At 66.3% G+C, this 55640-nt stretch carries 54 protein-coding genes (2 of these 54 only partly in view); 35 read left to right on the top strand and 19 right to left on the bottom strand.

The annotated features are described in order from the left end of the window. Positions 1-117: the end of an OsmC family protein gene (locus ACZYSP_RS12215; protein WP_007834112.1), read on the top strand. 333 nt of this gene lie to the left of the window's left edge; only the last 117 of its 450 coding nucleotides appear in the window; its start codon lies off the left edge, out of view; it ends in the stop codon at positions 115-117. A gap of 10 nt (positions 118-127) precedes the next feature. On the opposite strand, the gene coq7 is transcribed toward ACZYSP_RS12215, so the two are convergent. Then, positions 128-757 (bottom strand): 2-polyprenyl-3-methyl-6-methoxy-1,4-benzoquinone monooxygenase, encoded by a 630-nt coding sequence (coq7, locus tag ACZYSP_RS12210; RefSeq protein WP_093075963.1) that lies wholly within the window; start codon positions 755-757, stop codon positions 128-130. 282 nt (positions 758-1039) lie between these two features. Here coq7 and ACZYSP_RS12205 point away from each other — a divergent pair, with 282 nt between their 5' ends. From ACZYSP_RS12205 to ygiD, 10 genes are all read left to right on the top strand, one after another. After that, a complete protein-coding gene (locus tag ACZYSP_RS12205) occupies positions 1040-2302 on the top strand; it encodes a porin (RefSeq protein WP_489014346.1) in 1263 nt (420 codons plus the stop codon). A gap of 176 nt (positions 2303-2478) precedes the next feature. Then, a complete protein-coding gene (locus ACZYSP_RS12200) occupies positions 2479-3459 on the top strand; it encodes an ABC transporter permease (protein ID WP_093048330.1) in 981 nt (326 codons plus the stop codon). Between the two features lies 1 nt (position 3460). Then, the gene (locus tag ACZYSP_RS12195) at positions 3461-4732 is read left to right on the top strand and encodes a M20 aminoacylase family protein (protein WP_489014343.1); all 1272 of its coding nucleotides are present in this window, start codon (positions 3461-3463) and stop codon (positions 4730-4732) included. 31 nt (positions 4733-4763) lie between these two features. Continuing rightward, on the top strand, positions 4764-6347 hold the full coding sequence (locus ACZYSP_RS12190; protein WP_093048336.1) for an ABC transporter substrate-binding protein: 1584 nt from the start codon (positions 4764-4766) through the stop codon (positions 6345-6347). A 71-nt stretch (positions 6348-6418) separates the two neighbouring features. Then, complete coding sequence (locus tag ACZYSP_RS12185) at positions 6419-7330, top strand: ABC transporter permease (RefSeq protein ID WP_489014341.1); 912 nt, start codon at positions 6419-6421, stop codon at positions 7328-7330. A gap of 25 nt (positions 7331-7355) precedes the next feature. After that, positions 7356-8426, top strand: a complete 1071-nt coding sequence (locus tag ACZYSP_RS12180; protein WP_093075957.1) for an ABC transporter ATP-binding protein — start codon at positions 7356-7358, stop codon at positions 8424-8426. Then, on the top strand, positions 8423-9418 hold the full coding sequence (locus tag ACZYSP_RS12175; RefSeq protein ID WP_093048345.1) for an ABC transporter ATP-binding protein: 996 nt from the start codon (positions 8423-8425) through the stop codon (positions 9416-9418). Before ACZYSP_RS12180 ends, ACZYSP_RS12175 begins: the two co-directional genes overlap by 4 nt. A 94-nt stretch (positions 9419-9512) precedes the next feature. Further along, on the top strand, positions 9513-9692 hold the full coding sequence (locus tag ACZYSP_RS12170) for a DUF3311 domain-containing protein (RefSeq protein ID WP_435471992.1): 180 nt from the start codon (positions 9513-9515) through the stop codon (positions 9690-9692). Next, a complete protein-coding gene (gene mctP, locus ACZYSP_RS12165; RefSeq protein ID WP_489014337.1) occupies positions 9692-11197 on the top strand; it encodes a monocarboxylate uptake permease MctP in 1506 nt (501 codons plus the stop codon). The genes ACZYSP_RS12170 and mctP overlap by 1 nt, the downstream gene beginning before the upstream one ends. A 75-nt stretch (positions 11198-11272) precedes the next feature. Beyond that, positions 11273-12184 carry a 4,5-DOPA-extradiol-dioxygenase gene (gene ygiD, locus ACZYSP_RS12160; RefSeq protein WP_489014335.1) on the top strand — a complete coding sequence of 304 codons (912 nt, stop codon included), beginning with the start codon at positions 11273-11275 and terminating at the stop codon, positions 12182-12184. Positions 12185-12202: 18 nt separating this feature from the next. Here the strand turns inward: ygiD and zwf are convergent, their stop codons facing one another. Beyond that, positions 12203-13675, bottom strand: a complete 1473-nt coding sequence (zwf, locus tag ACZYSP_RS12155; RefSeq protein ID WP_093048351.1) for a glucose-6-phosphate dehydrogenase — start codon at positions 13673-13675, stop codon at positions 12203-12205. A 168-nt stretch (positions 13676-13843) separates the two neighbouring features. On the opposite strand from zwf, the gene ACZYSP_RS12150 reads away from it, so the two are divergent. Genes ACZYSP_RS12150 through ACZYSP_RS12135 form a run of 4 tightly spaced genes read left to right on the top strand, consistent with a single transcriptional unit; the run spans position 13844 to position 18863 of the window. Then, positions 13844-14857 (top strand): ABC transporter substrate-binding protein, encoded by a 1014-nt coding sequence (locus tag ACZYSP_RS12150; RefSeq protein ID WP_097200005.1) that lies wholly within the window; start codon positions 13844-13846, stop codon positions 14855-14857. Next, on the top strand, positions 14858-17119 hold the full coding sequence (locus ACZYSP_RS12145) for an ABC transporter permease (RefSeq protein ID WP_489014332.1): 2262 nt from the start codon (positions 14858-14860) through the stop codon (positions 17117-17119). A gap of 16 nt (positions 17120-17135) precedes the next feature. Then, positions 17136-18188 carry an ABC transporter ATP-binding protein gene (locus ACZYSP_RS12140; RefSeq protein WP_093048359.1) on the top strand — a complete coding sequence of 351 codons (1053 nt, stop codon included), beginning with the start codon at positions 17136-17138 and terminating at the stop codon, positions 18186-18188. 12 nt (positions 18189-18200) lie between these two features. Beyond that, the gene (locus ACZYSP_RS12135; RefSeq protein ID WP_093075948.1) at positions 18201-18863 is read left to right on the top strand and encodes an HAD family hydrolase; all 663 of its coding nucleotides are present in this window, start codon (positions 18201-18203) and stop codon (positions 18861-18863) included. Here ACZYSP_RS12135 and ACZYSP_RS12130 read toward each other — a convergent pair. Continuing rightward, positions 18809-19477 carry a lipocalin family protein gene (locus tag ACZYSP_RS12130; RefSeq protein WP_093048363.1) on the bottom strand — a complete coding sequence of 223 codons (669 nt, stop codon included), beginning with the start codon at positions 19475-19477 and terminating at the stop codon, positions 18809-18811. The two genes, ACZYSP_RS12135 and ACZYSP_RS12130, sit on opposite strands and share 55 nt — an antisense overlap. A gap of 242 nt (positions 19478-19719) precedes the next feature. Between ACZYSP_RS12130 and tal the strand changes: the two genes are divergently transcribed. From tal to ACZYSP_RS12115, 3 genes are all read left to right on the top strand, one after another. Next, a complete protein-coding gene (gene tal, locus ACZYSP_RS12125; RefSeq protein ID WP_093048365.1) occupies positions 19720-20676 on the top strand; it encodes a transaldolase in 957 nt (318 codons plus the stop codon). A gap of 2 nt (positions 20677-20678) precedes the next feature. Next, complete coding sequence (gene pgi, locus ACZYSP_RS12120; RefSeq protein WP_489014328.1) at positions 20679-22232, top strand: glucose-6-phosphate isomerase; 1554 nt, start codon at positions 20679-20681, stop codon at positions 22230-22232. A gap of 139 nt (positions 22233-22371) precedes the next feature. Further along, a complete protein-coding gene (locus ACZYSP_RS12115; protein ID WP_093048371.1) occupies positions 22372-22704 on the top strand; it encodes a DUF805 domain-containing protein in 333 nt (110 codons plus the stop codon). A 55-nt stretch (positions 22705-22759) separates the two neighbouring features. Here ACZYSP_RS12115 and ACZYSP_RS12110 read toward each other — a convergent pair whose 3' ends face one another. Continuing rightward, complete coding sequence (locus ACZYSP_RS12110; RefSeq protein WP_489014326.1) at positions 22760-23821, bottom strand: 4-hydroxythreonine-4-phosphate dehydrogenase PdxA; 1062 nt, start codon at positions 23819-23821, stop codon at positions 22760-22762. 44 nt (positions 23822-23865) lie between these two features. Next, entirely contained in the window at positions 23866-24843 is a 978-nt protein-coding gene (locus tag ACZYSP_RS12105) for a Bug family tripartite tricarboxylate transporter substrate binding protein (RefSeq protein WP_489014323.1), read from the bottom strand. A gap of 92 nt (positions 24844-24935) precedes the next feature. Between ACZYSP_RS12105 and ACZYSP_RS12100 the strand changes: the two genes are divergently transcribed. From ACZYSP_RS12100 to xylB, 11 genes are all read left to right on the top strand, one after another. Next, on the top strand, positions 24936-25865 hold the full coding sequence (locus ACZYSP_RS12100; protein ID WP_176928685.1) for a LysR family transcriptional regulator: 930 nt from the start codon (positions 24936-24938) through the stop codon (positions 25863-25865). A 175-nt stretch (positions 25866-26040) separates the two neighbouring features. Continuing rightward, entirely contained in the window at positions 26041-27351 is a 1311-nt protein-coding gene (locus ACZYSP_RS12095) for an ABC transporter substrate-binding protein (protein ID WP_093048379.1), read from the top strand. A 142-nt stretch (positions 27352-27493) separates the two neighbouring features. After that, positions 27494-28351: a carbohydrate ABC transporter permease gene (locus tag ACZYSP_RS12090; protein WP_093048382.1), complete on the top strand. Its 858-nt coding sequence runs from the start codon at positions 27494-27496 to the stop codon at positions 28349-28351. 13 nt (positions 28352-28364) lie between these two features. Then, positions 28365-29201 carry a carbohydrate ABC transporter permease gene (locus ACZYSP_RS12085; protein ID WP_093075940.1) on the top strand — a complete coding sequence of 279 codons (837 nt, stop codon included), beginning with the start codon at positions 28365-28367 and terminating at the stop codon, positions 29199-29201. A 17-nt stretch (positions 29202-29218) separates the two neighbouring features. Beyond that, positions 29219-30259, top strand: a complete 1041-nt coding sequence (locus ACZYSP_RS12080) for an ABC transporter ATP-binding protein (RefSeq protein WP_093172563.1) — start codon at positions 29219-29221, stop codon at positions 30257-30259. A gap of 82 nt (positions 30260-30341) precedes the next feature. Beyond that, the gene (gene dalD / locus ACZYSP_RS12075; protein WP_489014526.1) at positions 30342-31730 is read left to right on the top strand and encodes a D-arabinitol 4-dehydrogenase; all 1389 of its coding nucleotides are present in this window, start codon (positions 30342-30344) and stop codon (positions 31728-31730) included. Next, positions 31727-32518 (top strand): L-iditol 2-dehydrogenase, encoded by a 792-nt coding sequence (locus ACZYSP_RS12070; protein WP_489014319.1) that lies wholly within the window; start codon positions 31727-31729, stop codon positions 32516-32518. Before dalD ends, ACZYSP_RS12070 begins: the two co-directional genes overlap by 4 nt. Before the next feature lies 1 nt (position 32519). Beyond that, positions 32520-33191: a transaldolase family protein gene (locus ACZYSP_RS12065; protein WP_489014317.1), complete on the top strand. Its 672-nt coding sequence runs from the start codon at positions 32520-32522 to the stop codon at positions 33189-33191. A gap of 17 nt (positions 33192-33208) precedes the next feature. Beyond that, entirely contained in the window at positions 33209-34183 is a 975-nt protein-coding gene (locus tag ACZYSP_RS12060) for a carbohydrate kinase family protein (RefSeq protein ID WP_489014315.1), read from the top strand. Positions 34184-34197: 14 nt separating this feature from the next. Continuing rightward, complete coding sequence (locus tag ACZYSP_RS12055) at positions 34198-35154, top strand: AraC family transcriptional regulator (RefSeq protein WP_093172560.1); 957 nt, start codon at positions 34198-34200, stop codon at positions 35152-35154. A 29-nt stretch (positions 35155-35183) separates the two neighbouring features. Then, positions 35184-36656: a xylulokinase gene (xylB, locus tag ACZYSP_RS12050; protein WP_489014312.1), complete on the top strand. Its 1473-nt coding sequence runs from the start codon at positions 35184-35186 to the stop codon at positions 36654-36656. Positions 36657-36727: 71 nt separating this feature from the next. Here xylB and groL read toward each other — a convergent pair whose 3' ends face one another. From groL to ACZYSP_RS12035, 3 genes are all read right to left on the bottom strand, one after another. Beyond that, positions 36728-38380 (bottom strand): chaperonin GroEL, encoded by a 1653-nt coding sequence (gene groL, locus ACZYSP_RS12045; RefSeq protein WP_093048403.1) that lies wholly within the window; start codon positions 38378-38380, stop codon positions 36728-36730. Between the two features lie 29 nt (positions 38381-38409). Then, positions 38410-38700 carry a co-chaperone GroES gene (locus tag ACZYSP_RS12040; protein ID WP_007835162.1) on the bottom strand — a complete coding sequence of 97 codons (291 nt, stop codon included), beginning with the start codon at positions 38698-38700 and terminating at the stop codon, positions 38410-38412. A gap of 176 nt (positions 38701-38876) precedes the next feature. Beyond that, complete coding sequence (locus tag ACZYSP_RS12035; RefSeq protein WP_489014309.1) at positions 38877-39827, bottom strand: LysR family transcriptional regulator; 951 nt, start codon at positions 39825-39827, stop codon at positions 38877-38879. Between the two features lie 144 nt (positions 39828-39971). Here ACZYSP_RS12035 and ACZYSP_RS12030 point away from each other — a divergent pair, with 144 nt between their 5' ends. Next, positions 39972-40709 (top strand): SDR family NAD(P)-dependent oxidoreductase, encoded by a 738-nt coding sequence (locus ACZYSP_RS12030; RefSeq protein ID WP_093048408.1) that lies wholly within the window; start codon positions 39972-39974, stop codon positions 40707-40709. 33 nt (positions 40710-40742) lie between these two features. Then, a complete protein-coding gene (locus ACZYSP_RS12025) occupies positions 40743-40982 on the top strand; it encodes a tautomerase family protein (RefSeq protein ID WP_093048411.1) in 240 nt (79 codons plus the stop codon). On the opposite strand, the gene ACZYSP_RS12020 is transcribed toward ACZYSP_RS12025, so the two are convergent. From ACZYSP_RS12020 to ACZYSP_RS11990, 7 genes are all read right to left on the bottom strand, one after another. Beyond that, complete coding sequence (locus ACZYSP_RS12020) at positions 40951-42789, bottom strand: phospholipase D-like domain-containing protein (RefSeq protein WP_489014306.1); 1839 nt, start codon at positions 42787-42789, stop codon at positions 40951-40953. The two genes, ACZYSP_RS12025 and ACZYSP_RS12020, sit on opposite strands and share 32 nt — an antisense overlap. A gap of 122 nt (positions 42790-42911) precedes the next feature. Next, positions 42912-43910: a Bug family tripartite tricarboxylate transporter substrate binding protein gene (locus ACZYSP_RS12015; RefSeq protein WP_489014304.1), complete on the bottom strand. Its 999-nt coding sequence runs from the start codon at positions 43908-43910 to the stop codon at positions 42912-42914. 55 nt (positions 43911-43965) lie between these two features. Continuing rightward, positions 43966-44322 (bottom strand): cupin domain-containing protein, encoded by a 357-nt coding sequence (locus tag ACZYSP_RS12010; RefSeq protein ID WP_354337453.1) that lies wholly within the window; start codon positions 44320-44322, stop codon positions 43966-43968. A 20-nt stretch (positions 44323-44342) separates the two neighbouring features. Then, positions 44343-45350, bottom strand: coding sequence for a quinone oxidoreductase family protein (locus tag ACZYSP_RS12005; RefSeq protein ID WP_489014301.1), 1008 nt, complete (start codon positions 45348-45350; stop codon positions 44343-44345). Between the two features lie 3 nt (positions 45351-45353). Beyond that, positions 45354-46241 (bottom strand): beta-keto acid cleavage family enzyme, encoded by an 888-nt coding sequence (locus ACZYSP_RS12000; protein ID WP_489014299.1) that lies wholly within the window; start codon positions 46239-46241, stop codon positions 45354-45356. Continuing rightward, positions 46238-47002, bottom strand: a complete 765-nt coding sequence (locus ACZYSP_RS11995; protein ID WP_489014298.1) for an SDR family NAD(P)-dependent oxidoreductase — start codon at positions 47000-47002, stop codon at positions 46238-46240. The genes ACZYSP_RS12000 and ACZYSP_RS11995 overlap by 4 nt, the downstream gene beginning before the upstream one ends. 22 nt (positions 47003-47024) lie before the next feature. Continuing rightward, positions 47025-47891, bottom strand: coding sequence for a dioxygenase family protein (locus tag ACZYSP_RS11990; protein ID WP_489014297.1), 867 nt, complete (start codon positions 47889-47891; stop codon positions 47025-47027). Positions 47892-48042: 151 nt separating this feature from the next. Here ACZYSP_RS11990 and ACZYSP_RS11985 point away from each other — a divergent pair, with 151 nt between their 5' ends. The 3 genes from ACZYSP_RS11985 to ACZYSP_RS11975 all read left to right on the top strand — a co-directional run bounded on the left by ACZYSP_RS11985 (position 48043) and on the right by ACZYSP_RS11975 (position 52311). Further along, positions 48043-49074: a LacI family DNA-binding transcriptional regulator gene (locus ACZYSP_RS11985; protein WP_489014295.1), complete on the top strand. Its 1032-nt coding sequence runs from the start codon at positions 48043-48045 to the stop codon at positions 49072-49074. Between the two features lie 139 nt (positions 49075-49213). Continuing rightward, a complete protein-coding gene (locus ACZYSP_RS11980; protein ID WP_489014293.1) occupies positions 49214-50956 on the top strand; it encodes an ABC transporter permease in 1743 nt (580 codons plus the stop codon). A gap of 2 nt (positions 50957-50958) precedes the next feature. Continuing rightward, the gene (locus tag ACZYSP_RS11975) at positions 50959-52311 is read left to right on the top strand and encodes an ABC transporter ATP-binding protein (protein ID WP_489014291.1); all 1353 of its coding nucleotides are present in this window, start codon (positions 50959-50961) and stop codon (positions 52309-52311) included. Between the two features lie 21 nt (positions 52312-52332). Here the strand turns inward: ACZYSP_RS11975 and ACZYSP_RS11970 are convergent, their stop codons facing one another. Genes ACZYSP_RS11970 through ACZYSP_RS11955 form a run of 4 tightly spaced genes read right to left on the bottom strand, consistent with a single transcriptional unit; the run spans position 52333 to position 55419 of the window. Further along, the gene (locus ACZYSP_RS11970; protein ID WP_489014289.1) at positions 52333-52743 is read right to left on the bottom strand and encodes a DUF3830 family protein; all 411 of its coding nucleotides are present in this window, start codon (positions 52741-52743) and stop codon (positions 52333-52335) included. Between the two features lie 31 nt (positions 52744-52774). Next, positions 52775-53557 carry an amino acid ABC transporter ATP-binding protein gene (locus tag ACZYSP_RS11965; RefSeq protein WP_093075922.1) on the bottom strand — a complete coding sequence of 261 codons (783 nt, stop codon included), beginning with the start codon at positions 53555-53557 and terminating at the stop codon, positions 52775-52777. 9 nt (positions 53558-53566) lie between these two features. After that, entirely contained in the window at positions 53567-54460 is an 894-nt protein-coding gene (locus ACZYSP_RS11960; RefSeq protein WP_489014286.1) for a dihydrodipicolinate synthase family protein, read from the bottom strand. Between the two features lie 20 nt (positions 54461-54480). Continuing rightward, positions 54481-55419, bottom strand: coding sequence for a dihydrodipicolinate synthase family protein (locus tag ACZYSP_RS11955; RefSeq protein WP_489014284.1), 939 nt, complete (start codon positions 55417-55419; stop codon positions 54481-54483). 175 nt (positions 55420-55594) lie between these two features. On the opposite strand from ACZYSP_RS11955, the gene ACZYSP_RS11950 reads away from it, so the two are divergent. Then, on the top strand, positions 55595-55640 hold the 5' end (the start) of the coding sequence (locus tag ACZYSP_RS11950) for a LacI family DNA-binding transcriptional regulator (RefSeq protein WP_489014282.1). 965 nt of this gene lie beyond the right edge of the window; the window shows 46 of its 1011 coding nt (coding positions 1-46); its start codon is at positions 55595-55597; its stop codon lies off the right edge, out of view.

Genomic DNA, 55640 nt, shown 5'->3' with positions numbered 1-55640 from the left:
CCGGCCTCTGCCGTGGAGCGCGCAATCGCACTGAGTCACGAAACGTATTGCTCCGCCAGCATCATGCTGGCGAAGACAGCCGAAATCACCACCAGTTTCGACCTGATCGAAACCTGAGCCAAATGGCCTAGATGCGGTGCGCCAGCGTGGTCATCACGCGGGAAGCCACGCGCATCAGGGCCTTGGCCGGCGCCGGGAGCTCTGCCGCGCCAGCGTCGACAGCCTGCGACGCATGACGGGCTTCGTCTAGCTTCATCTGCTCGACCACTGCCTTGGATGCGCTGTCTCCGGACGGAAGGCGATCGAGGTGGCTGTCCAGGTGGGCCTCCACCTGACGCTCAGTCTCTGCGACGAATCCCAGACTCAATGGGTCTCCGAGGCGGCCTGCGACGAGGCCGAGGCCGAAAGCGCCTGCGTACCAGAGAGGATTCAGGATCGACGGGCGCGCCCCCAACTCGTCAAGCCGTTGCCGGGTCCAGGCCAGGTGATCGGTTTCCTCGTGCGCCGCTTCGAGGAAATGGGCGCGCAGCGCAGGATCGCGTGTCACCGCTGCCTGGGCTGTGTAAAGCGCCTGTGCGCAGACTTCACCCACATGATTCACCCGCATCAGCGCGCCGGCTTCCCGACGTTCCGCTTCACTCATTTCACCCGGTGCCTGTGAGGGGACGGGCGTCGCCCGCGTGGCATGGGGGCGGGCAAAAAGCGTGCGCAATGCCGCGTCTGCCGCGGTCAGAACAGGGTCGATCATGAGCGTCATGTGGCTATTTGAACGCACATGCGAAATGCCATGCCGGAGCCTCGTCATATTTCACATGGTGGTGCGCAGAGGGGTCTAAGTCCTTTGTTGCAAGCGTGCAACGAAACGCGCGAGCCATCCAAGATTTCGGGCGAATTGTTTTGCCCTGCCGCAGCGGCTCTGGTGCAATAGCATCAACTTCCCAAAAGGAGGTTGGCCCGGGGTCCGGTGGGAGCACAAAAGTGCCAGTCACGGTGAGCCCTTCGCACCGGAGCCCTATGTTTAACCTTGGAGAAACTTGCAATGAAAAAATCTCTAGTTGCTCTGGCTGCCCTGGCTGTTGCCGGTGTTGCCTCGGCTCAGTCGTCCGTCACGCTGTTTGGTGTGGTCGACGCGTCGATCAGCGGCTATTCGAACACTGCGCGCGACAACCGTGCGACCGTGTTCCCCAACGCTTTCGGTATCCCGACGTACCTGAACCAAGGTTCGGTCAAGACCAGCCGTCGTGAACTGGCTAACTCGGCTTACAACTCCAGCCGTCTGGGCTTCCGTGGTACGGAAGACCTCGGTGGTGGTCTGGCAGCCAGCTTCTGGCTCGAAGCCCCCATCTCCAACGACAACGGCCAGCAAGGTATCGCTACGTTCGCACGTCGCTCGACCGTGAGCCTGTCGGGTGGTTTCGGTGAAGTTCGCCTGGGTCGTGACTACACCCCGACGTTCTGGAACGACACCGTGTTCGATCCGTTCGGCACCAACGGCGTTGGTACCAATCTGGTCTCGACGGCCAACGACGCTTTCGGCGGCTTCGGCACCCCTGCAGCTTCGACCGCTCCGTTCACCAACGTCGGTTCGAGCAACTACGTTCGCGCCAGCAACACCGTCGGCTACTTCCTGCCGCCGAACCTGGGCGGCTTCTACGGCCAGGTCCAGTACGGCTTCGCAGAGAAGACCAAGTACGACTCGGGCATCTTCACGCCTAACGTGGCCAACAGCCAGCGTCAAGGTCGTTACGTCGGCGGCCGCTTCGGCTACGCCAACGGTCCTCTGGACGTTGCGCTGGCTTATGGCAGCAGCACCGTGGGCGACGACTACTACGCCGGCACGACCACCAAGGTCAACACGCTGAACCTGGGCGCTTCGTATGACTTCGGTCCCGTGAAGCTGTTCGGTGAACTGTCGAAGGCCAAGAACAAGATCGACTACGAAGTCACCCCGCTGGCTGGTGGCCGTCCTGACATCGATCTGACCGGTTACCTGCTCGGCGTGACCGTGCCGGTCGGTGCTGGCCTGATCCGCGCTTCGTGGTCGCACGTCAAGCTCGACCAGAACCTGCCGAACAACCCGTTCGCTCTGAACACGCCTGATCCCAAGGCTAACAAGATCGCTCTGGGCTACGTGCACAACCTGTCGAAGCGCACGGCTCTGTACGCAACGATCGCGCGCATCAGCAACAAGAACGGTGCTGGCTACACGGTTGGCGGCCCGGCCTTCTACAACAACGCAGCTGGCGCCTTCACCCCGAAGAGCTCCACCGGCTACGACTTCGGTATCCGTCACGCTTTCTAATTTGATGCTGGCGCAAGCCAGCTTCGAATCAAAAGCTCGAAAGCCACTCGACGAAAGTCGAGTGGCTTTTTTTCGTCTGGACACTCTTGGGGAAACCACGAGGCGCACCCCCGGGGAACCACCGTGCGGGCACGCACCTTGCACTGCTAGCATGCCCCGTTCACTTCGCTCGATGAATGATTGCCTTTGTACTGCGCCGCCTGATCCAGGCCGTGATCGTGATGATCGCGGTCGCGTTCATCGCCTTTCTCCTCTTCCAATACGTCGGCGACCCCGTCGTGTTCCTCCTGGGGCAGGACGCCAAGCCTGAGCAGATTCGCGAACTGCGCGCCGCATTGGGGCTCGACCAGCCCTTCTTCGTGCAGTTCTGGCACTTTCTCGTCAATGCCGCACAAGGCGAGTTCGGCCTGAGCCTGCGCCAGGGCGCGAAGGTGTCGCGACTCATCGGCGAGCGCTTCCCCGCCACGCTTGAACTCGCGCTCGTCGCGGCCGTGCTGGCGCTGTTCATCGGCATTCCGATGGGCGTGTACACCGCGTTGCGCCGCGGTACCTTCATGAGCCAGGTGTTCATGACCGTGTCGCTGCTCGGCGTGTCCCTGCCCACCTTCCTGATCGGCATCCTGCTGATCCTCGTCTTCGCCGTGACGCTGGGGTGGTTCCCGAGCTTCGGGCGCGGCGAGACCGTGAAGCTCGGCTGGTGGACCAGCGGCCTCTTCAGTGCCGACGGCTGGCAGCACATCGTGCTGCCAGCGGTGACGCTGGCTATCTTCCAGCTCACGCTGATCATGCGGCTGGTGCGCGCCGAGATGCTCGAGGTGCTGCGCACCGACTACATCAAGTTCGCGCGCGCGCGGGGCCTGACGAACCGCGCCATCCACTTCGGCCATGCGCTCAAGAACACGCTGGTGCCCGTGATGACCATCACCGGCCTGCAGCTCGGCGGCCTGATTGCCTTCGCGATCATCACCGAGTCGGTGTTCCAGTGGCCCGGCATGGGCCTGTTGTTCATCCAGGCCGTGACCTTTGCCGACATTCCTGTGATGGCGGCCTACCTATGTCTTATTGCCCTGATCTTCGTGGTGATCAACCTCGTGGTCGACCTGCTGTACTTCGTGGTCGATCCGCGATTGCGCGTCGGCAAGGCGGGAGGGCACTGACATGACGACAGCGACAGCAGAGGCCCCGCGCCTCAAGGCCTCCGGCCGCGCATTCGCGCACATCGCGAACTTCTATCCCGAGATCACGGCCTTCCGCCGCGACCTGCATGCGCACCCCGAGCTCGGCTTCGAGGAGATCTACACCTCCGGCCGCGTGCGCGAGGCCCTGCGCGCCTGCGGTGTCGACGAGATCCACGAGGGCATCGGCAAGACCGGCGTGGTCGGCGTCATCCGCGGTCGTTCGACGGCCAGCGGCCGCATGATCGGCCTGCGCGCCGACATGGACGCGCTGCCCATGCGCGAGGACAACGACTTCGGCTGGCGCTCCGCCAGCGAGGGCCTCATGCACGGCTGCGGCCACGACGGGCACACCGCCATGCTGGTCGGCGCCGCGCGCTACCTGGCCGAGACGCGCGACTTCGACGGCACCGCTGTGCTCATCTTCCAGCCCGGCGAAGAGGGCTGCGCCGGCGCGCGCGTGATGATCGAGGACGGCCTGTTCGACCGCTTCCCGGTCAACGCCGTCTACGCGATGCACAACTGGCCCGCCATGCCGGCCGGCACCGTCGGCATCAACCGCGGCGCGATGATGGCCGCGGCCGACCGCATCACCATCAGCATCAAGGGCAAGGGCGGCCATGGCGCGCACGCCTACCAGACCGTCGACCCCGTGATCGTCGCGGCGCACATCATTACGGCCGCCCAGACCATCGTTTCGCGCAACGTGCGCCCGATCGACGCCGCCGTCATCAGCATCTGCGCGATGCAGGCCGGCGATCTCGGCGCGATGAGCGTGGTGCCGGGCGAGGCCACGCTGGTCGGCACCGTGCGCACCTTCAGCGCGCGCGTGCAGGCGCAGATCGAGCAGCGGCTGAACGAGCTGTGCGCGGCCATTGCCTCGGGCTTCAGCGCCAGCGCCAGCATCAAGTACGAGCGCATCTACCCCGCCACCATCAACACCGCGCCCGAGGCCATGTTCGCGGCCGATGTGGCCGAGTCGCTGGTGGGTGCGAAGAATGTCGAGCGCAGCATGGAGCCCAGCATGGGCGCCGAAGACTTCTCTTTCATGCTGCAGAAGAAAGCCGGCGCCTACCTGCGCATCGGCCAGGACGTGCGCGACGGCGCCTACCTGCACAACAGCCGCTACGACTTCAATGACGAGATCCTGCCGCTTGGCGCCGCGCTGCATGCCGGCCTGATCGAGCAGGGCATGCCGCTTGCCGTTACCCGCGGTGCGCAGCCAGGGAGAGCCGCCGCTACCGCGGCGACGTGATGTGTTTGATTCCAACCCGAGGAGTGTTCCCATGAGTTTCAAGAAAAGTGTGGCTGCGGCCGCCGTTTTGTGCGCCCTGAGCGCCGTCAGCATGGTCGCTGGCGCGCAGACCATCCGCATCGCGAACCAGGGGGACGCGCTATCGCTGGACCCGCACTCGCTCAACGAATCGCTACAGCTGAGCGTGACCGCCAACGTCTATGAAACCCTCGTGGGCCGCAACAAGGACCTGAGCCTTGCACCGCTGCTGGCCACCAGCTGGAAGCAGACCTCGCCGAATGTCTGGCGCTTCGAACTGCGCAAGGGCGTGACCTTCCACGACGGCACCCCGTTCTCCGCCGACGACGTGGTGTTCAGCTTTGCGCGCGCCCAGGGCGACGGCTCCGACTTGCGTGCCACGCTGAGCGACATCAAGGCCGTGCGCAAGGTCGGCGACCTCGCCGTCGAGATCGAAACCAACGGCCCCTTCCCGATCCTGCCCGACGTGATCTCGCTCACCATGATCATGAGCAAGAAGTGGTGCGAGGAAAACCAGGCCACCAAGCCGGTGGATCGCCGCAAGGGCATCGAGAACACCGCCTCGTTCAAGGCCAACGGCACCGGCCCGTTCCGCGTGCGCGAACGCCAGCCCAACGTGCGCACCGTGTTCACGCGCAACGGCACCTACTGGGGCAAGATCGACGGCAACGCGCAGGAGATCATCTTCACGCCCATCGCCAACCCCGCCACCCGCGTGGCCGCACTGGTCTCGGGTGAAGTCGACGTGATGGAGCCCGTGCCGGTGCAGGACATCGCCCGCATCAACGCTGCGCCCAACGCCCGCGTGATCACCGGCCCCGAGATGCGCACCATCTTCCTGGGCATGGACCAGAAGCGCGACGAACTGCAGTACTCGAACATCAAGGGCAAGAACCCGTTCAAGGACAAGCGCGTTCGCCAGGCCTTCTACCAGGCCATCGACATCGTCGGCATCCAGAAGACCGTGATGCGCGGCGCCTCCAAGCCCACCGGCCTCCTGGTCGGCCCCGGCATCAACGGCTGGACTGCCGAGCAGGACAAGCGCTTGCCCTACGACGTCGAGGCTGCCAAGAAGCTGCTGACCGAAGCCGGCTATCCGAACGGCTTCGAGGTGTCGCTGAACTGCCCGAACGACCGCTACGTGAACGACGGCCAGATCTGCCAGAGCGTTGCCTCCAACCTCGCGAAGATCGGCGTCAAGATCAACCTCGTGGCCGAGACCAAGGGCACCTACTTCCCGAAGGTGCTGCGCCGCGACACCAGCTTCTACATGCTGGGCTGGACCCCGACCACCTACGACTCGCACAATGCGCTGAGCTCGCTCACCTCCTGCCCCGATGACAAGGGCACCGGCCAGTTCAACCTGGGTGCGTACTGCAACCCCAAGCTCGACGAGCTGACCAAGAAGATCCAGTCCGAGAGCGACAAGGCCAAGCGCAACGAGCTGATCAAGGAGGCGTTCAAGATGCACGCCGACGACATCGGCCACCTGCCGCTGCATCAGCAGTCGCTGGCCTGGGGCGTGAGCAAGAAGGTCGAGCTGGTGCAGCTGGCCGACAACTTCATGTACTTCAAGTGGATGAGCATCAAGCCGTGATCCCGCTGGCCGCCCGCAAGGCGGCCTGACCATGGGCCCGCTTCTTGCGGGCCCATTCCTTTTGCCTCACGATGAAAAAAACACTCGCCCGTTGGCTCGACAGCGATGTCGGCTACAGCTTTCGCACATCGCCCGTGGCCATTGGCGCGGCGCTGATCGCGCTGGTCTGCGTGGTCTGCGCGGTGTTCGCCGGATGGGTGTCGCCGCACAACCCCTTCGACCTCGCCACCCTCGAGCTCAGCGACGCGCGCCTGCCGCCCGCATGGAGCACCGAAGGTTCGGCCAAGTACCTGCTGGGCACCGATGACCAGGGCCGCGACATTCTCTCGGCCGTCATCTACGGCGCACGCATCTCGCTGATCGTCGGCCTGGTGTCGGTGGTGCTGTCGGTGGCGGTCGGCGTGGTGCTGGGCCTGCTCGCCGGCTTCTTCGGCGGCTGGCTCGACTCCTTCCTCATGCGCGTGTGCGACGTGATGCTGTCGTTTCCGCCCATCCTGGTGGCGCTGCTCATCGCCGGCGTCGGCCGCGCGCTCTTTCCCGGCGCGCACGAGTCGCTGGCCTTCGGCGTGCTGATCATTTCCATCTCGCTGACCGGCTGGGTGCAGTACGCGCGCACGGTGCGCGGTTCCACGCTGGTGGAGCGCAACAAGGAATACGTGCAGGCCGCGCGCGTTACCGGCGTGGCGCCAATGCGCATCATGCTGCGCCACGTGCTGCCCAACGTGATGGGGCCGGTGATGGTGCTGGCCACGATCCAGGTGGCCACGGCCATCATCACCGAGGCCACGCTGTCGTTCCTCGGCGTCGGCGTGCCGCCGACTTCGCCTTCGCTGGGCACGCTCATCAGCATCGGCAACCAGTACCTGTTCTCGGGCGAATGGTGGATCACGGTGTTTCCGGGCCTGATGCTGGTGCTGATCGCACTCAGCGTGAACCTGCTCGGCGACTGGCTGCGCGACGCGCTCAACCCTCGTCTGCGCTGAAGAGAAAGATAAGGAGAACGCCACCATGACGCTGCTCCAGGTCAAAGACCTCGTCGTCGAATTTCCGCACCGCCGCGGTACGCTGCGTGCGCTCGACCGCATTTCATTCGACATCGCGCCCGGCGAAATCCTCGGCGTGGTGGGCGAATCGGGCGCTGGCAAGTCGCTCACCGGCGCGGCCATCATTGGCCTGCTCGAACCGCCGGGCCGTGTGGCCGGTGGCGAGATCCTGCTGGAGGGCCAGCGCATCGACAACCTCGGCTTCGACGCGATGCGGCCCATTCGCGGCCGCAAGATCGGCGCGATCTTCCAGGACCCGCTGACTTCGCTGAACCCGCTCTACACCGTGGGCCGGCAGCTGATAGAAACCATTCGCGCCCACTTGCCCGTGACCGAGAGCGAAGCGCGCAAGCGGGCCATCGGCCTGCTGCAGGACACCGGCATTCCCGCCGCCGAGCAGCGCATCGACCACTTCCCGCACCAGTTCTCGGGCGGCATGCGGCAGCGCGTGGTGATCGCATTGGCGCTTGCGGCTGAGCCGAAGCTCATCGTGGCCGACGAGCCGACCACCGCGCTCGACGTGTCGATCCAGGCGCAGATCATTCAGCTGCTCAAGCAGGTCTGCAAGGACCGCGGCGCGGCGGTGATGCTGATCACGCACGACATGGGCGTGATCGCCGAAACCTGCGACCGCGTGGCCGTGATGTATGCGGGCCGCATCGCCGAGATCGGCCCGGTGCATGAAGTGATCCACCAGCCCGCGCATCCCTACACCTCCGGCCTGATGGCCTCGATTCCCGACATGACGAGCGACCGCGAGCGGCTCAACCAGATCGACGGTGCGATGCCGCGGCTCAACGCTATTCCCACGGGCTGTGCCTATAACCCGCGTTGCCCACGCACCTTTGCGCGATGCCTCGTCGAGCGGCCCGAGCTCATGCATGCCGGCGCCACGCGCGCTGCCTGCTGGCTGCACGATGCGGCCGATCCGCATGCCGGCCAGGCCGAGATTGCGGCAAGGCATCACGACGCATTGGCGGCCGGCGAACGCGCCACGCCCGAAGCGGCCGAACCCATCGTGGAGGTGACGCGATGAGCGAACCGCTCGTGGTCGCGCACGACCTCGCTCGCACCTTCGACGTCTCGCCGCCCTGGCTCAACCGCGTGCTCGAACGCAAGCCGCGCGTGCTGCTGCACGCGGTCGACGGCGTGAGCTTTTCCATCGAGCGCGGCAAGACGCTGGCGCTGGTAGGCGAGTCGGGCTGCGGCAAGAGCACCGTGGCGCGCCTGCTGGTGGGCCTCTACGCGCCCACGCGCGGCGGCCTGCAGTTCGACGGGCAGGACGCGCACGCCGCGTTCAAGACCCCCGAGGGCCGCAAGCTGCGCCGCCGCATTCAGATGATCTTCCAGGACCCCTACGCGAGCCTCAACCCGCGCTGGATCGTCGAGGACATCATCGGCGAGCCGCTGCGCGAGCACGACATCCTGAGCGACAAGGCCGCGCTGCGCGAGCGCGTGGGCGAACTGCTCAAGTCGGTCGGCCTCTCGCCGCTGGACATGAGCAAGTACCCGCACCAGTTCTCGGGCGGCCAGCGCCAGCGCATCTCGATTGCGCGCGCGCTCGCCACGCAGCCCGAGTTCCTGGTGTGCGACGAGCCCACCTCGGCGCTCGACGTGAGCGTGCAGGCTCAGGTGCTCAACATCATGAAGGACCTGCAGCGCGAGCAGGGCCTGACCTATCTCTTCATCTCGCACAACCTCGCCGTGGTGCGCCATGTGGCCGACCAGGTGGGCGTGATGTACCTGGGCCGGCTGGTCGAGGTGGCCGACAAGCAGAAGCTGTTCTCGGCGCCGCAGCATCCATACACCCGCATGCTGCTCGATGCCATTCCGCAGATGAAGCACACGGGGCGCCAGCGCACGCCGGTGCAGGGCGAAGTGCCGAACCCGCTGAACCCGCCCACGGGCTGCGCCTTTCATCCGCGCTGCCCGCATGCGAATGCGCGCTGTTCTTCCGAGCGCCCGAAGCTGCTGAGCATCAAGGGCGTGCAAGTCGCTTGCCATGCGGCCGAGGAGGGCCGCATCTAGCACGGCCGCTTAATCCGGGTCGGCGCCGCGTGTTCGGCTTCGGGTCTATAACTCCTTGGTGCTTTCGTAAAAATCACACCAAGGAGAACAGCACATGTGGGCCTTGCTCTTGTTGCCCTTCATCGGGCTTCTGTGGCTGCCGTTCTACAACAGCCCCTTGCCGGAGCTGTTCGGCTTTCCCTTCTTCTACTGGTACCAGCTGCTGTGGGTGCCGGTCACCGCGCTGCTGATCTGGATCGTCTACCGCAGCGGGTATGAAGAGGGAGACGAATGATGGGCGGCCAGATCAACTGGACCGCGCTGTCGGTCTTCGTCTTCTTCTTCGTACTGGTCACCGTGATGGGCTTCTGGGCCTCGCGCTGGCAGAGCGGCGGCACCAAGGGCAAGGGCGCGCACCTCGACGAGTGGGGCCTGGGCGGGCGCAACTTCGGCACCTGGATCACCTGGTTCCTGGTGGGCGGCGACTTCTACACCGCCTACACCGTGATCGCCGTGCCGGCGCTGGTGTACGCCGTGGGTGCCTACGGCTTCTTCGCGCTGCCGTACACCATCCTCGTGTACCCCATCGTCTTCATCATCATGCCGAAGCTCTGGCATGCCGCGCACAAGGCCGGGCACGTGACTGCCGCCGACGTGGTGTACGGCCGCTACGGCTCGCGCGCGCTGGAGCTGGCCATTGCCGTGACCGGCGTGGTCGCGACCATGCCCTACATCGCGCTGCAACTGGTCGGCATGGAGGTGGTCATCAAGGCGCTGGGGCTCACGGGCGAGCTGCCGCTGGCGGCCGCCTTCGTGATCCTGGCGCTCTACACCTACTCGGCGGGGCTGCGCGCGCCGGCGCTCATCGCGTTCGTGAAGGACCTGATGATCTACATCGTGGTGCTGGTGGCCGTGGTGCTTGTGCCCATGAAGCTCGGCGGCTATGGCAGCGTGTTCCACGCGGCCGGCGATGCCTTCGCGGCCAAGGGCGGCGCGACCGGGCTCACGCTCAAGCCGGCGCAGTACCTGCCGTACGCGAGCCTGGCGCTGGGCTCGGCGCTCGCGGCCTTCATGTACCCGCACACGCTCACCGGCATCTTCGCGGCCAAGAGCGCCAACACCATCCGCAAGAATGCCGTCTTCCTGCCGGCGTACACGGTGCTGCTGGGGCTCATCGCGCTGCTGGGCTACATGGCCTATGCAGCCCATCTCACGGTGAAGAGCAACAACGACGTGGTGCCGGCGCTCTTCAATGCGCTGTTCCCGTCGTGGTTCGCGGGCTTCGCGTTCGCGGCCATTGCCATCGGCGCGCTGGTGCCGGCGGCGGTGATGTCGATCGGTGCGGCCAACCTGTTCACGCGCAACTTCTGGAAAGCCTACGTGCGGCCCGACGTCACGCCGGCGGGCGAGGCCAAGGTCGCGAAGATCGTGTCGCTGGTGGTCAAGCTGGGGGCGCTGGTGTTCATCCTGTTCCTGCCCACGCAGTTCGCGCTCGACCTGCAACTGCTGGGCGGCCTGTGGATCCTGCAGACCTTCCCGGCGGTGGTGTTCGGCCTGTTCTTCGGCTGGTTCCGTGCACCGGCGCTGTTGGCGGGCTGGGCTGTGGGGCTGCTCGGCGGCAGCTGGCTGGCGTTCTCGGACGGCATCAAGCCGGTGCACACCTTCGTGATCGGCGATGGCAGCTACACGCTCTACACCGGGCTGGCGGCGCTGGTGTTGAACATCGTGGTCGCGGTGGTGGTGCAACTCGTGGTCAAGGGAGCGCCGCTGCGCGAGGCGCCTGTGCTCGCGAGGAAGTAGGGCGGAACCATCGATCTTCGAAAAAGTGTGCGCAAAGGCACCGCCTTGCGCCGGAAACTGTTGCAGAGTGCCGCCATGCCAATGACGACAAAGCTTGCAACCTCCGAACTGGGCCGCCGCGGCTTCCTGATGGGCACCGCCCTTGGCGCGACAGCGGTGCTGGCCTCGCTGGCCTGCAGCGTGCAAGCCGCCGGCGCAGCACCTACGCGCCGCATGCCGGTCGTCTTCATCGGCCACGGCTCACCGATGAACGCCATCAGCGACAACGCCTTCACGCGCCGGCTGTCGGCATGGGGCCGCGAGCTGCCCCGGCCCTCGGCCATCCTCAGCGTGTCGGCGCACTGGCTCAGCCGCGGCGCCACCGGTGTCGGCATGCAGGCGAAGCCGAAGACGATCCACGATTTCGGCGGCTTCCCGCAGGCGTTGTTCGACATCGAATACCCGGCGCCGGGTCACCCCGCGCTTGCCCAGGAGACCGTCGGCGCGGTGAAGCAGACGCCGGTGATCGCCACCGAGCAATGGGGCCTGGACCACGGCACGTGGTCGGTGCTGAAGCACCTGTACCCCAAGGCCGACATTCCCGTGTTCCAGCTCAGCATCGACTACGACAAGCCGGCCGCCTTCCACTACGCGGTGGGCCGCGACCTCGCCGCGCTGCGCGACAAGGGCGTGCTGGTGATGGGCAGCGGCAACGTGGTGCACAACCTGCGCGCCACCGACCGCGGAACGCCCGACGGGCCCAGCGCAAGCCGGCCATGGGCACAGTCGTTCGACGATGCGGTGAAGTCTGCACTTGCGGGCCGCGACGACCGCGCACTGGTCGACTACGCGAAGCTGGAAGGCGCATCGACCGCCGTGGCGATGCCCGATCACTACTACCCGTTTCTCTACGCCCTCGGCGCCGCCGGGAGCGGCGAGCGCGCGAAGACGGTCTACGAGGGATTCCAGTCGGGCACGCTCAGCATGCGTTGCCTGCAGTTCGGCTGAGCGCGACCGAAGCGGGCGTTACTGCTCTTCGCCCCAGGCGAAGCCATCGCGCGCAATCATCGCGCTGGACGCGCTCGGGCCCCAGGTGCCAGCCGCATAGGGGCGCGGGCCGCCGTCCGATTCCCAGCTGTCGATCAGCGGCTCGACCCAGCGCCATGCTTCTTCCTGCTCGTCGCTGCGCACGAACAGGTTCAGGCGGCCGTCGATCACGTCGAGCAGCAGGCGCTCGTAGGCGCCCACGCGTTCGGCGCCGAAGCGCTTGTCGAAGTCGAGGTCGAGCTGCACCGGCGCCAGCTGCGCGGCCGCGCTCTGGTTGCCGTTGGTGCGCTGCCGGTTGTCCTGCGCCTGCGCGAGCATGTGAAGCTCCAGCCCGTCCTTGGGCTGCAGGTTGATCACCAGCTTGTTGACGTTGCCCGCCGGTGCCCGGTAGATGGCATGCGGCGTGGGCCTGAAGTTGACCTCGATGCGCGCGTCGCGCGAAGCCAGCCGCTTGCCGGTGCGGATGTAGAAGGGCACGCCGGCCCAGCGCCAGTTGGCGATTTCGGTGCGCAGCGCCACGAAGGTCTCGGTGCGGCTGTCCGGGTTCACGCCCGGCTCGTCGCGGTAGCCCTGCACCCGCTCGCCGTAGGCCGTGCCGGCCGTGTACTGGCCGCGCACCGTGTGCAGGCCCAGGCTCTCGGGCGTCCAGGGCTTGAGGGCGCGCAGCACCTTGAGCTTTTCGTCGCGGATGGCGTCGGCGTGCGAGTTGATCGGCGGCTCCATGGCCACGGCGCACAGCAACTGCAGCGCGTGGTTCTGCACCATGTCGCGCAGTGCGCCGGTCTGGTCGTAGAAGGCGCCGCGCTTTTCCACGCCCAGGTCTTCGGCAATGGTGATCTGGATGTTGGAGATGTGCTCGCGGCGCCAGATGGGCTCGAACAGCGCATTGCCGAAGCGCATGGCGAACAGGTTCTGCACCGAGGGCTTGCCGAGGTAGTGATCGATGCGAAAGACCTGCTTTTCTTCGAGCACCTTGCCAACGGCGGAGTTGATGGCGCGGTTGGAAGCCAGGTCGTGGCCCAGCGGTTTCTCCAGCACGATGCGGGTCCTGGAGCCGTTGAGCCCGGCCGCCGCGATCTGCTCGACCACCTGGGTGAAGAGCGCGGGCGCCGTGGCCACGTACATCACCACCGTCTTGGCGTCGCGCTGGTTGAGCAGGCTCGCCAGGCGGGCATAGTCGTCGGGCTTCGAGAGGTCCATGCGCAGGTAGTGCAGCATGGAGGCGAACTTCTCGAATTCCTCCGGTGAAGGCCGCTTGGCGCCTTCGACCGCCTTGAAGCGCGACTGGATCAGCTCCCGGTACTGGTCGTCCGACAGGTCGTCCCGCGCCACGCCGACGATGCGGCCGTCAGGTGGCAGGCTGCCGTGCCGGAATGCCTGGAACAGCGCGGGCATCAGCTTGCGCCACGCGAGATCGCCAGTACCGCCGAACAGAACGAGATCGAAGCTCATGATGAGAAAACTTTCCTTTGTCTGAGTGCCGAGGCAGGCTGCATGCGTCGCTGATGCGACATGCGCCAGTCGCGATGGTACTTGTACCGATTCGAGAGACCTGTACTAAAGCTACGCTGCCCCATGGCCGCGAGGCCTTTTTTTATTGCACAGAGGTGGAGGGACCCAATGAAGAGCAAGATTCTCACCGCAGCCGCGCTGCTCGGCCTGTCGGCCGCCGCGTCGGCCCAGACCGTCAACGTGATCTGCTCGGTCCAGGCCGAGTGGTGCAACGTGATTTCCACCGTCTATGCCCGTACCACCGGCGTGCGCATCAACATGGCGCTCAAGGGCTCGGGTGAGGCGCTGGCCCAGCTGATTGCCGAGAAGGACAACCCCAAGACCGACATCTGGTTCGGCGGCACCGGCGACCCGCACCTGCAGGCGGCCGAGCAGGGTCTCACGCTCGAATACAAGTCGCCCACGCTGTCGCAGTTGCACCCCTGGGCCCAGCAGCAAGCCAAGCAGTCGGGCTACAAGACGGTCGGCATCTATTCGGGCCCGCTGGGCTTCGGCTACAACCCCGAGTTGCTGGCCAAGAAGAAGCTGCCCGTGCCCAAGACCTGGGCCGACCTGCTCAAGCCCGAATACAAGGGCGACATCCAGGTGGCCAACCCCGCATCGAGCGGCACGGCCTACACCATGATCGCCACGCTGGTGCAGATGATGGGCGAGGACAAGGCCTTCGACTACCTCAAGGCGCTGCACAAGAACGTGGGCCAGTACACCCGCTCGGGTACCGGCCCGATCAAGGCGGTGGCACGCGGCGAAACCGCGATCTCCATCAGCTTCGTGCACGACGGCCCTGGAGAGAAGATGCAGGGCTTTCCGGTCGAGACCATCACGCCGAGTGATGGCACCGGCGCCGAGATCGGCTCCATGAGCATCATCAAGGGCGCGCGCAACCTCGATGCCGCCAAGAAGTTCTACGAATGGGCACTGACGCCTGCCGCGCAGGAGCTGGGCGCCGCCAACAAGCAGTTCCAGCTGCCGAGCAACGTGAATGCCAAGCTCGACCCGCGCATCCCGGACTTCAAGAAGATCAAGTTCATCAACTACGACTACGCCAAGTACGGTGCCAGCGCCGAGCGCCGCCGCCTGATTGCGCGCTGGGAAAAAGACGTCAATTCGCTGCCGCGCTAAGTGGAAGCGCGTTCAGTCGCTGAAGGCGCGCCGGTCAATCCGGCGTCGCTGGCTGCCATCCGGCGCTCGCGGCGCTGGATCTGGGCGTGGGTCGCGCTGGGCTTTGCGGCGTACCTGCTGCTGCCCTGGTATGCGATCCAGGATGCCACCTGGTACGAGGCCGTTCCGCAGGTCTTCGGTCAGGCGGAGGGTGCCAACGGCCTCATGCAGGCGGCTACGCAGGGCCGCAGCTGGCTCTTCATCGGCCTTGCGGGGCTGGTGATGTGCGCCGTGGGCGCGTGGCTGCCAGCAGGCCGTGCGCAGGGGCGCTGGCTGCTGGCGGGCGGCGCGATCGGTGCCATCGGGCTTGCCGTCACGGGCTTTGCCATCGGCGCGCGGGGCTGGAGCTTTGCGGCGCTCAACGCGCAGTTCGGCGAGCTGGCCATCAACCAGTTCGGCATCGGCGCGGGTGGCTTCGTGGCGCTCACCGCGCTGGTGCTGCTGGCGGCCTTCGGCATTGCGCGGCTGGGCCTCTTCAAGGGCGACCTGTTCGTGTCTGCCGCGGTCGTCGGCTGCGGCGTGCTGATGGCGCTGTTCATTGCCTACCCGGTGAGCAAGGCGTTGTCCGGTGCGTTCTTCAATGAGGACGGGCAGTGGTCGATCACCGCGTTCGTCGCGCGCGTGTTCACCGAGCGCATCTGGGGCCTTGGCTGCCTCTCCGGCGGCGTGCGCTGCGGCGTGGCGTGGAACACGCTGGTGCTGGCCCTGCTCGCGGCGGCCGGCACCACCTTCCTCGGCACGCTGATGGCGCTGATGGCCGAGCGCGGCAGCAAGCGCGGGCAGGGCGCGCTGCGGGTGCTGGCGCTGCTGCCGATCATCACGCCGCCCTTCGTGGTGGGCCTCGGGCTCATCTTGCTGTTCGGCCGCGCCGGCATCGTCAACCAGGTGCTGGAGAACGTGTTCGGCATCGAGCCCACGCGCTGGTTCTACGGCATGCCGGGCGTGCTGGTGGCGCAGCTGTTCGCGTTCACGCCCATCGCCTTCATGATCATGCGCGGCGTGGTGCAGGGCATTGCGCCCAGCCTCGAGGAAGCTGCGCAGATGCTGCGCGCCGACCGCCGCCGCACCTTCTTCACCATCACGCTGCCGCTCTTGAAGCCGGGGCTGGCCAACGCCTTCCTGGTGGGCTTCATCGAGAGCATTGCCGACTTCGGCAACCCGGTGGTGGTGGGCGGGCAGTTCTCGGTGCTGTCGACCGACATCTTCTTTGCCATCGTCGGCGCGCAGTACGACCAGGGCCGCGCGGCCTCGCTGGCCTGGGTGCTCACGCTGTTCGCGCTCGGCGTGTTCGCGCTGCAGCGCGGCGTGCTGGGCAAGCAGAACTACACCACCGTGAGCGGCAAGGGCGACGCTGGCATCGCGATGGCGCTGCCCGACGGCGTGCGCCGCACCATCTACTGCATCGCCTTGCCGTGGATCGCGTTCACCGCCGTGGTGTACCTGTTCGCCTTCGCGGGCGGCTTCGTGCAGACCTGGGGACGCGACTACAGCTTCACGCTGAACCACTTCAAGAACGCCTTTGCGCTCGAGTGGGGGCAGTTCGGGCTGGTATGGGCGGGTACGGCGTGGAACTCGCTGATCACCACGCTCAAGCTGGCGGGCATCTCGGCGCCCATTACCGCGGCGCTGGGCCTGCTGATTGCGTGGCTGCTGGCGCGCAACGAGTTCAGGGGGCAGGGGCTGTTCGAGTTCGGCGCGCTGCTGGCCTTTGCGATTCCGGGCACGGTGCTGGGCGTGAGCTACATCCTGGCTTTCAACGTGCCGCCTTTCGAGCTCACGGGCACGGGGCTCATCATCGTGCTGTGCTTCATGTTCCGGAACCTGCCGGTGGGCGTGCGGGCCGGCACGGCGGCCTTCAAGCAGCTCGACCGCTCGCTCGACGAGGCTTCGCTGATGCTGCGCGCCTCGACCTCGCAGACGCTCTTCAAGGTGGTGCTGCCGCTGCTCAAGCCCGCGCTGGTGGCCGCGCTGGTCTACAGCTTCGTGCGCGCCATGACGACGGTGAGCGCGGTGATCTTCCTGGTCACGGCCGAGAACGAACTGGCCACCACCTACATCATCGGCCGCGTCGGCAACGGCGACTACGGCATCGCGCTGGCGTACTGCACGGTGCTCATGATCCTGATGTCGCTGGCCATTGCGCTGGTGCAGTGGGTGGTTGGGGAGCGCAAGCTTGGGCGGCGCAAGGCGGGTGTGCCGGTCGTGCCCGCGCCCGTGCATTGAAACGAGAGAAGAATCCATGAGCAACGGCATCGAATTCCGCAACGTCACCAAGCGCTACGGCGCGGACAAGAACGCGCCGCTGGCCGTCAAGGGCATCAGCTTCGAAGTACCGGTAGGCACGCTCACCACCATCCTCGGGCCCTCGGGCTGCGGCAAGACGACCACGCTGCGGATGATCGCTGGGCTCGAATCGCCGACCTCGGGCTCGATCTTCATGGGCGGGCGAGACGTCACCACGCTCGGCCCGGCCGAGCGCAACGTCAGCATGATGTTCCAGAGCTACGCGCTGTTCCCGCACATGAACGTGATCGAGAACGTGAGCTACGGCCTGCGCATGAGCGGTGTGAAGAAAGACGAGGCCACGTCGCGGGCGCGCGAGGCGCTGCGGGGCGTGGGCCTGGTCGGCTTCGACGAGCGGCTGCCCAGCGAGCTTTCGGGCGGCCAGCAGCAGCGCGTGGCGCTGGCGCGTGCGCTGGTGCTCGAACCGGCGGTGCTGCTGTTCGACGAGCCGCTGTCGAACCTCGATGCCCGGCTGCGCCGCGAGATGCGCGAGGAAATCCGCTCGCTGCAGCAGCGGCTGAAGCTCACGGTGGCCTACGTCACGCACGACCAGAGCGAGGCGCTGGCCGTGAGCGACCAGATCATCGTGATGGACCACGGCGTGATCGCCCAGCGCGGCACGCCCGAGCAACTCTACGGGCGGCCCGAGAGCGAGTTCGTCGCCGGCTTCATGGGCGAGGCGATGGTGTTTCCCGCCACGGCGCAAGCCGACGGCAGCGTGGCGCTCGGCCCGCTGCGCCTGCAGCCGCGCTACGCGGTGGCGCCCGGCACGGTGAAGGTGGCGGTGCGGCCCGAAGCCTGGCAGATCGGCGCCATTGGCGCGGCGGACGGCCTTCCGGCCACGCTGCGCAAGGCCGCCTACCTCGGCAGCTTCTACGAATACGGCTTCGACACCACACTGGGGCCGGTCTTCGTGGTGTCGACCGACCTGTCCCGGCCGCTGGCTGCCGGCGCGCAGGCCACGCTGTCCCTGGGAGCCCATGGCGTGAGCGTGGTGCCCGGCGCATGAAACAATGGCGCCATGAACGTGGTTTTCGACTTGGGCGCCGTGCTGTTCGCATGGGAGCCCACACGGCTGGTACAGGCCCATCTCTCCCAACACGCACCCACTGAAGCCGCCGCGGCCGCCTTGGGCAGGGCGCTTTTCCATCACGACGACTGGACGGGTTTCGACTGCGGCACCCGCACGCTGGACGACGCCATCGCCCGCATGACGGCGCGGCTTTCGCTGCCGGCCGAGCCGCTGCACGCCATGCTCGAAGGGCTGGGCGAGCGGCTGGAGCCCATCGGCGTCACGGTCGACATGCTCGAACAGCTGATTGCCCACCGCGAAGCCGGCCAGCCGCTGCGCCTGTATTACCTGTCGAACATGCCCGCGCCGTACGCCCGCGCCATCGAGCGCAAGCACGCCTTCATGCAGCGCTTCGACGGCGGCGTGTTCTCGGGGGACGTGAAGTTCCTCAAGCCCGAACGCGAGATCTACGAAGTGCTGGCGATGCGCTACCGCCTCGATCCGGCACAGACCGTGTTCATCGACGATTCGGCCGCCAACGTGGAGGCGGCGCGCGCCTTCGGCTGGCACGCCATCCACTGCACCGCGCCGGCCGTGCTGCCTTCGCAGCTGCAGCGCTACCTGCCGGTGAGCACCACCTTGTCGGTGTCGAACCCCAGGCTGCGGGCGTAGTCCAGTTCCGCGCGCAGCACGGCCTCGTCGAGGCGTGGCGCGCGCGACAGCACCCACAGGTATTGGCGGTCGGGCGTGCCGACCAGCGAAACCTGATAGTCGCGGTCGAGCTTCAGGATCCAGTAGTCGCCCCAGACCATCGGCAGCCAGCCGAGCCACGCTGGCGCAAATCGCACCTGGAGGCGCCCTGCGCCAGGCTGGCCTGCCACCGGCACCACGCGGGCAGCGCCGACGGCCTCGTCGAAGTTGCCGTCTTCCCGCACGCAGCGATTGAGCACCTGCACGGCGCCCCCAGGCTGCGGGGTGTATTCGGCGACCACGGGGCCGGCGCATTGTTTCTGGAAGCGGTTCGGCAGACGGGCCTGCTCGTGCCAGATGCCCGCATAGCGCTGCAGATCGACCGGCGCCACCACCTGCAGCGGCGCGCGCATCAGCGGTGCGCCGTCAGCCGGTCCGGCCGGCCGGGCGCGTGCGGTGCGCGCCGCGTCCATGGCGAACCAGGTGGCCACGCCGCCCACGACGAAGGCCGTGGCCATTGCGCCGATCGCATTGCTGGTGCGGCGGTCGTCGAAAGGCCGGACGGTGGTGGCGTCGGCGCGCGTGCGAGGGGTCATGAGGCACTCCTGAGGGATGAAGACATTCGGCGTAAAACTCAGGCTAGCCAAGGCCCGGGCACGCGCCCGTCAGCCACGGACCACAGGCGGTGTAGGGCGGGGAGGCCGGACAGCGGCGACAACCACACGGGCATCAGGCCGATGGAGCCGCGTGAAAACCCGTGCTACGGTGCGCATGAAAACATCGGCCGACGCGCAACTGCGTGCAGGACTTGTCACAACCCGCACTGGATAATGATTTCATGAACCAACTCGATGCCCTCCGCCAATGGACCACCGTCGTCGCCGACACCGGTGACTTCAAGCAGCTCAGCGTTTCCAAGCCACAGGACGCGACCACCAATCCCTCGCTGATCCTCAAGGCCGTGCAGAAGCCCGAATACCGGCCGCTGCTCGACGAGACAGTGAAGAAGCACGCGGGCAAGCCGCTCGACGAGGTCATCGACCGCCTGCTGGTGCGCTTCGGCACCGAAATCCTCTCAATCATCCCGGGCCGCGTGTCGACCGAAGTCGACGCCCGCCTGTCCTTCGACACGGCCGCGACCATTGCGCGCGGCGAGCGCATCGTGGCGCTCTACAAGGCCGAAGGCATCGACACCGAAAAACGCCTGCTCATCAAGGTGGCCTCCACCTGGGAAGGCATCGAGGCGGCGCGCGCCCTGGAGCAGAAGGGCATTCGCACCAACCTCACGCTGCTGTTCTCATTCGCGCAGGCCGTGGCCTGCGGCGCTGCGGGCGTGCAGCTCATCTCGCCCTTCGTGGGCCGCATCTACGACTGGTACAAGAAGTCCGCCGGCGCCAAGTGGGACGAGGCTGCGAGCGCCGGCGCGAACGACCCCGGCGTGAAGTCGGTGCGCGAAATCTTCAACTACTACAAGCAGCACGGCATCAAGACCGAAGTCATGGGCGCGAGCTTCCGCAATGTGGGACAGATCCAGGCGCTCGCCGGCTGCGACCTGCTGACCATCAGCCCCGAGCTGCTGGCCGAGCTGGCCGCCAGCAACGAGCCGCTGCAGCACGCGCTCGACGCCAAGGCTGCAACTGGCGGCGACGTCGCCAAGGTCAGCTACGACGAGGCGGGCTTCCGCTTTGCCCTGAACGAAGACGCCATGGCCACCGAGAAGCTCGCCGAAGGCATCCGCGCCTTCGCGGCCGACGCCGTGAAGCTCGAAAAGCTCATGCAGGAAAGCGGCAAGTAAACATGGCCATGACCCTTCGCTGCGATCGCGCGCCGGCCTGGGCGCAATTGCAGTCCAGCTTCGAAACCGCAGGCCGCCAGTTCGACGTGCGCCATGCCTTCGTGGACGACGCGGGCCGCTTCGCCCGCTTCAGCCAGGAGGCGCCGTATGTCTTCGCCGACCTGTCGAAGAACCTGATCGACGCGCGCACCGAAGAGCTGCTGCTCGAGCTGGCCCGCGAGTGCGGCCTCGAGGCTCACCGCGACGCCATGTTCGCCGGCGAGCACATCAACAACACCGAAGACCGCGCCGTGCTGCACACGCTGCTGCGCGCGCCGGCCGATGCGCCGACCGGCCCGAAGACCGCGCACGAGCTGCGGGAAGTGCACGCCACGCTCGACGCGATGCTGGCCTATGCCGAGAAGGTGCGCGCCGACCACACGATCACCGACGTGGTCAACATCGGTATCGGCGGCTCCGACCTCGGCCCGCAGATGGCGGTGCTGGCGCTGGCCGAATTCGCCGCGCCGGGCAAGCGCTTTCACTTCGTCTCGAACGTCGACGGCCATGAGCTGGCGGGCGTGCTGCAGGGCCTCGCGCCCGAGCACACGCTGTTCCTCATTGCCTCGAAGACCTTCACCACGGCCGAGACGATGACCAATGCGCTTTCTGCCAAGCGCTGGTACGAGCAATCGGGCGGCACCGACATCGCGGGCCACTTCGCGGCGCTCACCACCAATGTGGAAGCGGCGAAGAAGTTCGGCATCGACACCACCTTCGGCTTCTGGGACTGGGTGGGCGGCCGCTATTCGCTGTGGTCGGCCATCGGCCTGCCGATTGCGCTGGCCATCGGCGCCGACGGCTTCCGCCGGCTGCTGGCGGGCGCGCATGCAATGGACGAGCACTTCCGCACGGCACCGCTCGCGCAGAACCTGCCGGTGCGGCTGGGCCTGCTCGACGTCTGGTATCGCAACTTCCACAAGTTCACGAGCCGCAGCATCGCGCCGTACCACAGCGCGCTGAAGCGCGTGCCGGCCTACCTGCAGCAGCTCGAGATGGAAAGCAACGGCAAGCAGGTCGATGCCAGCGGCAAGCCGGTGGCCTTCGGCACTTCGCCTGTGCTATGGGGCGAGCCCGGCACCAACGGGCAGCACGCCTACTTCCAGATGCTGCACCAGGGCACAGACGTGATCCCGCTCGAATTCGTGGCGGTGCGCGATGCCTCTCACGACCTCGAAGGCCATCACCCCAAGCTGCTGGCCAATGCGCTCGCGCAGGCGCAGGCGCTGATGGTGGGCAAGCTCGACGAGGGCGGCCACAAGAACTTTCCGGGCAACCGGCCGAGCACCTTCTTCGTGTTCGAAAAGCTCACGCCCGAATCGCTGGGTGCCTTCCTCGCGATGTACGAGCACCGCGTGTTCACCAGCGGTGCGCTGTGGGGTATCAACAGTTTCGACCAGTGGGGCGTGGAGCTCGGCAAGGTGCTCGCAAAGGACATCGAACCGCGCCTCGCATCGGGCGATGTCATGGGGCTCGATGCATCGACCGCGGGCCTGCTGAAGCGGCTGGGCAGCTGAATCGGGCCGCTGGCAAGCCAATTCATAACCCGTTTGTTTGCAGGCCGGCTATCGCTTCTAGCCGAGTTTGCCGTTGAAAGACGCATCTATATGATGGCCCGGGGAAATTTCCCTGGGACCAATCAAGAGGAGTCGATCAATGAATTTTCAAACAGCGGTCAAGACCTGTCTGAACAAGTACGTGGATTTCAGCGGGCGCGCCTCGCGCTCGGAGTTCTGGTGGTTCGTGCTTGGACAGCTGGTCATTCTCATCGTGGCAAGCCTGATCCATCGGTTCGTGTACGGCATCGCGGCCCTGGCCCTGCTGCTGCCCGCGCTGGCCGTGGGAGCGCGCCGCCTGCACGACATCGGCAAGAGCGGCTGGTTTCTGCTGCTGGCGCTCATCCCGCTCGTCAACCTCGTGCTGATCTATTTCTACGTGCAGCCGACGCAACCCGAGTCGAACAGCTACGGCGAACCACCGACCGCCTGAGTTTTTAAAAAAGGGCCGCGCAAGCGGCCCTTTTTGTTTGGTCCTGCCGAGAGACTCACGCAGTTACTGCCTGTGCGGCCGTGCGCGCCGGCGCGCCGCTCGCCATGCGCACACACAGGTCGAAGGCCTGCTGCAGCCCTTCGATCTTCGCAATGCCCTGGCCCGCGATGTCGAAGGCACTGCCGCTGGCCGACGTGGCCACCGGCACCGGCAGGCCGCCGTGCAGCGTCACGCCCTGCTCGAAGCCCATGAGCTTCATCGCGATCTGGCCCTGGTCGTGGTACATCGACACCACCGCATCGACGTCGCCGCGCCGCGCGCCGATGAACACCGTGTCGGGCGAGAACGGGCCGCGCGCGTCGAAGCCCTCGGCGCGCAGCTGTTCGACGGCGGGCGCGATGATCTCGATTTCTTCCATGCCGATGGAGCCCCCGTCGCCCGCGTGCGGGTTGAGCCCCGTCACCGCGATGCGCGGATGCGCCACGCCTGCGCGGCGCAGTGCCGACGAGATGATCTTCACGGCGTCGCTCACGCCTTGCACGGTGATGTGGCTCGCCACGTCCTTCAGCGGAATGTGCGATGTCACGCGCGAGGTCCAGAGCGATCCTGTGAGGTTGAACTCGCAGACGAAGCCCGTCACCGCAAAGCGCTCCTGCATGTAGCGCAGTTCGTCTTCATGCACGAGGCCGCCCAGGCGCAGCGAATGCTTGTTGAGCGGCGCAAAGAGAATGCCTTCGGCCTGCCCGCGCCGCACCGCCAGCGTGGCCAGCTCCAGCGCCTCGAACGAGGCCCGGCCCGACTGTTCATTCGACTCTCCCATCACCGGCTCAAGGCCCTCCATCCAGTCGCGCGTGAGCAGGCTGGGGCGGCCGTCTTCGAAGCGCAGCGTGTCGAGGTTCTCGACCTGCAGCGGGTCCAGCTTCACGCCCGCCGCGCGCTCGCCCGCGGCCAGCACGATCGGGTCGGCAATCAGCAGCACGCGCGCGGCGTCCAGGTTGCGCTGGCGCGCCAGCAGCTTCACGGCCATTTCGGGGCCGACGCCGCTGGGGTCGCCCAGCAGCACGACGATGCGGGGTTTGGCGGAGATCACGCTCGAGGTCTTGGTAGTGGTGGACATGGTGTGGCTCGGATGCAAGTTGAATGAAAAGGGAGCGGGCCGGTTCATTCGGCCTTGATGTTGGCGTCGCGCACGAGCTGGCCGTAGTGGTCGAACTCCTGCTTGTTCATTGCCGCAAAGGGTTCGCCGGTGAGCGCGCCGGGCTCGCCGCCCAGGGCCTTGATGCGCGTCTGCACGTCGGCCAGCTTCAGCGTGCGCGTGAGCTCGGCGCTCAGCCGCTCGACCGCGGGGCGCGGCGTGCCGGCCGTGACGTAGAGGCCGTACCAGGTGGACACGTCGGCGCCCTTGATGCCCTGCTCGGCCAGCGTGGGCACGTCGGGCAGCTCGGGCGAGCGTTGCGGCGCGCTTACGGCCAATGCGCGGAACTTGCCGGCCTTGATCTGGCCCATGGCCGAGGAGGTGCTGTCGAACATCATGTCGACCTCGCCCGCGATGATGTCGATGTGCGCCTGCGAGCTGCCCTTGTAGGGCACGTGGATCGACTTCATGCCGGTGGCCAGGTTGAAGGCCTCGCCGCCCACGTGCTGCGTGCTGCCGATGCCCGACGAGGCGTACTTGAAGCCGCCCGGCTTGGCCGCCATGGCCGTCACCAGGTCCTTCACCGACTTGTAGGGCGAGCTGGCCGACACCACCAGCACGTTGGGCATCACGGCCACCAGGCCCACGGGCTGCAGGTCTTTCAGCGGGTCGTACTTGAGCTTGAGGATGTGGGGCGCCACAGCCTGCGCAGTGTTGGTGGCCAGCAGCAGCGTGGCGCCGTCGGCCGGCGCGCGGGCTGTGAGTTCGCCGGCGATGGTGTTGGAGGCGCCGGGCCGGTTCTCGACCACCACGGTTTGCTTGAGCGCGGGCGAGAACTTGTCGGCCAGCACGCGCGCCAGGATGTCGGTGCCGCCGCCGGGAGAGGCGCCGACCATGATGCGCATCGGCTTGTCGGGGTAGCTCGACTGCGCACCGGCCGCTGACACGGCCAGCAGGGCGGCTGCAGCCAGCCCCGCCGCGCGGGCGAGAGAGGGAAATTTCATCGGGTGTCTCCTGCTTGTAATGAGCCCGAGCGTACGGAGCTTCTCCCTCGCGATCCAATCGTAAAAGCCTGAAGCTCCATATACTTTTGCATATGACTTCCGGACTGACCGATGCCTCGCTGATGCTCCACGTGCGGCCGCGCCAGCTGTTGCTGCTGGCCCGGCTCGATGCCCATCGCCACCTTGGCCGGGCGGCCGAGGCCATGAACATCAGCCAGCCTGCCGCCACCAAGCTGCTGCAGCAACTCGAAGATTCACTCGGCGAGAAGCTCTTCGAGCGCCTGGCGCGCGGCATGGAGCCCACGCCCTACGGCGACATCCTCATCCGCTACGCGCGCCGCGTGCTCAGCGACTTCGGCACCGCCCGCGAGGAGATGCTGGCCCTGCGCTCGGGCCTGAGCGGCGCCCTGCGCGTGGGCAGCGTGCCGGGTGCTGTGCCCGAACTGCTGGCGCCGGCGCTGGTGGAGTACCGCCGCCGCCACCCGCAGGTGGCCGTGTCGGTGGTGGTGGAGACCAGCGACGTGATCCAGGCGCAGCTGGAGCAGGGCGACGTCGATCTCGTGCTGGGCCGCCTCACCGAGAGCCATGACGAGGCGAAGTACGCGAGCGTGCCGCTGCTAGGCGAGTCGATGGTGGTCGTGGTGCGCACCGCGCACCCGGTGTTCGAGCGCGCCACCGTCACGCTGGCCGGCATGGCGAACTGGTCGTGGGTGCTGCAGCCGCCGGGCTCGCCGCAGCGCGGGCGCTTCGAGGCGGCGATGCGCGAGGCCGGTATCCAGGCGCGGCTCGACATCATCGAAACGGCATCGCCCATCGCCATTACCGCCTTGCTCGAGAACTCCGATATGGCGGCCGTGATGCCCGCCTCGCAGGCCAACCACTACGCCCGATTGGGCGTGCTGCGCACCGTGCCGGTGGAGCTGCCGGTGCGCGTGCCGCCGATCTGCCTGATCACGCGGGAAGACCGGGCGCTGTCGCCGGCGGCCGCGCAGTTCCGCCGTCAGCTGCTGGGCGGCGCCTGAGGCCTTTGGGATGCCGTTTTCCATGCTGTATTGCATCAACTAGGGAATTCACTAGCCAACTGGCGCATGAAAGTACTGGTGGTGGCTGTCGAAGTACCAAAACTGCAAGCGCGTTTCTCCAGAATCCGGCCACGGCGACCCGACAAGAGGGCGTCGCTCACCTCTAGGAGACAACATGAAGCGTTTTCTGAAAGCGGGCCTCGTCCTCGCACTCATCGGCTCGGGCGTCGTGTCCCAGGCCGCCACCGAACTCGTGATCGCGACCGTGAACAACGGCCACATGATCGAGATGCAGAAGCTCACACCCTTCTTCGAAAAAGCGAACCCCGACATCAAGCTCAAGTGGGTCACGCTGGAAGAAGGCACGCTGCGCCAGCGCGTGACCACCGACATCGCCACCAAGGGCGGCCAGTTCGACGTGATGACCATCGGCCTGTACGAGACGCCGATCTGGTCGAAGAAGGGCTGGCTCAAGCCCATTGCCACCGATGCCGCCTATGACATCGACGACCTGCTGCCCGCCATCCGCGACGGCCTGTCGACCGACGGCAAGCTCTACGCCGCGCCCTTCTACGGCGAGAGCTCGATGCTCATGTACCGCAAGGACCTGGCCGACAAGGTGGGCGTGAAGTTCTCCGACCAGCCGACCTGGGCGCAGGTGAAGGAGTTCGCCGACAAGGCCAACGACCCGAAGGCGGGCGTGTACGGCATGTGCCTGCGCGGCAAGCCGGGCTGGGGCGACAACATGGCCTTCCTGACCACGCTGGTCAACACCAACGGCGGCCAGTGGTTCGACATGCAGTGGAAGCCGCAGATCGACACCAAGGCCTGGAAGGACGCGATCACCTTCTACGTCGACATGATGAAGAAGGACGGCCCTCCGGGCGCATCGGCCAACAGCTTCAACGAGAACCTTGCCCTCTTCAACGAAGGCAAGTGCGCGGCCTGGGTCGACGCGACCATCGCGGCCTCGTTCATCAGCGACCCGAAGCAGTCGAAGGTGGCCGACAAGGTGGCCTTCGCGCAGGCACCGACCGCCTCCACGCCGAAGGGCGCCAACTGGCTGTGGTCGTGGAACCTCGCCATTCCGGCCAGCTCGACCAAGGACGACGCGGCGCAGAAGTTCATCAAGTGGGCCACCTCCAAGGAATACATCAACCTCGTGGCCAAGGAAACCGGCTGGGCCTCGGTGCCGACAGGCACGCGCAAGTCGACCTATGCGAACCCCGAGTTCCAGAAGGTCGCCAAGTTCGCCGCTGCAGAGAAGAAGGCGATCGACAGCGCGAACCTCACCGACAGCACCTTGCCGAAGTCGCCGTACGTCGGCGTGCAGTACGCGGCCATTCCTGAGTTCCAGGCCATCGGCGTGGCGGTGGGCCAGCAGATGAGCGCGGCGCTGTCGGGCAAGGTCACCGTGGACCAGGCGCTGAAGACTTCGCAGACGGCCGCCGAGCGTGAGATGAAGAAGGCCGGGTACTACAAGTAACCCGCTTCCTTCCCCTCTCCCCTCGGGGAGAGGGCCAGGGTGAGGGGGCAGCAGCGCGTGCGTCGCCGACGCCGCTTGCCCTCACCCCAACCCTCTCCCGCAAGCGGGAGAGGGGGCAACAGCCCCCGGAGAGGAACACAAAATGAAAAGACTCCTGCCCCGCGCCCTCATGGCGCCCGCGGTGCTCACGCTCTTCCTCTGGATGATCGTGCCGCTCGTGATGACGTTGTACTTCTCGTTCGTCAACTACAACCTCATGCAGCCCGGTGAACGCACCTTCGCGGGCATCGAGAACTTTCACTACTTCATCACCGACCCGGACTTCTGGCCGGCCACGTGGAACACGCTGCTGCTGATCGGCAGCGTGATCGTCATCACGGTGGTGTTCGGCGTGCTGCTCGCACTGCTGGTGAACGAGCCCTTTCCGGGGCGCGGCATCGTGCGGGTGCTGCTGATCTCGCCGTTCTTCGTCATGCCTGCGGTCAATGCGCTGCTGTGGAAGCACATGATGATGAACCCCATCTACGGCGTGCTGGCCGACGTGTGGCGCGCCTTCGGCGCACAGCCGGTCGACTGGCTCACCGACGTGCCGCTGCTGTCGGTGATCATCATGGTGGCCTGGCAGTGGCTGCCTTTTGCCTGCCTGATCTTCATCACTTCGCTGCAGTCGCTCGACCGCGAGCAGATGGAAGCCGCGCGCATGGACGGCGCGAGCTCGTTCCAGCGCTTCTTCTATCTCACCATTCCGCACCTCGCGCGCCCCATGGCGGTGGTGATCATGATCGAGATGATCTTCCTGCTCAGCGTGTTCGCCGAGATTGCCATCACCACCAATGGCGGCCCGGGCAACGAGAGCACGAACATGACCTACATGATCTTCAAGCAGTCGCTCATGAACTTCGACGTGGGCGTGGCCTCGGCCGGCGCGCTGTTCGCGGTGGTGCTGGCCAACATCGTGGCCGTGTTCCTCATCCGGATCATCGGCAAGAACCTCGACTGAGGAGCAACACGCCATGCAACAACAACAAGCCCCCAGCAACTTCCTGCCCCAGGCCATTCGCACCGTGGGCGCGTGGGCCGTCACGCTGCTGCTGTTCTTTCCGCTCGGCTGGCTGTTTCTCACGGCCTTCAAGACTGAGCTGCAGGCCATTCACGTGCCGCCGCTGTTCATCTTCGAGCCCACGCTCGGCAACTTCAGCGAAGTGCAGCGCCGCAGCGACTACCTGCTGTACGCGCGCAACTCGCTCATCACCAGCCTGGGCTCGACCATCCTCGGCCTGCTGATCGCGGCGCCCGCCGCGTACTCGATGGCCTTCTTCCGCACGAAGAAGACGCGCGACATCCTGATGTGGATGCTCTCCACCAAGATGATGCCGGCCGTGGGCGCGCTGGTGCCCATCTACGTGATCGCGCAGACAGCGGGCATGCTGGATTCGCTCACCGCGCTGACCATCGTGTTCACGTTGTCGAACCTGCCGATCATGGTGTGGATGCTCTACAGCGCCTACAAAGATATTCCGCCCGAGATCCTGGAGGCCGCGCGCATGGACGGCGCCAACCTCTGGACCGAGTTCCGACACGTCGTGATGCCGCTGTCGGTGGGCGGGCTCGCATCGACCGGCCTTCTGTGCCTGGTGCTGAGCTGGAACGAGGCCTTCTGGGCGTTGAACCTCACCTCCGCCAAGGCCGGCACGCTGGCCACGCTGATCGCCTCGTACTCCAGCCCCGAGGGCCTGTTCTGGGCCAAGTTGTCGGCGGCTTCGCTGATGGCCATTGCGCCCATCGTCGTGTTCGGCTGGTTCAGCCAGAAGCAACTCGTCCAAGGCCTGACCTTCGGCGCCGTCAAGTAAAGAAAGGGAGACATCTCATGGCCTACCTCGAACTCAAGAACATCAAGAAGAGCTTTGGTGAAGTCAACATCATCAAGGGCGTCGACCTGCAGATCCAGAAGGGCGAGTTCATCGTCTTCGTCGGGCCTTCGGGCTGCGGCAAGTCGACGCTGCTGCGGCTGATTGCCGGGCTCGAGCCCATCACCAGCGGCAACCTGCTGCTCGACGGCAAGGACATCACCTGGGCGCCTTCTGGCAAGCGCGACCTTGCGATGGTGTTCCAGAGCTACGCGCTCTATCCGCACATGAGCGTGTACGACAACATGTCGTTCGCGCTGAAGCTCGCGGGTGTGTCCAAGAGCGAGATCAAGACCAAGGTCGATCATGCGGCGAAGACGCTCAACCTCACTCAGTACCTCGACCGCACGCCCAAGGACCTGTCGGGCGGCCAGCGCCAGCGCGTGGCCATCGGCCGCGCCATCGTGCGCGCGCCCAAGGTGTTCCTGTTCGACGAGCCGCTGTCGAACCTCGACGCGGCGCTGCGCGGCAACACGCGGGTCGAAATCCACAAGCTGCACCGCGCACTCGGTGCGACCACCATCTACGTGACGCACGACCAGGTCGAGGCCATGACGCTGGCCGACCGCGTGGTGGTGCTGAAAGACGGGCTCATCGAGCAGGTCGGCACGCCGCTGGAGCTGTACGACCACCCGGCCAACCAGTTCGTCGCGCAGTTCATCGGCATGCCGTCGATGAACATGGTGGCCGCCAATGCCATTCCCAGCTTCTCGGCCGCCACCGGCGGCAGGCTGCCCGCCGACGGCTTCCTGGGCGTGCGGCCCGAGGGCCTGCGCGTGCATCCGAAGCAGGGCGCGCCGGTGAGCGACGTGCAGGGCCGCGTCGAGCTGATCGAGGCGCTGGGCGCCGACACGCTCATCCACGTCGACGTGGGCGGCGTGCCCCTCATCGCACGGCAGAACGACCGCACGCCGCTGCAGGCCGGCGACGACGTGGCCGTGGAGCTCGACCCGTCGGTGCTGCATCTCTTCAACCGCGAAGGCCGTTCGGTCGCCGCGTGACCTTCATTTTTCTTCTACCGTCTTTTCAACGGACATTCCCGTGACCATCGCGCAAATTCCACCGGCTCTCACGGAGTTCACGGTGCTTCACCTGGGCCTTGGCTCATTCCACCGCGCCCACCAGGCGGTGTACCTGCAGCGGCTGATCGACGCAGGCGACACCCGCTGGTCGCTCTCGGGCGCCAACATCCGGCCGGACATGGCCGATGTGGTTGCTGCATTGCAGGCGCAGGGCGGGCGCTACACGCTCGAAACCGTGTCGCCGGCAGGCGAGTACCGCTACGAAGAGATCGAAGCCATCCGCGAAGTGCTGCCGTGGGAGCGCTCGCTGGCCGGCGTGATCGCGCGCGGTGCGGCGCCGTCAACACGCATCGTGTCGTTCACCGTGACCGAGGCGGGCTACTACCTCGACGACAAGGGCAAGCTCGACCTGTCATTCGGCGACCTGGCGGCCGATGTCGAACGCGCGCGCCGTGGCGAGTCCGGCGGCGACGGAGTGACCATCTACGGCGCCGTCTGCGCGATCCTGCGCGCGCGCAAGGCCGCCAATGCCGGCGCGGTCACGCTGCTGAACTGCGACAACCTGCGCCACAACGGCGACCGCTTCCGCGCCGGGCTGCTGGAGTTCATCGAACTGGCGGGCGATGCCGATCTGCTGGCATGGGTCAACGCGAACACGCGCTGCCCGAACGCAATGGTCGACCGCATCACCCCGCGCCCGCCGCCCGAACTGCGCGCGCGCGTAAAGGCCGCCACGGGCCGCGACGATGCGGCAGCCGTTACCGGCGAGAGCTTCATCCAGTGGGTCATCGAAGACAACTTCGCGGCAGGGCGCCCTGATTGGGGCCGCGTGGGCGTGGAGCTGGTCGAATCGGTGCAGCCTTACGAAGAGGCCAAGATCCGCATCCTCAACGCCACGCACAGTTGCATCGCCTGGGCGGGCACGCTGGTGGGGCTGAACTTCATCCACGAAGGCACGCACAACGCGGCCATTCGCAAGATGGCGTTCGACTACGTCACCGACGACGTCATCCCCTGCCTGAGCCCGAGCCCGATCGACCTCGCGGCGTATCGCGACGTGGTGCTCGACCGCTTCGGCAACCCCGCCATCCGCGACACCAACCAGCGCGTGGCGGCGGACGGCTTCTCGAAGATCCCGGGCTTCATCGCACCGACCGTGCGCGAGCGCCTTGCGGCGGGCCAGCCCGTCGACAGCGTGGCGATGCTGCCGGCGCTGTTTCTCGCGTTCCTGCAGCGCTGGCACAAGGGCGCGCTGCCCTACGTCTATCAGGACCAGGGCATGGACGAGGCCGTGGCTCACGCGATCTGCGATGCGGCCGACCCGGTCGCTGCACTGTGCTCGGACGCGGGCCTGTGGGGAAACATCGCCGCCGACGCCCGGCTGATCGATGCCGGGCGCCGGGCCGCCGAACGCGTTGCGCGCTTCGTCGCTGCGGAAAGCCGACCATGACGAGCGGGCGCCTGCAGGACCGGCATGTGCTGCTGACCGGCGCGGGCGGCGGCATCGGCCTGGCCGTGGCGCAGGCCTGCATCGCCGAAGGCGCGCGCTGCACCGTGATCGATCGCGCCACCGCCGCGCCCGAAGCCGTGCGAGCGCTGCAGCAGGATCACCCCGACAAGCTCGCCTACATCGCAGCCGACGTCACCGACACCCAGGCCATTGCGCACATGCTGGCCGAGGCGCAGGTGGCCTTCGGGCCCATCCACACGCTGTTCAACAACGCAGCGGTGTTCGACCTTGCGCCGCTGCTCGACAGCGATGAAGCGTCATTCGACAGGCTCTTCGCGGTCAACGTGAAGGGCATGTTCTTCGTGATGCAGGCCGTGCTGCGCCACATGGTCGAAGCCGGCACGCAGGGTGCATCGGTCATCAACATGGCATCGCAGGCAGGGCGCCGCGGCGAGGCGCTGGTGTCGCACTACTGCGCGACCAAGGCGGCCGTCATCAGCTACACGCAGAGCGCTGCGCTGGCCATGGCGCCGCACGGCATCCGCGTCAATGGCATTGCGCCCGGTGTGGTCGATACGCCGATGTGGGACCATGTCGACAGCCTGTTCGCCAAGGCCGAAGGGCTGCCGCCCGGAGAGAAGAAGCGGCAGGTCGGGCTGGCGGTGCCTCTCGGGCGCATGGGCGTGCCGGGCGACATCGCGGGGGCGGCGGTATTTCTTGCCAGCGACGAGGCGCGCTACATCACTGCGCAGACTTTGAATGTCGATGGCGGTAACGTGATGAGCTGAGATGAGCGAAGACTTCCACCTGTACCTGGACAGCGCCGACCTGACGGAGCTGCAGGCCTGCCTGCCGCACCCCGTAGTGCACGGCGTGACAACGAACCCGACGTTGCTGCAACGCGCAGGCATCGGCCGCGCCGAAGTGCCGGGCCTGCTCAAGCGCTGCATCGAACTGGGCGCACGCCAGGTGCAGGCGCAGGTGTATTCGAGCGAAGTCGACGCCATGCTCGAAGACGCACAAGCACTGCTTCCGCAATTCGACAGCGGCCAACTGGTCATCAAGATTCCCGCCACGCGCCAGGGCCTCGATGCCGGTGCGCGGCTCATCGCGCAAGGCGTACCCGTCACCTTCACAGCCGTGTACGCGCCAGAGCAGGCGCACTTCGCGGCGCAACTGGGTGCGGCCTACGCAGCGCCATACCTCGGGCGGCTCGATGACTCCGGCATCAACGGCCTGGCGCTGATCGGGCAGATGCAGTCGCTGGTCGCACGGCGGACCTCGTCGGGCACGCGGCTGCTGGTGGCCAGTATCCGCTCGCGCGAGGCTTATCTTTCATTGCTGGGGCTCGGCGTGGGGGCCATCACCATCCCGCCGCGCCTTTTTGCCGAACTGCTCGACCATCCCGCCACGCTGGCCGCCGAACGCGGCTTCCTGGCCGACGCGCGCGCCTTGCCGTGATCCAGAATCCAGACACCATGCGCATTGCACTCACGGGCGAAGCCCTCATTGATTTCACCGCCAGCGAGGCGGGCACCCTGGCTTTCCTCGGGCACGAGGGCGGCTCGCCGCTCAACACCGCGGTGGCCTGCGCGCGGCTCGGGCAGCCGACCGGTTTTCTCACGCAGTTGTCGACCGACCTCTTTGGCGAACGGCTGATGGGCTTCCTGCAGCGCAACGGCGTGGACACCAGCTTCATTCTGCGAAGCAACGCACCCTCGACGCTGGCCTTTGTCGAGCGCACGCCGCAGACCAACCGCTACGCCTTCTATACACGCGGCAGCGCCGACGCCACCTGGGCGCCCGAGCCGCTGCCGCAGTTGCCGGCGGAATGCCGCTTTCTGCACTTCGGCTCGATCTCGCTGCTGCAGGACCCGGCCGCCACGCGCATCACCGACCTGGTCGCAGCGAACAGGGAGCGTTGCGTGATCGTGTTCGACCCCAACGTACGGCCCAGCCTGATCACGGACATGGCGGCGTACCGCGCGCGCGTCACCGGCTGGTTCGCCATGGCCGACCTGGTCAAGCTCAGCGACGAAGACGCTGCGCTGCTCGCGCCCGGCCAGCAGGTCGATGCGCTGGCCGCCGAGTGCCTGAAGGCCGGCGCGCGCGCCGTGATCGTCACGCGCGGCGGCGACGGCGCAACGCTCTGGCGCACGGGGCACGAGCCGTTGACCGTGGCCGCGCCGCGCGTCACCGTGGTCGATACCATCGGCGCGGGAGACACCTTCACGGCCGGGTTGTCCGTGTCGCTGCTTGCGCATGGCGTGGAGCGGCCGGCGCAGCTCGGCGAGCTGGGCGACGACGCATGGTGCGAAGTGATGAGCTTCGCCGCCACCGCCGCCGCCCTCAACTGCACCCGCGAGGGTGCCGATCCACCGACGCTGGAGGCGGTTCACGCCGCCTTGGCGAAGGCACAAAATACCGCTGTTGCTGCTGCTTCCCGGCCCTGAGCCGGGCTGCCATCATGACGACGACCACCCGAAAGCGTTCGATTCCCCGTCAGCGCCAGCCCGAGCTGGAGCGCGACTTCACGCGTTCCCCCTCGCTGGGTTACGAGACCCCCGAAGAAACCGGCCTGGTGCGCTGCCTCGCGCACGGCTTTCCGAGCCCGCTGGTGCGATGGCACTTCCATGAAGACTACGAGCTGCACCTGATCACCGAGACATCGGGCAAGGCCTTCATCGGCGACTGGATCGGGCCGTTCCAGCCCGGGCACCTGGTGCTGTGCGGGCCGCGGCTGCCGCACAACTGGATCTCGCTCGACGTGCCCGAAGGCGGCGCCGCGGGACGCGACCGGGTGATCCAGTTCCGACACGAGCCCATCGAGCACGCGGCATCCCAGATTCCCGAGCTGCGCGAGGTAATGCACCTGCTGGAGCGGGCGCGCCACGGCATCGAATTCTTCGGCATGTCGGAGAACGCGCAGGCGCACTGGGACAGCATCAAGGCCGCGCGCGGCGTGCGGCGCCTGAGCCTGTTCCTCGACTTCATGGCCGACCTGGCGCAGTGCACCGACTATCGGCTGCTGTCGAGCGTGCAGATGCAGGGCGCACAGGGCGCAGACGGCGACGCGCAGGTCGACCAGATCAACGGCATCGTCAACCGCATCACCAACAACATGGCCGACCCGATCTCGATGTCGGACGTGGCGGCCGAGCTGGGCATGAGCGAGAGCCGCTTCAGCCGCTTCTTCAGGCGCTCCACCGGCAACAGCTTTACCGATTTCGTCAACCGCGTGCGCATCAACAGCGCCTGCCACCTGCTGATGCAGACCGATCACTACGTGACCGACATCTGCTACCAGGTGGGCTTCAACAACGTGGCGAACTTCAACCGGCGCTTCCTTGAAATCAAGGGCATGACGCCGAGCGAATTCCGCCGGCAGGCCGACACGCGCTTCGGCAGCGGCGTCTCTTCCTGAGCACGCAGCAGAAAACCAGGGGGCTCATCTTGTATCTGGGACTCGACCTCGGCACGTCCGAGCTCAAGGCGCTTTTGCTCGCCGACGACCACCGCATCGTGGGCGTGGCCCGCGCACCGCTCACGGTCGAACGGCCGCAACCGTTGTGGTCGGAGCAGGCGCCGCAGCAGTGGTGGCATGCGCTCGAGGAGGTAATGCGCACGCTCGGCAAGTCGCATCCCGAAGAGCTTGCGGCGGTGCGTGCGATCGGCCTGTCGGGCCAGATGCACGGCGCCACGCTGCTCGACGAAGCGGGCCAGGTGCTGCGCCCCGCGATTCTCTGGAACGACGGACGCAGTGGCGCGCAGTGCGAAGCGCTTGCGCGTGCCGTACCGCGGCTCGGCGAGATTGCGGGCAACCTCGCGATGCCGGGGTTCACGGCGCCCAAGCTGCTGTGGGTGCGCGAGCACGAGCCCGAAGTTTTCAGCCGCGTTGCGCGCGTGCTGCTGCCGAAGGACTGGCTGCGCTTCATGCTCAGCGGCGAGGCGGTCAGCGAGATGTCGGACGCGGCCGGCACGCTGTGGCTCGACGTGGGTGCGCGCGACTGGTCCGATGAATTGCTCGCTGCCACCGGGCTCACGCGTGCGCACATGCCGCGCCTGGTCGAGGGCAGCGAGGTGTCGGCGCAGCTCAAGCCCGAGCTTGCGGCGCGCTGGGGCATGGGTGGCGGTGGTGCGGTGCTGATTGCCGGCGGTGCTGGCGATAACGCGGCCAGCGCGGTCGGCATGGGGCTGGTCGAGCCGGGGCAGGGTTTTGTGTCGCTGGGCACGTCGGGCGTGGTGTTCGTGTCCACCGACCGCTTCTTGCCGAACCCGGCACAGGCGATGCACGCCTTCTGCCATGCGCTGCCGAAGCGCTGGCACCAGATGTCGGTGATGCTCTCGGCCGCGAGCGCGGTGAGTTGGGCGGCAAAGACCTTCCGGTTCGCCGACGAAGCCGCGCTGCTCGAAGCGGCGGCGTCCATCTCGCTGGCGCAGCGCGAGCGCTGCCCGCTGTTCCTGCCGTATCTCTCGGGCGAACGCTCGCCGCACAACAACCCTAATGCGCAGGGCGTGCTGTTCGGGTTGACGCATGCACACGGTCCGGCGGAAATCGCCTACGCCGTGGTCGAGGGCGTGAGCTTCGGGCTGCGCGATGGCTTCGACACCCTGCGGCTGCCGGCCGACATGCCGCTGCGCGAAGTGGCGCTGGTGGGCGGTGGTGCACGCAGCGTGTGGTGGGGCCAGTTGCTGGCCGACATCTTCCAGGTGCCGCTGACGCTCTATGCGGGCAGCGAGACGGGCGGGGCGTTGGGGGCAGCGCGGCTGGCGTGGCTGGCCGATGGAGGCGCGGTGGCCGAGGTGTGCAAGCTGCCGCCGGTGCAGCAGCAGTTGATTCCGTCGACCGAAGGAGCCGCTGTGCATAGCGCGCGCCACACACGCTTCCAGGTGCTCTATGCGGCGCTGCGAGACCAGTTTCAGTAACTGGCACAGGCAATAAAAAAGGGCCGCTTTCGCGGCCCTTCTTCTTTTGGTGAGCAGTGCTCAGCCGGGCATTACATGCCCATGCCGCCCATTCCGCCCATGCCGCCCATGTCGGGCATGCCGCCGCCGGCGCCAGACTCGTCCTTGGGCGCGTCAGCGACCATGGCTTCGGTCGTCAGCAGCAGCGAGGACACCGAAGCGGCGTTCTGCAGTGCGGTGCGGGTGACCTTCGTCGGGTCCAGGATGCCCAGCTCGAGCATGTCGCCGTACGTGTCGTTCGCAGCGTTGAAGCCGTAGTTGCCCTTGCCGGCCAGCACAGCGTTCACCACCACCGAGGCTTCGCCGCCGGCGTTGTTCACGATTTCGCGCAGGGGAGCTTCGATGGCCTTGAGCACCAGCTTGATGCCGGCTTCCTGGTCGGCGTTGTCGCCCTTGACCGACTCGCCCACGGCTTGCTTGGCACGCAGCAGAGCCACGCCGCCGCCAGCCACGACGCCTTCTTCCACTGCAGCGCGGGTAGCGTGCAGGGCGTCTTCGACGCGAGCCTTCTTTTCCTTCATTTCGACTTCGGTGGCAGCGCCAACCTTGATCACTGCAACGCCGCCGGCCAGCTTGGCCACGCGCTCTTGCAGCTTTTCACGGTCGTAGTCGCTCGTGGCTTCTTCGATCTGCACGCGCACTTGCTTCACGCGGGCTTCGATGTCGCCAGCGGCACCGGCGCCGTCGATGATGATCGTGTTTTCCTTGCCCACTTCGATGCGCTTGGCTTGGCCCAGGTCGGCCAGCGTCACCTTTTCGAGCGTCAGGCCCACTTCTTCAGCGATGACCTTGCCGCCCGTCAGGATGGCGATGTCTTCCAGCATGGCCTTGCGGCGGTCGCCGAAGCCAGGAGCCTTGACGGCCACGACCTTCAGGATGCCGCGGATCGTGTTCACGACCAGCGTAGCCAGGGCTTCGCCTTCGACTTCTTCGGCAATGATCAGCAGCGGACGGCCAGCCTTGGCGACTTGTTCCAGCGTGGGGAGCAGGTCACGGATGTTGCTGATCTTCTTGTCGAACAGCAGCACGAAGGGGTTGTCGAGCAGCGCCGATTGCTTCTCGGGGTTGTTGATGAAGTAGGGCGACAGGTAGCCGCGGTCGAACTGCATGCCTTCGACAACGTCGAGTTCGCTGTCCAGCGACTTGCCGTCTTCGACAGTGATCACGCCTTCCTTGCCGACCTTGTCCATCGCGTCAGCGATGAGCTTGCCGATGGTTTCGTCGCTGTTGGCCGAGATCGAGCCGACTTGAGCGATTTCCTTCGACGTGGTGGTGGGCTTGGAAGCCTTCTTCAGCTCGGCGACCAGGGCCGTGACAGCCTTGTCGATGCCGCGCTTCAGGTCCATCGGGTTCATGCCGGCAGCCACCAGCTTGAAACCTTCGCGAACGATGGCTTGTGCCAGCACGGTCGCGGTGGTGGTGCCGTCACCGGCGTTGTCCGAAGTCTTGGAAGCCACTTCCTTCACGAGCTGGGCGCCCATGTTCTGCAGCTTGTCCTTGAGTTCGATTTCCTTGGCGACCGACACACCGTCCTTGGTGACGGTGGGGGCGCCGAACGAGCGCTCGAGCACCACGTTGCGGCCCTTGGGGCCCAGGGTCACCTTGACTGCGTTGGCCAGGATGTTGACACCCTCGACCATGCGTGCGCGGGCTTCACCGCCGAAGACTACGTCTTTTGCTGCCATGTTTGTTTACTCCGAATGGGATGTTTGAATTACTTCTCGACGACCGCGAACAGGTCGTCTTCCTTCATGACGAGCAATTCGTCACCGCCGACCTTGACGGTCTGGCCGCTGTACTTGCCGAACAGGACGCGGTCGCCGACCTTGACGGTCAGTGCGGCCAGTTCGCCCTTGTCGTTGCGCTTGCCCGGGCCCACGGCCAGGACTTCACCCTGATCGGGCTTTTCAGCGGCTGCGTCGGGGATGACGATGCCGGAGGCGGTCTTGGTTTCGCTGTCAACACGCTTGACGATCACGCGATCGGCCAAAGGACGAAGTTTCATTGCATCTCCTGGATGTATGGATAAGAAACGGGTTTGTGGTCGGGTGCCGGACCGGAGGCCGGCAGCCCATCGACTGGAAGCGAGGGCTGTTAGCACTCATCAGCAGCGAGTGCTAATCATAAGGGCAATCGGTGGGCTTTCAAGTGACAGGGGCTGCCGCCGGTGCGTAACGGATCTCACGCCCGGCCCGCCAAGCCGCCGCCAGACACGCCCGCCGCATCCGCCCGGCGGCCCATCAGGAAGTCCACGAAGGTGCGCACGCGCAGCGGCGCGAACCGCAACTTGGGATACAGCAGGTTGTAGGGCCGGGACCGGCCGCCGAAGGGCTTGAGCACTTCGACCAGCCGTCCCTGGCGCAAGTCTTCCTCGACCACGAAGCGATAGGCCTGGAAGATGCCCGCGCCATGCCGGGCCAGCGTAACGCCGGCCAGGACGTCGTCCGAGCAGGCGTAGCCGCCGGAGGTGAGCATTTCGATGTCCTGGCCGTCCTGACGGCACAGCCAGGGGATGGTGCGGCCGCTGCTGGGCAGCTCGAACTGGATGCATTCGTGGGTCTGCAGGTCGTCCAGGGTCCGGGGTTCCCCGTGCCGGCGCAGGTAGTCCGGGGCTGCGACGAGCACGAGTTCGGCGTCCTCGAGATGGCGAGCAACCAGGGTCGAGTCGGCTGGCGCGCGCACACGCACGGCAAGGTCGTACCCCTCCGCGGCGAAGTCGATGTTGCGGTTGCTGACGTGAACCTCGACCCGGATGTCCGGGTAGCGCGCCCTGAACTCCGGCAGCAGCGGCAGCAGCCGGTAGTGCCCGTAGGTGGTGGGAACGCTGATCCGCAGCAGGCCGCTTGGCGTGATCTGCTGGCCGCTGACCTGGCGTTCGGCCTCCACCAGCTGGTTGAGCGCCTGGCGGCATTGCTCGTAATAGGCCTGGCCCGCCTCGCTCAGCCGTATCTGCCGTGTCGTGCGCAGGAAGAGGCGCACGCCGAGGCGTTCTTCCAGCCTGCCCACCGTCCTGCTTACGGCGGCGGGCGTCACGCCCGCAACGGCGGCCGCGGCGGTGAACCCCTCTTGCTCGGCTGCAAGACAGAAAAGCTCCAGGCTTCCCAGCAGCAGGTCGTCGAACTGGCGATTCATGATTGATTACATAAAGTAAAGACTAAAGATGCTTCGATCATCTTTATCAACTTGAAGGTCGTCAATACAGTTGATCCCAGAGGCGAGAGCCTCCATGAACCTGAACCAACTGCCTCCGCTTTGACCACCCGAAAGGAAACCATCATGAAGACCCAACCCAAGACGATCGTGATCACCGGCGCCTCGAGCGGCATCGGCCTGGCCCTGGCCGGCGCGTACCTGCAGCGCGGCGACAACGTCGTCGGCAACGCCCGCAGCGCCGAACGCCTGCAACAGGCATCCGTGTCGCTCGGTTCGCCCGACAACTTCCTGGGCGTTGCCGGCGACGTCGCCGACCCCGTCGTCGGCGATCTGCTGGTGCGGCGTGCCATCGAGCGCTTCGGGCACGTGGACGTGCTCGTCAACAACGCCGGATTCTTCAACGCCAAGCAGTTCATCCAGTACACGCCGGACGAGCTGGAAGCCCTGGTGAGCACCAACCTGAAGGGTTTCGTCTATCCGTCGCAGGCGGCAGTCCGCCACATGGTCGAGCGCAAGGCGGGCCACATCATCAGCATCACGGCAAGCCTTGCCTCGCAGCCCAACCAGGCCGTGCCGGCCGTGCTGCCGCTGCTGATCAAGGGCGGCATCAACCAGGCGACGAAGGCGCTGGCGCTGGAACTGGCGCCGCACAACATCCAGGTGACGGCGGTGGCGCCGGGCATCGTCGACACGCCGATGTACACGAAGGAAATGCACGGCTTCCTCAACACGCTGCAGCCGGCAGGCCGCATCGGCACGGTGCAGGAAATCGTCGACGCGGTTCTCTACCTGAGCGACGCCAGCTTCACGACCGGCATCGTGCTGCCCGTGGACGGCGGCATGGGCACCGGCAAGTGGTGAGCAAAGCATCGACAACGAACCCCGGAGAACGCCATGCCCTACATCCGCATCGAAATCACCCGCGAAGGCACCACGCTCGACCAGAAGAAGCAGCTGATCGCCGAGGCCACCGAGATGATGGTGCGCGTCCTGAACAAGGATCCTGCCTCGACCTTTGTCGTGATCGACGAATACGACACCGACAACTGGGGCCAGCACGGCCGCACGATCACCGAGGTGCGCCGCGAGCAGACGCTTGCTGCTACTGCACCGCCGCGTCCATCCAGAACTTGAGCTGCGGGTTCTTGAGCCGACCCTTCTTGTCGTAGTACTTGCCCAGCCATTCCTCCGGCGTGCTTTTGAGTTCCAGCGCGTCCTTCTGGCCGCCAAGCTGCTTGAACCAGAAGCGGGAGGAGAAGTGGTCGTAGACGTCCAGGATGCGGGTCGCATAGGCCATCGCGAGCTTCTTGTTGCCACGCACAATCAGCAGGTTCTCGTCGTTGTCGAACGATGCCTTGTGCCCCAGGTTGTGGCTGCCGGTGGCAACGACGCAGTCGTCGTCGAAGGGGTCGATCACCACGACCTTGTCGTGAATGATCGCGAAGCCGGCATTGAGGATTTCCTTCTTCCAGCCATCGGGCACCTTGAAGTCGAACGCCTCGGCTCCGAAAACACGCGGGTCCTGGAGCACGGGCGGTTTCTTCTCGCCCTTCTTCCTGGCGGGCGGAGTCATGCCCTTGAGCTCGTAATAGAAGCCTTCCGAGGCCGACTTGTTCGTCACGCATCCGCGCACGAACAGCTTCTTGTTCCTGCTCGCGGCCTGGGCTGTCCAGTTCGCGATGCTCGGGCTACCCGGATAGAAGGCGAGAAAGAGCACGGAGTGGCTGGCGCCCGCGATCAGCTGGGCAAGGTCCTCCATGTCCGGCGGGCGCTTCTCGGTTGCCGGGTTCTTTCCACGCGCCTTCGGCGTGTTAGGCGAAAACCAGCTGTGAACCGCCGCTCCATCGTCCAGTGTCAGCGCCGAGCCCTTCGACGTCCACTTGCGAAGCGCGGCGCCCTGCAAGGCTTTCGGATCGTCCGCGGCCTCGTCGGTGTCCTTGGCGAGCTCTTTCCAGTACGCCAGATAGCGCTTGGCGAGCGCATCGTTGTCGATGACGATGGAATTGTTGGTCTGGGTGCACAGGCCGGTGGCCGTCCAGTTGGTGGAGCCGGTGAACACCGCCTTCGGCTTGCCCTTGGAGTCGACGTAGACCAGGAACTTGTTATGGGCGATATGGCCGTTGGGCATGATGCGGTTGTGAATCTCCGCAGCGGTGCCGGTCAGGGTTTCGCGCGCTTGCTCGTTGCCATCGACCTTCACGGTCTTGATCTTGGTCTTGCCGGTCTTGGGGTTGGTCACCTTCACCGGTTTGCCGTCTTCGCCCAGCACTTCCTCGTCTTCCTTGGAGTCGCCCAGGACGATGTGGAGGCGTTCGCCCAGCCCTGCGAGCCAGCCGATCAGCTGCGGGTCCTTGAGTTCGTAGAGCGCCGCGTAGATCTTGCCCTTGCCGTCGGCGCGCGCAAGAAACTCCTGGATGGCCTCGATCATGTCGCCCGAGAGGCTCTCGCGGAGCTTGCTCTTGTCGCCGGGGTCCGAGACCTTCTCGATCAGCGAGTCCTTCATGTCCTTGGAGCCGAGCGCGCGCGCGACGCGCTGCGTGGAGATCAATCCGCGGTTGAAGTAGACGCTCAGCTTGTCGTCGATCACCGGGGTGATCTCCACCTCGTTGGTCAGCAGGATCGGCAGCTTCGCCATGGGCTGGAGCTTTCCCGGGGCGCCCTCCAGCGGCACGATCTTGTAGCGGAAGATCCTGTTCTTGTTCTTCTCGGCTTCGAGACGCGCGTAAGGATCTTTCCAGTAGAACTTCTGGATCGGAAGTTCCTCGGTGGTCCATTTCTTGGGTGTGATGCCCTTGAACCTCGCCTGGCCTGGCAGGGGCGTCTCACGGCCGTGCTGGTCGATGCGGTAGACCGCGAATCCCATGCAGCCATCCGGCTTCTTGCCGTAGCTCCACGCGACCATGATCACCTCGTTGTTGGCGAAAGCCACGGCGTTCTGCATGAGTCCCCTCCACGTTCCGGTAGCGGCCGATTGGATGTCGACTTCGAGAGTGCGCTGGCCACGGCCGCCTCCCGCGCGGGAGTATCGCGGGATCGATCGGGCTCATCAATGGCATTTCTGTGTCAGTCCACCTTGATGCTCGCAGCCTTGACCACCTGTTGCGCCTTGGCGGTTTCGTCGACGATGAACTTGTTGAACTGTGCCGATGGCATCGTGAACGGCTCGGCGCCAAGCTTCTCCAGCCGCTCTTTCAGCTCGGGCGACACCATGATCTTCGCGACCTCGGCCTGAAGCCGCTCCACCACGGGCTGCGGCGTCTTTGCCGGGGCGAAGAGGCCGACCCAGAACAAATACGCCGAACCTGGCACGCCGGCTTCCACGGTGGTTGGGGCATCGGGCAAGGCGGGCGAGCGTTGGGCGGTTCCCACGGCCAGCGCCTGCAGCTTGCCGCTCTTGATGAGCGGCAGCGCCGACACCATCGGCGCGAAGAACCAGTCGACGCGGCCCGACATCACTTCGGTCATCGCCTCGGGCGTGCCGCGGAAGGGCACGTGCTGCGCATCGAGCCCGGCCGCGAGGCGGAACACCTCCGCGTTCATGTGCGTGGCCGAGCCGTTGCCAGCCGATCCGTAGTTGAAGCTGCCCGGCTTTGCCTTGACCTTCGCGACCAGGTCCTGCACGTTCGTGAAATGCGCGGGCGCGGTCACCAGCACGTTGGGCAGGCTCGCCATCGGCGTGATGCCGGTGAAGTCCTTGATCGTGTCGTACGACAGGCCCTTGTAGATCCATGGATTCACGAGGTGCCCCGCTGAATGCACCAGTAGCGTGTACCCGTCGGCCGGTGACTTGGCCGTGATGGCCGCGCCCAGGGTTCCGCCCGCGCCTGGCTTGTTGTCGACGATCACGCTCGTGCCCAGCGCTGGTCCGAGCTTCTCGGCCACGAGGCGCGCGACGATGTCGGTGCCGCTGCCTGCCGTGAACGGCACCACCAGCTTGATCGGCTGCGTGCCCGGCCATGCGCCCTGCGCGAGCGCGCCGCTGCTGCCCAGCGTGCAGGCCGCGAGCGCCGCGGCCGCGGTGAGTGCCTGTCGGCGGCTCCAGGGGAAAGTCTTCTTCTTCATGCGTCGTGTCTCCGTTGATTTGTTCGATGAGCAATGACTGACCGAAGGGGGGGCGCTAAGCCGGTGGCGCGTTCGGCATCACCAGCGCCACCAGCACCGGCCGGTTGGTCCTGTTCTCCAGCTGGCGTTTCTCGCCGGGCGCGAAGCGGCAGCTGTCGTACTGCTCGAGCACGTCTTCCTGGTGCACGCCGTCGGTCTCACCGACCACATGGAGCTGGCCTTCGAGCACGAGGTAGAGCTTTTCCATCGGCGAGCCGTCGAGCCCGGTGTGGCCGCCGGGCAGGATCTGGCTCATGCCCATCCACATCTGCGTGGAGGGCCCGGCTTCCTTGCCCTGCAGGCGCAGGCAGCGCATGTCGAAGTGGTTGGGCGCCTCGTAGTGCGGCGCTTCGTTGAAACGGGTCACGTGCATGGCGGGTGTTCCTTGCGGTTTCAGGGGCGCAGCACAACGCGGTCGGTGCTGCCCGACAGCACCAGCCGGTAGGCATCGATGGCTTCGTCGAGCGTGAAGTGGCGCGCCACGGGAAAGGGCTTCAGCGTGCCGCGCTCGAAGCCCTCGCGCATCGCGTCGAGCTGCGCGGTGGAGGCCACGCAGTTCATCGCCAGCGAGTCGATGCCCACGAAGGTGTGCATGCCGCGGTAGAACGCGAAGATGTCGAAGGGCACCGCGCGGTCGTGCGTGGCAATGAAGATCTGCGTCGCGCCCTTGGCCATCGCCTTGTTGGCGGCCTCGAAGTAGGCGCTGCCCACGGTGTTGTAGACGATGTGCGCGCCGCGCCCGTCGGTGAGTTCGCGCACTTGCGCGCCCACGTCGGCATGCTGGCGCGCGTCGATCACGTCGACCGGCCCGTTCGCGAATCCCTCGAAGGGCCCGGCGTGCCGCTGCACTGCGATCACCCGCGCGCCAGCCTGCGAAGCGAGTTGCACCGCAGCCTGCCCGACCTTTCCGTTGGCGCCGAGCACCAGCACAGTCTGCCCCGCCTGCGGCATGCCGCTGCGGCGAAAGCCTTCGTAGGCGGTGACGAAGGGCACGCCCACCGCACCGGCCTCGTCCATCGAAATGCCCCGGGGCTTCGCGCGCAGCGCCGCTTCGGGCAGCACCAGGTAGCGCGCATGCGAGCCGTCGCGCGTGATGCCCACGTCGCCGCCCGAGCCGTAGACCTCGCGGCCGATCCACTCGGCAGGGCCGCTCACCACGGTGCCCGCGAAGTCGCGGCCAGGGGTGCGTGGCCAGACAGCCTGCGGCATGATGCCCAGCGTCGCTTTCACGTCGCTCGGGTTCACCGCGGCGGCGGCGATGCGCACCACGGCGTGGCCGGGTGGCGGCGTGGGTTCCGGCTGCGGCGCGGCCTCGAGCCGCAGCGTGTCGAGGTTGGCGGCCTTCTCGCTCACCCACAATGCGCGGGATGCGTGGGTGGTGTGCATGGCTGCGACGCTCATCGTTCAGCCTCTCGCTTCCGGCAAGCCCAGCATGGTGCGCGCCTCGCGCGGGTTGGCGATCTCGCCGCCCAGGCTCAGCAGGATGTCGCGCGCCTTCGCCACCAGCTGCGCATTGCTCTCGGCCAGCACGCCCTTCTCCAGGTAGATGTTGTCCTCCATGCCCACGCGCACATGGCCGCCCAGCAACCAGGCCTGCGCGACGATCGGAAACTCCATGCGGCCGATGCCGAACGCGCTCCAGAAGGCGCCGCGCGGCAGCATGTTGCGGGCATAGAGCAGCGTCTCGGGCGTGGGCGCAAAGCCGTACTTCACTCCGAGCACGAAGGTCCACATGGCGGGGCCGTCGAGCGTGCCGTCGGCGATGAGGTCGAGTGCAAGGTTGATGTCGCCCGAATCGAAGATCTCCAGCTCGGGCTTCACGCCGGCCTCGCGGATCACCTTCGCCATGCGTCGTACGTTCTTCGGCGTGTTCATCACCACGTCGGGGCCGGAGTTCATGGTGTTGAGGTCGAGCGAGCACACGTCTGGCTTGATCAGCGCGATGTGCTCCACGCGTTTCTCCGGCGGCAGCAGCGTGGTGCCGGGCGCGGCGATCTTCGGATCGTCCTCGCTTGGAATGAAGCGCCCGCCGGGGCCGGTCGTGAGGTTGATGATCAGCTCGCGGTTCCCGCGGCGGATGCGGTCGACCACCTCGCGGTAGAGCTCGATTTCCATCGAGGGTTTGCCGGTTTCGGGGTGGCGCACATGGATGTGCACCTGCGCCGCGCCGGCCTCGGCCGCGGCCAGGCATTCGTCGGCAATCTGCACCGGCGTGATCGGCAGGTGCGGCGTCTGCTCCGGCTTCACGAGGTTGCCCGTGACGGCGCATGTGATGAGGGTCTTCGGGTTCACAGGTGACGCCCTCCGTCGACCACGATGCGCGTACCGGTGACGAAGCGCATCGTCGTCGCGAGCGCTTCTACGGTGGCCGCCACGTCGTCGGGCTTGCCGATGCGCCCGAGCGGCGTGGTGCTCGCCATCTTGCTGGCGAACTCCGCGCCGCGGCCGGGCACGAAGCCCGACTCCACCGCGCCCGGCGACACCGAAACGACGCGCACCGCCGGTGCCAGTGCCTTGGCCAGCGCGTCGCCGACCACGTCCAGCCCGGCCTTCGCCGCGACATACGCGAGGTTGCTGCCCACGCCGGTGAAGCCCGCGATGGACGAGATGTTGACCACGAGCCCATCGCCGTTGGCCTTCAGCATCGGTGCAAAGGCGCGGATGGTAGCGAACACGCCGCGGAAGTTGGTGCGCACGATGTCGTCGATGAGCTCGTCGGTCAGCGCGTCGAGGTCGCCAGCCGGCACGGGCTGCGTATGGCCCGCACTGTTGACCAGGATGTCGCAGCGGCCATGCGTGGCTTTCACCTCTGCGGCCGCGGCCTGCAGGCTTGGCGTGTCGACGATGTCGGCGCGGATCGCGCCGTGGCGCTGTCCTTGCGCAGAGGGCAGGGCGGCAGCACGCGCAGTCGCATCATCGCCCTTGCGGTGCAGCAGCACGCAGGTAGCGCCGAGCGCTGCGAGGCGAGTGGCCGTCGCGTAGCCGATGGCGCCGAGGCCACCGGTGATGACGGCGACCTTGCCGTCGAGTCTGGAAACAGGATCGAAGCTCATGGGATGAAGAGGAGTTGAGGAATCAAGGAATCGGCGGCCGTGGGAACTTCATCTCGCCCGGCTCGAGCTGGAAGTCGTACTGCAGCGTGGCGGTCTTGCCGTCGGGCGCGAGCGCGAAGCGGCCGATCAGCCGGCGCGTGACACCGAAGGTCGGGTCGCTCTCCAGGTTCTCGTCGTCATCGGCGAACACCTGCGTGATCAGCACCTTGTGGCCCGGCTTGCTCACCATGAAGTGCAGGTGAGCGGGCCGGTTCGGATGGCGCTGTTGCGCGCGCAGCAGCACACCGCAGGGTCCATCGGTAGGCACCGGGTAGCCGGCCGGCCGCACGCTGCGGAAGTGAAAGCGCCCCTCGGCATCAGTGCTGAAGCGGCCGCGCAGGTTCATGTCTTCCTGCTCGGGGTCCTGGTTCTCGTAGAGACCGACGGGCGAGGCCTGCCACACGTCGACCGTGGCATCGGCCACAGGCTGGCCCTTTGCGTCGCGCACCGTGCCTGTCACCGCGAGCGGAATGCCCGGCGTGCCTGAGCGCGCGATGTTGTCGCCCGGTGCGCAGGCCGGCGAGTTCGCGCGCCAGAACGGGCCGAGCAGTGCGGCCGGCGATTCGCCGTGCGGGTCCTGGTTGTTCTGCAGCGCCACCACGGTGGACACACCAAGGATGTCTGCCGCCAGCACCACTTCGTTCTTGGTTTCGCCGGTGGCCTGGCCGATGGCGACGATGAATTCGAGCGCCTGCTCGAATTCTTCCTCGGTCAGCTTCACCTCCTGGACGAAGGCATGCAGGTGGCGGGTGAGCGCATCCATCACGGTGCGCAGCCGTGGGTCGGGCGTTCGCTTCATGGCGTCGAGCGCGAAGCCCAGCACCGAGTCGGGGGAGGTGGCGATGTTCATGGTGGGTCTCGTGCAATCTGCGTGATTCATGCAATCGTTTGCACGATATTACGCCAGATCGTCGAAAAGTAAAATGACCACATTCCGCAGGTCATGAATAGGAAAAGCCGCCCCAAGCACCTGACACGCACGACAATCGTTTGCACAAATCATGAGCACCAGCCCGACTTCCTCCCCCGTGACCATCCGCGATGTCGCCCGTGCCGCCGGCGTGCATGTGTCGACCGTCTCGCGCGCGCTCAGCCCTGAGAAGCGTTCGTTGATCAGCGACGAGGTGCTGCGCGTGGTGGAAGAAGCGGCGCAGCGCCTGGGCTACCGGCCCAACCGCGCGGCCTCCGCGCTGCGCACCGGGCGCACCCACACCATCGGCGTGCTGGTGCCTGACATCACGAACGCGGTGTTCCCGCCGATCCTCCAGGGCATCGAAGCCAGCGCGGCGGCTCGTGGCTACTTCGTCTTCGTCACCAATGTGGTCGACCCCACGCTCGCGCGGCCGGTGCTCGAACGCATGCTGGCGCAACGCGTCGACGGCGTGATCCTGGCCACCGCCACGCGCGACGACCCGCTGGTCGACTTCGTCGTCAAGGCCGGCCTGACCACGGTGCTGGTCAACCGCGCCGACGAAACCGGCCGCCTGCCGGCCGTGGTCAGCGACGACCGGCTCGCGATGAAGCTCGCGGTCGACCACCTCGTCGGCCTGGGCCACAAGCGCATCGCGCATCTCGCGGGGCCGCAGAACATTCCCACCGGCGTGGGCCGCTCGCTGGGCGTGGAGCAGGCCTTGCGCGACCACCGCATGAAGCCGTTCCGCGTGGTGGAGTGCGCGAGCTACAGCCGCGAGGCGGGTGCGGTCGCAATGAAGCAGATGCTCGCAGCCGGTGCCGCGCCTCAGGCGGTGGTGTGCTGCAACGACCTCGTCGCGCTGGGCGCCTACGACGCGCTGCGCGAGGCGGGACTGCGCGTGCCGCAGGACATCTCGGTCACCGGCCACAACGACATGCCGCTGGTGGACATGGTCGATCCGCCGCTCACCACCATCCGCCTGCCGCACCGCGAACTCGGCTGGCGCTCGGCCGAGATGCTGTTCGCGGAGATCGATGGGGCGGCAATGTCGGCGTCGACAGTGGTGCTGAGGCCGGAGCTGGTGGTGCGCAAGTCGACGCGCGCGCCGGCCGCGCGCTGATCAGGGAGTCGCGTCCAGGAATTTGCGCCCTTTTTGCGCGCTGCGCGATAGGCTTCCCGCTCATGATCCGATTCCCGTTTGATCGTCCAGGCACGAGAATGGCCGGCAACCCTTTCATTGACAAGAGTTACCGCCCTGCATGAAAAGCACCGCCCCGCAGCTCACCGTCACTGAAGAACGCCGTGCATTCGGCTGGGTCGATGCCCTGGTCATGCTGGCCTTGCTGGGTTTGTTCTGGAGCGCATTGCACTTCGGCAAGGGCATGCTGGTGCATTTCGATCCGGCCGCGGTGCCGCAGGTCGACAACTCGCCGAACCTGATTCCGTACTACGCCGGCCGCACGCTGATGCGCATGTGGATCGCCTTCGGCTTCTCGCTGTTCTTCGCCATTTCCGTGGGCTACCTTGCGGCAAAGAACCGGACCGCGCGCGCCTTCATCCTGCCGGCGCTCGACGTGCTGCAGTCGGTGCCGGTGCTGGGTTTCCTGTCGGCAACGGTGACGGGGTTCATGGCGCTGTTTCCCGGCAGCCTGCTCGGCGTCGAGTGCGCGGCGATCTTCGCCATCTTCACCGGGCAGGTGTGGAACATGGCCTTCGGTTTCTATCACTCGATGGTCACCGTTCCCACCGACATGCAGGAGGCCGCGTCGACCTACGGCCTGACCCGCTGGCAGCGCTTCAGGACGGTCGAGCTGCCGGCATCGGCGCACAGCCTGATCTGGAATTCGATGATGTCCTTCGGCGGCGGCTGGTTCTTCGTTGCGCAGAGCGAAGCCATCAGCGTGATGAACAAGGACATCAAGCTGCCGGGCCTGGGCTCGTACATGGTGCAGGCGATCTCGAACGGCGACAAAACGGCTGCGCTGTGGGCGGTGGTGGCCATGATCGTGTTGATCCTGGCCAGCGACCAGCTGGTCTGGCGCCCTCTGCTGGCGTGGGCGGACAAGTTCAAGATCGAGCTGACGGGGTCGACGACCCCGGCGACCTCGTGGGTCTACAACCTGCTGCGCGGCGCCTACCTGTTCACCTGGATCAGCGAGCGCCTCTGGCGCCCGCTACTGGACAAGGTGTTCCAGGCGCGGGCTCCGATGGCGCGAATGCCGGTGAGGCTCAAGGCGTCATGGAAGAAGCTGCTCTGGCGGGTGGTGGGCATCGTGCTTTCCATCTGGATCGGTATCGAGCTTCTCCGGGCCGTGGCGGCGGCTACAGCCGCGCTGCACGGTGCGCTGTCCTTGGCCGACTTTGGCCACATCGTCTGGCTTGGCTTTCTTACGGCCCTGCGCGTCGCCGCCATGACAGTCCTGGCCACGCTGATCTGGACGCCGGTCGGCGTGTGGATCGGGTTCCAGCCGCGCGTTGCGCGATTCGCCCAGCCGCTGGCGCAGATCGGTGCGTCGTTTCCCGTGAACATGACGTTCCCGATCGTCGTCGGCTTCTTCGTGGCCAGCCACATCAGCCTCAACTGGGGCAGCATCCTGCTCATTGCCATGGGCACGCAGTGGTACATCCTGTTCAACGTGATCGCCGGCGCCATGGCGATTCCGAACGACCTGAAGGAAGCCGGGCGCGTCTACGGCCTGCGCCGCTGGAGCCTGTGGCGCACCCTGATCCTGCCGGCGATCTTTCCGTTCTGGGTGACGGGCGCCTGCACGGCCGCCGGCGGCGCATGGAACGCCAGCATCGTGGCCGAGCTCGCCACATGGGGCGGCACGAGCCTGCAGGCGGATGGCCTTGGCGCGTACATCGCCAACGTCACCAAGACGGGCGATACGCCATTGATCATCGCGAGCATCGGCGTGATGTCGATCTTCGTCGTGCTGATGAACAAGCTCATCTGGCGCCGGCTGTATGCCTTTGCCGAGCGCCGATTCAGATTGGACTGAACATGAACACTCCCACGCCCTCATTGCAGGAGTCGCCCGTGCCGGTGGCCGAGCTCCGTGCCGTCACCAAGACGTTCATGACTGCAGGAAACCATGAACTCAAGGTGCTCGACAACATCGACCTGGCCGTCAGCGAAGGCGAGTTCCTTGCGCTGCTGGGACAGTCCGGCTCGGGCAAGTCGACGATCCTGCGTTGCCTCACGGGCCTGATCGTGCCGACCTCGGGCCGGGCGCTGGCCAACGGCAAGCCGCTCAACGGCGTGAATCCCGATGCCTCGGTGGTCTTCCAGACTTTCGCGCTCTACCCGTGGCTCACCGTCGAGCAGAACGTGGCGGTGGGCCTGATGGCCAGAAAGATCGGCCGCGCCGAGCGCGACGCAGCCGTCGACAGGGCGATCGAGCTCATCGGCCTGGGCAACTACCACTCGGCCTTTCCGCGCGAGCTGTCGGGCGGCATGAGGCAGCGGGTGGGCATTGCGCGTGCGCTGGTTTCGCAGCCCAAGCTGCTGTGCCTCGACGAGGCCTTCAGTGCGCTGGATGTATTGACCGCAGAGAACCTGCGGCAGGAGCTGATCAGCCTGTGGCGCGACCCGGGCGGCGACCTCAGCTCGGTCTTCATGGTCACGCACAACATCGAAGAGGCGGTGGAAATGGCCACGCGCATCGTGGTCGTGTTTCCGCGCCCGGGACGCATCGGCCTCGTGCTGGAGAACAAGCTGCCCTATCCGCGCGACAGCAAGGACCCCGAGTTCCAGCGGCTGGTCAGCGTGATCCACGAGTGCATCACCACGATGACGCTGCCCGACCTGCCGCCGGAGACGCCCGTGAAGGGGGAGCCCATCTCACGTGCGCGCACCCGGATGGAATCGATCCCGCTGGTGCCGGTGGGGCAGATCCTCGGGCTGATGAGCATCCTCAGCGACTCGCCGGACCTGTCCAACATCTACGACATTTCCGACGAGATCGGCAAGGAGTTCGGCGAGACGATCGCCATTCTCAAGGCGGCCGAGATCCTCGAGTTGATCGATACGCCGCGGCAGGAGGTGCGCTTCACGGAGCTCGGCCGGAAGTTCGTTGCTGCCGACCGGCTCGGAAAGCGCGCGATCTTCGAGGAGCAGGTCTTCAAGCTGCGGCTGTTCCACATCATCATCGCGCTGCTCAAGGAATACGAAGAAGTCGAGGCCGAGCGCGTCATCAAGGACATCGGCAGCGCCTTGCCGTACGACAACCCGGAGAAGATCTTCGAGACGATGATCGCCTGGGGTCGCTACGCGGGCCTGATGGACTACAACGCCAAGACCGGCATGGTGTTCGTGCCGGAAGACGGGGATGCGGTCGAAGACGCGCACATCTGACGACCGCTGCGGCTGCTCAAGTCAAAGCAGCTCGAACGCGATGTCCTGCGCGCCTTCCCACAGCACCTTCCTGCCGAGCGCGCGCAGCTGCTCCCTGCCCTCCACGATCGTCAGGAAGTGGTTGCCCGCAAGCGGCCCCATCTTGCTGGCGAAGCTGCAGCTGCCGTAGGCCAGGATGATTTCGGTCTCGCTGTAGCCACCGGGGTAGAACAGGATGTCGCCGACCGAAGGATGGCTGGTGTGGTTCTCGAAGCCGACGCCCAGTTCGAAGTCGCCCAGCGGAATCCAGCAGCCCTCGCCGCTCCAGCGCACGTGGATGATCTTCTGCCTGTAGGGCAGCAGCCTGGTGAACGCCTCCACGGTCTTGGGTGCTTCGGGATTCGTTTCCGCGATGAAGCGCAAGCCCGCCGCTTCGATGCCAATTCTTGCCATGAGTGATTGAAGAAAAGTAAGTAAGGGTTGATCAGTGCAGCAGCTGGCTCAGGAAGAGCCGGGTGCGCTCGTGTTTCGGGTTGCTGAAGAACTCCTTCGGCTCTGCCTGTTCGACGATGGTGCCCTGGTCCATGAAGATCACGCGGTTGGCAACCTGGCGCGCGAAGTTCATCTCGTGCGTGACCGACAGCATGGTCATGCCGTCGTCGGCGAGCGAGACCATGGTGTCCAGCACCTCCTTGACCATTTCGGGGTCGAGCGCCGAGGTCGGTTCGTCGAACAGCATGACCTTGGGGCCCATGCACAGAGCACGCGCAATGGCCACGCGCTGCTGCTGGCCGCCTGAAAGCTGCGACGGATATTTGTTGGCCTGCTCCGGAATGCGCACGCGTTCCAGGTACGACATGGCCACTTCCTTCGCCTCTTTCGGCGTGTACTTCTTGCTCCACACCGGCGCGAGCGTGCAGTTCTCGAGGATGGTGAGATGCGGGAACAGGTTGAAGTGCTGGAACACCATGCCGACGTCGCGCCGCACCGCGTCGATGCGACGCATGTCAGCGGTGAGCTCGGCGCGGTTCACCACGATCTGCCCCTGCTGATGCTCTTCGAGCCGGTTGATGCAGCGCAGCAGCGTCGACTTGCCCGAGCCCGAAGGCCCGCAGATCACGATGCGTTCGCCGCGCTGCACTTCGAGGTCGATGTCGCGCAGCACCTGGAAGTCGCCGTACCACTTCTGCACGCCGACCATGCGGATGACGAGTTCGGCCCGGTTGTCTGTGGTCGACGCGGGCGTGTCCGGTTGCAAGGCGCTCATGGGAATACCTCAGGCGGTGGTGGTTCGGATCTTCAGGCCGAGTTCGTCGACCAGGCGCTTGGCCGCGGCGATGCCCTCGGCGCCCATAGGCAGACGCGGCGGGCGCGGCGCGCCGACCGGCAGGCCCATGGCCGCGAGCAGGGCCTTGGTGCCCGCCACGTACGACTGGCCGGCGACGAAGTCGATCATCGGAAAGTGCTTGAACGCCAGCTCGCGCGCCTCGGCCAGCTGGCCGGCCATGACGAGGTCGTACAGGCGCGCCATTTCGCCCGGAGCGCCGTTGGACGGCACTGCGGCCCAGCCCACTGCGCCCTCGACATACGACTCGAAGCCCATGATGCCGCCGAACACCGCCATGCGGCCGTCCGACAGCCGCATGATGTCGCGCACGCGGGTCACTTCCAGCGTCGATTCCTTGATGTAGCGGCAGTTGTCGATCTGCGAGAGCCGCGCCACCAGCGGCGGCTTCAGGTCGACGTTGGCAACGGCCGGGTTGTTGTAGACCATGATCGGAATGCCGATGGCGTCGGAGATGGTCTTGTAGTGCAGGAACAGTTCGTCGTCGGTGGGGGTGCAGTAGAAGGGCGGCAGCACCATCACGCCGTCGGCGCCCTGCGCCTCGGCGCGGCGGCTCAGGCGCACGGCGGCGCGCGTGTCTTCGGCGGTGGTGCCGATCAGCACCGGCACGCGGCCGGCGGCGCGGTTGATCACTGTCTTGGCGACGAGCTCGATCTCGTCGTCGGACATCGACATGAATTCACCCGTCGAGCCGAGCGGGATCAGGCCGTGGATGCCGGATTCGATCTGCCAGTCGACATAGCGCTCGAGCGTGGGCACGTCGACCGCGCCGTCGGCGTCGAAGGGCGTGACCATGATGGTGTAGGTGCCGCGGAAATCAGCCATGGGACAGGTTGTTCAGTAGGTCAATGGGTGGAGGAAGGCAGCAGGCCCGAGGCCACCAGTGCTGCGCGGATGCGCGCCGTGTCGTCGGCCGGCACGGGCAGCAGCGGCGGGCGTGGGTCCGGATGGGGCAGCCGGCCGAGAAGATGCAGCGCAGTCTTCATGCGGTTGTGGGCGTCGAGGTAGGGCGCGCGATAGAAGGCCCGGCACAGCGGCACCAGCCGATCGTTGACCGCACGTGCGGCAGCCAGGTCGCCGCGTGCGACGGCTTCGTGCAGCGCCACCAGCAGCGGGGCTGCCACGCTGCCCAGGCCCGACAGGATGCCGTCGGCGCCATAGGTCAGGGAAGCGAACAGCCAGCTGTTGCTGCTGCTCAGCAGCGTGACCGGGCGAGGCAGCGCGCGCAGGGCCCGGAGGTTGTCTTCGTAGAGCTCGGGAACGTCGCTGCCTTCCTTCACCGCCACGATGGCAGGCACGTCCAGGCAAAGCTGCGCCAACGTCTCGGTGGAGAACGCGAGGCCCGAGGCGCGCGACAGCTGGAACAGCACGATGGGCAGGCTGCTCGCACCGGCCACCTCGCTCACGAAGCGACGGGCCATGTCGGGCCGCGCGCCCGCGCCCTGCGCGAACACCGCGGGCGGAAACAGCAACAGGGCCGAGGCTCCGGCCTGCGTCGCATCCTGCGCCAGCGCGCAGGCGTAGCGGGTGTCGTCGGCCACCACGCCGGCCACCACGGGCACGCCGCCGGCCGCGGCCGCCGCAACGCTCACCACCTGGGCGCGCTCCGCGCGATCAAGCGAAGTCGCCTCGCCCGCATGCCCGTTGACCACCACCGCGCGCACGCCGGGCGTGCCGGCCACGTCGCGCACATGGGCGGCCAGCGCGTCGTCGTCGACGCGGCCGTCCGGGGTGAAGGGGGTGAGCGTGGCGGGCCAGATGCCGCCGACTCCGGAAATGTGCATGGCCATCCTGGGTTGGGTCGCTGAAGCCGGCAGTATGCAAGAAAATTGGAAACGATTGCAATAATCCCGACCAGCCTGCATGGCTTGCAGTTTTCTTCTTGACTACAGGCCTTATGAAAATCTACGATAAAAATATGCAAACGTTTACAAGAAACTGCTCTCGTAAGGCCAAGCCATGGCGGTAACGCTGCGCGACGTGGCCCGTGCCGCCGACGTTTCCA

This window comes from Variovorax sp. F042 (genome assembly GCF_057814215.1).
Note: the sequence above shows the minus strand (reverse complement) of the source record. Positions and strands in the feature narration are given on the sequence as shown.

Coding starts and splice junctions, on each gene's coding strand:
- coq7 (WP_093075963.1), bottom strand. CDS start 757: ATGACGCTCATGATCGACCCTGTTCTGACCGCGGCAGACGCGGCATTG.
- ACZYSP_RS12205 (WP_489014346.1), top strand. CDS start 1,040: ATGAAAAAATCTCTAGTTGCTCTGGCTGCCCTGGCTGTTGCCGGTGTT.
- ACZYSP_RS12200 (WP_093048330.1), top strand. CDS start 2,479: ATGATTGCCTTTGTACTGCGCCGCCTGATCCAGGCCGTGATCGTGATG.
- ACZYSP_RS12195 (WP_489014343.1), top strand. CDS start 3,461: ATGACGACAGCGACAGCAGAGGCCCCGCGCCTCAAGGCCTCCGGCCGC.
- ACZYSP_RS12190 (WP_093048336.1), top strand. CDS start 4,764: ATGAGTTTCAAGAAAAGTGTGGCTGCGGCCGCCGTTTTGTGCGCCCTG.
- ACZYSP_RS12185 (WP_489014341.1), top strand. CDS start 6,419: ATGAAAAAAACACTCGCCCGTTGGCTCGACAGCGATGTCGGCTACAGC.
- ACZYSP_RS12180 (WP_093075957.1), top strand. CDS start 7,356: ATGACGCTGCTCCAGGTCAAAGACCTCGTCGTCGAATTTCCGCACCGC.
- ACZYSP_RS12175 (WP_093048345.1), top strand. CDS start 8,423: ATGAGCGAACCGCTCGTGGTCGCGCACGACCTCGCTCGCACCTTCGAC.
- ACZYSP_RS12170 (WP_435471992.1), top strand. CDS start 9,513: ATGTGGGCCTTGCTCTTGTTGCCCTTCATCGGGCTTCTGTGGCTGCCG.
- mctP (WP_489014337.1), top strand. CDS start 9,692: ATGGGCGGCCAGATCAACTGGACCGCGCTGTCGGTCTTCGTCTTCTTC.
- ygiD (WP_489014335.1), top strand. CDS start 11,273: ATGCCAATGACGACAAAGCTTGCAACCTCCGAACTGGGCCGCCGCGGC.
- zwf (WP_093048351.1), bottom strand. CDS start 13,675: ATGAGCTTCGATCTCGTTCTGTTCGGCGGTACTGGCGATCTCGCGTGG.
- ACZYSP_RS12150 (WP_097200005.1), top strand. CDS start 13,844: ATGAAGAGCAAGATTCTCACCGCAGCCGCGCTGCTCGGCCTGTCGGCC.
- ACZYSP_RS12140 (WP_093048359.1), top strand. CDS start 17,136: ATGAGCAACGGCATCGAATTCCGCAACGTCACCAAGCGCTACGGCGCG.
- ACZYSP_RS12135 (WP_093075948.1), top strand. CDS start 18,201: ATGAACGTGGTTTTCGACTTGGGCGCCGTGCTGTTCGCATGGGAGCCC.
- ACZYSP_RS12130 (WP_093048363.1), bottom strand. CDS start 19,477: ATGACCCCTCGCACGCGCGCCGACGCCACCACCGTCCGGCCTTTCGAC.
- tal (WP_093048365.1), top strand. CDS start 19,720: ATGAACCAACTCGATGCCCTCCGCCAATGGACCACCGTCGTCGCCGAC.
- pgi (WP_489014328.1), top strand. CDS start 20,679: ATGGCCATGACCCTTCGCTGCGATCGCGCGCCGGCCTGGGCGCAATTG.
- ACZYSP_RS12115 (WP_093048371.1), top strand. CDS start 22,372: ATGAATTTTCAAACAGCGGTCAAGACCTGTCTGAACAAGTACGTGGAT.
- ACZYSP_RS12110 (WP_489014326.1), bottom strand. CDS start 23,821: ATGTCCACCACTACCAAGACCTCGAGCGTGATCTCCGCCAAACCCCGC.
- ACZYSP_RS12105 (WP_489014323.1), bottom strand. CDS start 24,843: ATGAAATTTCCCTCTCTCGCCCGCGCGGCGGGGCTGGCTGCAGCCGCC.
- ACZYSP_RS12100 (WP_176928685.1), top strand. CDS start 24,936: ATGACTTCCGGACTGACCGATGCCTCGCTGATGCTCCACGTGCGGCCG.
- ACZYSP_RS12095 (WP_093048379.1), top strand. CDS start 26,041: ATGAAGCGTTTTCTGAAAGCGGGCCTCGTCCTCGCACTCATCGGCTCG.
- ACZYSP_RS12090 (WP_093048382.1), top strand. CDS start 27,494: ATGAAAAGACTCCTGCCCCGCGCCCTCATGGCGCCCGCGGTGCTCACG.
- ACZYSP_RS12085 (WP_093075940.1), top strand. CDS start 28,365: ATGCAACAACAACAAGCCCCCAGCAACTTCCTGCCCCAGGCCATTCGC.
- ACZYSP_RS12080 (WP_093172563.1), top strand. CDS start 29,219: ATGGCCTACCTCGAACTCAAGAACATCAAGAAGAGCTTTGGTGAAGTC.
- ACZYSP_RS12070 (WP_489014319.1), top strand. CDS start 31,727: ATGACGAGCGGGCGCCTGCAGGACCGGCATGTGCTGCTGACCGGCGCG.
- ACZYSP_RS12065 (WP_489014317.1), top strand. CDS start 32,520: ATGAGCGAAGACTTCCACCTGTACCTGGACAGCGCCGACCTGACGGAG.
- ACZYSP_RS12060 (WP_489014315.1), top strand. CDS start 33,209: ATGCGCATTGCACTCACGGGCGAAGCCCTCATTGATTTCACCGCCAGC.
- ACZYSP_RS12055 (WP_093172560.1), top strand. CDS start 34,198: ATGACGACGACCACCCGAAAGCGTTCGATTCCCCGTCAGCGCCAGCCC.
- groL (WP_093048403.1), bottom strand. CDS start 38,380: ATGGCAGCAAAAGACGTAGTCTTCGGCGGTGAAGCCCGCGCACGCATG.
- ACZYSP_RS12040 (WP_007835162.1), bottom strand. CDS start 38,700: ATGAAACTTCGTCCTTTGGCCGATCGCGTGATCGTCAAGCGTGTTGAC.
- ACZYSP_RS12035 (WP_489014309.1), bottom strand. CDS start 39,827: ATGAATCGCCAGTTCGACGACCTGCTGCTGGGAAGCCTGGAGCTTTTC.
- ACZYSP_RS12030 (WP_093048408.1), top strand. CDS start 39,972: ATGAAGACCCAACCCAAGACGATCGTGATCACCGGCGCCTCGAGCGGC.
- ACZYSP_RS12025 (WP_093048411.1), top strand. CDS start 40,743: ATGCCCTACATCCGCATCGAAATCACCCGCGAAGGCACCACGCTCGAC.
- ACZYSP_RS12020 (WP_489014306.1), bottom strand. CDS start 42,789: ATGCAGAACGCCGTGGCTTTCGCCAACAACGAGGTGATCATGGTCGCG.
- ACZYSP_RS12015 (WP_489014304.1), bottom strand. CDS start 43,910: ATGAAGAAGAAGACTTTCCCCTGGAGCCGCCGACAGGCACTCACCGCG.
- ACZYSP_RS12010 (WP_354337453.1), bottom strand. CDS start 44,322: ATGCACGTGACCCGTTTCAACGAAGCGCCGCACTACGAGGCGCCCAAC.
- ACZYSP_RS12005 (WP_489014301.1), bottom strand. CDS start 45,350: ATGAGCGTCGCAGCCATGCACACCACCCACGCATCCCGCGCATTGTGG.
- ACZYSP_RS11995 (WP_489014298.1), bottom strand. CDS start 47,002: ATGAGCTTCGATCCTGTTTCCAGACTCGACGGCAAGGTCGCCGTCATC.
- ACZYSP_RS11990 (WP_489014297.1), bottom strand. CDS start 47,891: ATGAACATCGCCACCTCCCCCGACTCGGTGCTGGGCTTCGCGCTCGAC.
- ACZYSP_RS11985 (WP_489014295.1), top strand. CDS start 48,043: ATGAGCACCAGCCCGACTTCCTCCCCCGTGACCATCCGCGATGTCGCC.
- ACZYSP_RS11980 (WP_489014293.1), top strand. CDS start 49,214: ATGAAAAGCACCGCCCCGCAGCTCACCGTCACTGAAGAACGCCGTGCA.
- ACZYSP_RS11975 (WP_489014291.1), top strand. CDS start 50,959: ATGAACACTCCCACGCCCTCATTGCAGGAGTCGCCCGTGCCGGTGGCC.
- ACZYSP_RS11970 (WP_489014289.1), bottom strand. CDS start 52,743: ATGGCAAGAATTGGCATCGAAGCGGCGGGCTTGCGCTTCATCGCGGAA.
- ACZYSP_RS11965 (WP_093075922.1), bottom strand. CDS start 53,557: ATGAGCGCCTTGCAACCGGACACGCCCGCGTCGACCACAGACAACCGG.
- ACZYSP_RS11960 (WP_489014286.1), bottom strand. CDS start 54,460: ATGGCTGATTTCCGCGGCACCTACACCATCATGGTCACGCCCTTCGAC.
- ACZYSP_RS11955 (WP_489014284.1), bottom strand. CDS start 55,419: ATGCACATTTCCGGAGTCGGCGGCATCTGGCCCGCCACGCTCACCCCC.